The sequence below is a fragment of the Clostridium sp. OF09-36 genome (assembly GCF_003481985.1).
Lineage (GTDB): Bacteria > Bacillota > Clostridia > Lachnospirales > Lachnospiraceae > Brotaphodocola.
Window position 1 is genome coordinate 1 of sequence record NZ_QUMD01000027.1, and the last position, 44,936, is coordinate 44,936.

Sequence of the window (44,936 nt, forward strand, 5' to 3'; positions counted from 1 at the left end):
TCACAAATGAAATCATCCGAAGAATCTTTCATAAGTGCTTCGCTCGACTTGCATGTGTTAAGCACGCCGCCAGCGTTCATCCTGAGCCAGGATCAAACTCTCAAATAAAGCTTCGTTAGAAGCGTTGCTGATTGACCAACGGTCAAGCAGATACCTCTAATTCGTTTGTCCCGATCCAAAAATCGCTACTAGCTAATTTTAAACCGTTCTACTGTTGTTTGGTTTGTTTTTGTTCTGAAATCTCATTTCAAAGATGTCCAACCAGGACTCTTTTTATTAGAATTTTCAGGGTTTTAAACACTGTTCAATCTTTCATTTTCAAGGTTCATGTTGTTGCCGCGTCAGCAGCAACGTGTTATATACTATCACAGCGTTTTCTATCTGTCAACAACTTTTTTCACTTTTTTCTTTTTTATTTTTTCTGTCGAAACCAGACTGAAGTCAGTACAGGGGTGGACGCACAATCGGCCCACCCCTGTATTTGTTTTATTCCCTGATTTTTACTCGCCGAATACAGCCTTGTAATCTGCCTGGAATTTTGCAATACCCTGGTCGGTCAGCGGGTGCCTGGTCATCTGCTCTAATACCTTGTACGGAACCGTAGCGATATCAGCGCCAGCCTTTGCACAGTCAATGACATGGATCGGGTTGCGGATGCTCGCCGCGATGATCTCGGTCTGGATGTCGTGCATCATAAAGATCTCGGTGATCTCGTTGATCAGGTCAATACCCGGCATGGAGATGTCGTCCAGTCTGCCCAGGAACGGGGAAACGTAGGTTGCTCCTGCTCTTGCAGCCAACAGAGCCTGTGCTGCGGAAAAGATCAGAGTTACGTTGGTCTTAATGCCCTCTGCGTGCAGAACCTTAACAGCCTTTAAGCCCTCTACGGTCATCGGGATCTTTACTACCATATTCGGATGGATGGCTGCAATCTCGCGGCCTTCTTTGATCATGCCCTCTGCATCGGTGGTAGTAGCCTTTACCTCGCCACTGATCGGTCCGTCCACAATAGAAGCGATCTCTGCGATAACCTGGTTGAAATCACGGCCCTCTTTTGCGATCAGCGACGGGTTGGTGGTTACTCCACAGATAATTCCCATATCATTTGCCTTACGGATTTCCTCAACATTTGCGGTATCAACAAAAAATTTCATAATCTTATTCTCCTTTTTCTTTAAAATGCTTTCCGGTCAAAGCTTCCTCGAATTCCAATTTCTTCCCGGTATTTTGCCACAGCACGTCTTGAAATTTCAATGCCGCGCTCTTTCAAAAGCGATGAAGCTTCTGATCGCTGTAAGGCTTATTCTTATCTTCATTGCGGATCAGCTCCTTCATCAGTTCCTTGATCTGCATGGTTCCGACCGCATCGCTTCCTTCTGCTGCTGAAACCGATGCCGTAAACAGATGCTTCATCAATATGGTTCCGCACGGATACTGGATATACTTTCCCTTGATGGCCCGGCTCACCGTAGAAGTATGAATTCCAAGGCTTTCTGCCACATCCGTCATCGTCATGGGTTTTAAGAATCCGGTTCCATCCAGAAAATGCTCCTGTACATTCAGAATCTGCTCTGATATTTGAAGAATTGTCCTGCGTCTCTGTGCAATACTGTTCATCACAAAACGGATGCGCTCCAGTTTTTTCTGAAAATAAGCCCCAAGCTGAGCGTCTGTGGATTCCTTCATCATTTTCAGATAATAATCATTGATATGATAATCCTCCACCCATCCATCATTGAGTTCAATTTCCCATTTTCCGTCATCTTTCCGGAAAATAATATCCGGAACCACATAATCGTTGCGTTTTCCTCCAAACTCTCCCAGGGGTCTCGGATTCAGCTTTGCGATCTGATCTATGCATTTGCGTACTTCTGCGGTTGAGAGCTTCAGCGCCCGGGAAATGACACTGATCTTTCCATCTGCCACATCCTGCAGGTGTTCCTTCACCACCTGACTGACCGGAGCATTATTTAGTCCCTGCATCTCCAGCTGTTTTAACAGGCTGTGTTTCAGGTCCGGTGCGAAAATCCCATAGGCTCCAGTTCCTGCAGCACCTTCAGAGTCCAGGAAACTTCCGCCTCCGGCACTCCGGTTTTCTGCGCCACTTCCTCAGTCGGTATGGTAAAAAAGCCGTTATCATCCAGACAGTCTGTCATAAACTCTGCCAGTTTCCGGCTGCATGCTCCATCCGGCAGCTGATCCAGAATATAGTTTTTGATGCTTTCTGTCTCCGGCATTGGAATATCTTTTCTTCTTCGGTCTTCTTCCTCCGCAGTATCGTCGTAATTCTGTTCCAATACCGGCGGCTGTTCATAAGTCTGTCCGATATCCTCCCTGCCGCCCGGCATCGCATGCTCCTCCGAGTAATCCAAGAGAGGATTTTCCAGGTATTCGTCCTGCAAAAATTCACTCAGTTCTACACTGTCCATGGCCAGCAACTCCAGGGACTGTATCTGATTCTGAGATAACTGCTGCTTCTGTTCCAGAGACATTCCGTAATTCAGTTCCATCTAATCATTCGCTCCTTCTCTTGCTGATCTCCTGCTCCCGCTGCTTTTGCTCCAGCGCGCTCTGGCGTTTTGCCATACGCCACAGAGTCGTGCGGCTGACACCAAGCTCCTCCGCCAGCTCCTTTTTCTTTTTCTTCGGCTTTAAGCGGCTGTAGACCGTATCTTCCATCTGTTCCTCCGGAAGAATAACCGGCTCCCGCACTTTGCTCTCACGAAAAATTTTCAATTGTCTTAAAAGCCCGGCACTGACAAAATCGCTGTCATTCAAAACGATCAGGCGTTCACAGACATTGCGCAGCTCCCGCACGTTTCCCGGCCAGTCATACTGCATCAAAAGCTGTGCAGCCTCCGATGTTACAGTCGGGATCCGTTTTCCCATTTCGCACGCAAATCTGGTCAGGTAAAAATCAACCAGTTCCTGAACATCTTCCCGGCGCTCTCTGAGCGGTGGAATACTGATATCAAGAAGGTTCAAACGATAATACAGATCAGAACGGAACTGTCCGCTCCGGATCTTTTCTTCTATATTAATATTGGTTGCAGAAACAACACGGACATCGATCGGATGCACACTGGTGCTGCCGATGCGGCGGATTTCCTTTTCCTGCAGCACACGCAAAAGCTTGGCCTGCAAAGTGATCGGAATTTCTCCAATCTCATCCAAAAAAATGGTTCCCCGGTGTGCCAGCTCAAACAGACCGATCTTACCGCCCTTGGCCGCGCCCGAGAAAGCGCCTGCCTCATACCCGAACAGTTCGCTTTCCAGCAGATTTTCCGGGAGTGCGGCACAGTTTAACGCAACAAACGGCTGATCACTGCGGCTTGATGCCTGATGAATACTGTGCGCGAATAATTCTTTTCCGGTACCGGTTTCTCCTACGATCAGAACATTGGAATTAACCCGGCTGTAACGCTGTGCCATATGGATATTCTCACGAATTGCCTTGCTTTTTCCAAGAATATCTGAAAAGGAATACTTGGCTGTCAGTCCTTTTTCTGCAAGTCCCTTCCGGATTTTTCGTTCCTCTTCCATGATCCGATCGGTATTCCGGATAAAAACCAAAGCTCCGGTCTCGGCCGCTTCTTCACTCAGGTGTTTGTACTGCACATAGTAATCCTTGCCTTTGATCTTCAGGATGCGCTCGCGCGCCTGATTTTCATGCAGAAGATTTTCCCAGTCATCTGCCTGCTCCAGCTCTGCTGCCGGACTGCCAACAAGCGAGTCGACGGTAGAAATCTGAAAAATACGGTATGCCTGATTATTGATCGCCAGAATCCGTCCTCTGTCGCTGATCGCGAGCACGCCTTCTTCACTGTGATTGAGCATGGCCTCAATGATATCACTCTTGGCACGCTCCTGCCGGATTGTCCGCGCTGCATTGAGCGCTTCCTTCATGGCCACCTCCACCGCTTCTTCATTCGTATGGATATGGACACGCTTTAATCCCAGCCGGTCACAGATTCCGCACATAGTTCCCGCACCGACAAAAATATCCGCGCCGTCCTCCATGGCCTGATGGACTGCGGCTTCCGTGGAAGCCTCATTCGGAGTATCATAAATCGTGATGGACGCACCGCAAAGCTCCTCCAGCTCCTCCATGGATTTGAATTTCCGGTTATGCAGGCAGAGTGCGATTTTTCCGGCATTCTGTTTTCTGCACTCTACCAACGCGTCAAAAATATCAAAACTGCTGACATGCACTTCGATCACATGCTTGTCCGGAAACAGATTCTTCAGCACCTCATACGTCATGCCCCGCGCGACCAGCACATCAGCATCGCCATATTTGGCCAGATCATCCGGTGTTCCGAATACATACTGCTGTTCTATCTGAATTGTTTCGTACTGCGGCAGTTTCTTCACCACATCTTCAAAGATTTCTTTCAGCTCCAGATGCGGTATAAAAACCCTTATCTTTACCATATACGAGATTTTCTCCTTTTTCCAAGACAGTTTCATCTGCCCCTTTTCCTTGAATGGGCTATGGTAAAGTATACCATAGCCCATTCAATTTTGCAGAAAAATTATGAAAATCGTCTTGTTTTTCTGTTACTTATTTACTACATTCTGCGGAGCACCGTCAATCACAGACTTGATATTCTCTGCAGTGGTGTTCATGATGCGTTCACGTGCCTCCTTGGTTGCCCAGGAAATATGAGGGGTGATAATGCAGTTTTTCGCCTTTAACAGAACGTTGTCTTTTTTGATCGGCTCCGTGGAAACAACATCCACAGCTGCGGCTGCCACTTTTCCACTCTCTAATGCGTCGTAAAGATCCTGCTCAACGATCAGCGGTCCGCGGCTGTTATTGATGATGATGACTCCATCCTTCATCTTCGCGATATTCTCTTTTCCGATAATTCCCTGAGTAGATGGGAACAGCGGGCAATGCAGGAAGATAAAGTCAGACTTTGCAAGCAGCTCATCTAATTCCACATACTCCGCAACCGCTTTTCCTGCCTCGCTCTGGAATGCGTCATAAGCGATCACATTCACGTTCATGGCCTTTAAGATTTTTGCGGTATTCACACCGATACGGCCAAGTCCGATGATGCCTGCGGTCTTTCCGGATACCTCGATCATCGGATAATGCCAGTAGCACCAGTCTGCATTCTCTGCCCACTCACCGGCATATACAGAATCGCTGTGATGTCCGATATGGGAGCATACCTCAAGCAAAAGGCTGACAGCAAACTGGCTGACATTATCCGTTCCATATACCGGAACATTCATAACCGGAATGCCCTTTGCCTTTGCGTACTCATAATCTACTACATTGTAGCCGGTAGCCAGAACTGCAATCGCCTTTAAGTTCGGGCACTTGTCCATGGTTTCTTTACTGATCGGTGTCTTGTTGATCACGATCACATCTGCGTCACCGATGCGCTCCGCGATCAGCGGGGACTCCTCGTAAGCAGTTCTGTCATATACGGTAACCTCGCCAAGAGCTTCAATCGGCCCCCAGCTGATGTCACCAGGATTTTCGGTATAGCCATCTAATACTACAATCTTCATGATTCCGTTCTCCTTTTCTCGTTTTTCGGTATTTCTTAGTCTTCTACCAGTGCCCATGCGCGGTTTAAGCAGCGTTTGGTATTGGCCAGAATGATTTCATCGTCCTCACCCGGCGCCAGGGTAACCTCCATGGACAGTACCATCGGATCCTTCGCGTTGAAGAAGCCCTCTTCCTTAAGTACCTGCAGATAATCGGTCAGCTGCTCCACATCGTTGGCGCTGTTCGGATAGCCCAGACGCGGATGCTTGTCACCATACATCGGGCAGCCCTCTTCTACGACTGCGTTTCCGAAATGAAGGTGAGTGATGTAAGGTCTTAAGGTCCGGATCACAAATTTTGAGGTTTCATAGGTAGTCGGGAAATGAGACAGATCTACCAATAATCCGAAATTGTTATGGGTCATTCTCATGTCTGCCGCGAACTGTGCCGCATAGGGAGCCGGTCCGATCAGGGCTGCCTTGTCCATATCGAAATCAAAGACCTCCAGCTCTACGTTCATGCCCTTCTTCGCTGCGTAGTCACAGACATTGCGGGTAGTTTTTAACAGCTGTGCGTAAGCCTGATCCTTGGTTTCCTCTTCCCATTTTCCTGCCAGGAATGCGATTCCCTTTGCGCCAAGGTATTCTGCCTCATCCACTGCCTCGATCAGGGTAGCCTCAGCTTTTTTTCTGCCCTCCTCATCGATGTCGTTCGGATTCAGCTTCGGTCCGAGAAGTCTCGGCTGTGCGCCATAGCAGACTTTTAAATGAGACTGCTCCAGGATTTTTTTCACCTCTTCGCGCTCTGCGTCATCGGCACATTTGGTCACCTCGATCGCATCAAAGTAATCATCTACTGCGATCCGCTTTACCTGATCTACTACACTTCTGTTCGGAAAGGACATCCAGCGGATGGTACCTACCTGAAAATATTTATGAATAGACTCTCTCATGTTCTTTTCCTCCTGCTCTGATTCATTTCATTGTTATGCAATTCTAACTTTATACAAGTTCCCACGCCAGGTCAAGTGTTCGTTTTGCATTTGCCAGGCAGATATCGGGATCTTCTTCTTCAAAGGGTTTTACCTCAAAGCTTACGATCGGACGATTCTTTTCACTGATGAATCCGATCTCCATCAGAAGCCTCAGATAATCGGCCAGTTCTTTTACATCATTTTCACTGTTTGGGAAACCAAACCTCGGATGCTCATCCCCATAAGCCGGGCACTGCGGACTTCTGATCACCGTATTGCCCATGTGGGCATGGCGGATAAATCTGCGGACCGGAAGCAGATTTTCCTCAATGGTTTCATGGATCATTGGAATATGGCTCAGATCCACCATCAGGCCAAAATTGTCATACTCCGCACAGATCGTCTCTGCGTAGCGTTTCACCCGGTCAACCGGACCGATCAGAGATTTCTTTGCGATATCATAATCAAACACCTCGCAGAGAACCGGCATGTTTCCCTTGCTTTCGCATACTCACAAAGCTCTCTGGTGGAAGCAAGAAGTGCCTGGAAGGATTCTTCCATTGTCTCTGCCTCGTAGCGGCCTGCCAGAAACGCAAAGTCCTGGGCTCCGATCTCATATGCCTCATCGATCCCCATTTTCAGGGAAGCCAGGGCCTTCTGTCGTCCCTCTTCGTTTAAGTCATTGATGTTTAAGCCAGCTCCCAGCATCAGTCCCTGACCGCCGTAAGCAGTGGTCATATGCGCAGCAGCAATCATCTCTGCCGCTTTTTTGCGCACAACAGGATCCTTCATGTGTGCCACTTCCACCGCTTCAAAATACGGGTCCGTCACAATCTTTTTTAAACATTCCAGGATCGGTCCCTCCCCGGAACCAACCTCTTTGTAGGATACATGAAGGATCGTACCGACCTTCATGTACCGTTTCATGGACTTTTCCATAATTTTTTGTTCCTTTCCGATGGAATCTGCCTGACGCGGCCGCCTATTTTCTTGCAGCTGCCTTTTTTGCCGCTGCCGCAACCGCTTCCGCATCCAGGCCGTATTTCTTTAACAGTTCACTGTAAGGACCGGATTCACCGTGACGATCCTGCATGCCGACCATCTCGACCGGTACCAGGCATCCGGATTTTGCCAGAACCTCGCTGACTGCTCCGCCAAGACCGCCGATCACGCTGTGCTCCTCCGCTGTTACGATCGCGCCGGTTTCTTTCGCGCATTTCTCAATCAGCTCTGCGTCAATCGGTTTGATGCAGTACATATCAACCACTCTTACGCTGATGCCCTCTTTCTCCAGCATCTCAGCGGCAGTGATCGCGGTGCTCACCATCAGGCCGCATGCGATGATGGTAACATCGCTGCCTTCTCTTACAACCATGCCCTTGCCCATTTCAAACTTTGCATTCTCCGGATGGCAGTCCGGAGCCGCATCTCTCGAAAGACGGATGTACATCGGCTCATTGACTTCAATCGCGGTTTTGACCATCCAGTCGGTAATCTGCGCATCGGAAGCTACCATAACATTTACCCCCGGAAGCGTACGCATCATGGCAATGTCCTCCAGAGCATGATGGGTCGCGCCGTCAAAGGCATCGGATAAGCCGCCGTAACCACCCATCATCTTGATCGGCAGTCCGGAGTAGGACATAAAGGTTCTTGCTGCCAGGGACCCCAGTGTGGTTAAAAATACCGCAAAGGTATTGACAAACGGGATCTTGCCATTTTTGGCCATGCCTGCTGCCATGCCCATCATTGCATACTCACTGATTCCGCAGTTATAGAAACGGTCCGGATACTCCTTTCCGAACATGGCCGATTTTGTGGAGCCGGATACATCTGCATCCAGAACTACGATATTCTCATTCATCGCGCCGTATTTTTTCAGTGTCTCTCCATATACATCACGAATTGCCTTTGCCATTACTGTACACCTCCCAGTTCTTTCATTGCTGCTTCATAATCGGCATCCTTAACCGGAGCACCATGCCAGGTGTTCTTGCCCTCCATAAAGGAAATGCCCTTGCCCTTCACAGTCTTTGCCAGAATGATGCTCGGAACACCCTTAACCGATTTTGCGGTCTCGATCGCTGCGCTGAGGGCTGCCACATTATGTCCGTCACAGACAATGGTATTATAGCCAAACGCCTTAAATTTCAGTTCGATGTCGCCCATCGGCATGATCTGCTCGGTAGTTCCGTCCAGCTGTACACCATTCCAGTCCAGAATAGAGATCAGGCGGTCTGCTTTAAACTTGGAGGCGTTCATGCAGGTCTCCCATACCACGCCCTCGTTGATCTCACCATCTCCAAGGATCGCATAGGTGTAAGCGTCTACACCATCATGTATATCGGAAAGTGCCAGACCTAACGCGAACGGATAACCGGCTCCAAGAGGACCGGTAGATGCCTCAACTCCGGGAGTTTCCTTGGAACACGGATGTCCCTGCAGACGGCTGTTGATCTGACGGAGGCTGTGCATCTCTTCCATTGGGAAAAATCCTTTTTCTGCCAGCTCCAGATAAAGCATCGGAGCAGCATGTCCTTTACAGAGCACGATCTTATCGCGGCTTCTGTCATTGATATTCTCCGGAGAGATATTTGCGTCGTTAAAATAAAGGTTTGTAAGGATCTCGCATACGGAAAGAGATCCGCCCGGATGTCCGGTCTGTCTCTCATGTAAGATTTCTATCAGGGTACGTCTGAATTTCAGGCAAAGAGCATCCAACTCCTGTTTCTTTTCGTTGGTCATGTCAGTAGTCTCCTTTTCTATTTTTATATCGTTTTTAATGTTTCCTTCACCTGCTCCATACAAAGTCCGGGACTTGACAGAACAGGGATCTTACAGATTTCTTCTATTTTCTGATCCAGATGTGCCATGGATGCCTGAGCCAGCACCACACAGTCATATCCGGAAATATCTTTTGCCATATCCAGAAGGATCGCATCGTGGCGGTCCATCTGCACTGCTTTCATCGCCTGGAACGCTTCTGCGTTGGCTTTGAAATCAATCTGGATGGTCTTATTTAATTTTGCTGCCTCTGCGTTTAACTTTTCCCGCATCGGTCCTTCGGTACTGCCTGCTGTCGCAAGAACCAGGATCTTATCCCCGTAGGTAACCGCTTTTCTTCCCATTGCATCGTCGATGGCAATCAGCGGAACCTTCACAAACGGACGGATCATGTTTACAACCGGAGTCAGGGTCGAACAGGTCACCACGATCATATCGGCTCCCGTCATCTCTGCAGACTTGATATCGTTATACAGGCGGCAGCGGTTTTCTATGGTAAACTCCCCGATCTCATTCGGATTATTCGCCAGGAAATCGTCCCAGAGATTATGGATCTTGACCGGTTCCCCCACATAATCCTTCAGCTGCTGTTCAAAGGAATTCGCTACCGTCTTTACGGTATGGATCAGTGCGATACTTTTCATGCTTCCTCCTGTCCGTAAACCTTCTTCATGATCGGGATCAGATATTCAGCTGCACCCTTTGCCGCGCCTTCCATGCTTGGCAGCTGGAATATTTCCGTGGTAAATGCACCATCATATCCGCATTCTCTGAAGGTAGAAATGATTTTTTCAAAATCCAGTCCGCACTGGCCTGGATAGCGACGGTTATTGTCAGCCAGATGGACATGGATGTTATAGGAGCTGTACCGACGGATAGCCTCAAACAGATCCTTTTCTTCCAGATTTAAGTGGAACACATCCAGCATCAGGCGAAAATTCGGCCGGTCTACCCGGTCTACCATATCGGCGCCCTCCGCGCAGGTATTGATGAAATTCGTCTGCATGATGGTAACTGTTTCCAGTGCGATCTTTACGCCCTTCGGCGCCGCGTAATCAGCCAGCTCCCGGAACGCGGCAACCGCCAGCTCCTCCGTCTGCTCTTTTGTCAGCTCCTTGCAGTACTGTCCGCGGATACGCCCGATGTTGATATTGGCTCCCAGATAAGCAGCAAAGTCAATGATCTCCTTACTTCTGCGAATTGCCTCTTTCCGGTTCTCCGGATCCGGGTTTGTGTAGCTGAGCCCCAGCTGACCGAAGATTTCACCGGTGCAGACCAGAACCACCTTCAAGCCGTTTTTTTCTGCCTCACATTTTACAAACTCCCAGTCAAGCTCTGACGGATTTAACGTCATCAGCTCCACTCCCTGATAACCAAGCTTTGCGAGATCTGAAAAGCTTTTCTCCAGAGGTCCCTGATATGCCGTAACCGAATCTGCGATCGCAACATCCGGTGTGGCAACCTGATAACATAACTTCATACCCTCACTCCTTTTCTCTGACTTCCTGATACCAGTATATAGAGCAAAACATGTGCCAGGTCTTACCGGTGCATTTTTCTGTCCCTTTTTCGTTTTTTCAGGAATTATGTTTCATTTTGTTTCGTTGCGTTTTTCATTTTGTTTCTTAATTCTGCTCGCAAATGTTTCACTTTCGTTTCACAACGTTACCATCCTGCATTACAAACGGTACGTTTGCCAGGCACTCCACATCCGTCAGCGGATTCCCATCTACTGCAATGATATCTGCAGCATAGCCTTTCTTTAAGCTTCCGATCCGGTCTCCCAGTCCGCAGACCTTCGCGGCATTGGAGGTAACGCCCTTTAATGCGGTCACAATATCTGAACCGAGCTCTACCGCATATCCGACCTCGCGGTACAGATAACCATGGTAAGCATCGGTTCCCAGAACATACGGAACACCTGTACTCATCAGAAGCTTCAGTCTTTCCCGGACGCGTGGCCGTTTTTGCGAACCCGGTATGCATTGTTTGCCGACAGAGTTTCCTCGCGCGTCGGATCCAGGAAAATACCGGAAGTAAAATCAACAATACATTTGGAATTTGCCAGCCATTCCGCATCCTGCGGAGTGCACATATACATATGCTCAATGACCTGTACTCCGCCGTCGATACAGTCTTTTAGGCCCTGACCGCCGATACAGTGCGCAGCAACCGGAAGATTCTTTCTTGCCGCCTCACTGACTGCCATGGCAATCTCCTCCAGACTTAAAAAGCTCGGCACAAACTCGCTCTCCGGATCCGGAACGCCCGGAGTGATAAACAGCTTTAACAAATCGACACCCTTCTTTAAATTTTCGCGGGCAGTTTTCCGGATCTCCTCCGGTCCGCAGTGCGGGCTTCCGATATATCCGGCACCGTGGCTTCCCTTCATGCCAATGCCTGCTGCGAGAAGCTTCGGTCCTGCCACCTTTCCCTGTTCAATCAGCTTTTTCAGTGTTACATCAATATAAAAACGGTCTCCCATGCAGCGTGCTGTTGTGACTCCGCTCATCAGATCTTTCCGGAAGCCATCCAGAGCGATCAGGGTCAGCTCACATTCTGTACTCCATGCCAGAAGCTCCAGATGCTCCGGGATCGTGGCGTCAATAGAAAGATGGTTATGGCACTCGATCATGCCGGGCATGAGGGTCGTATTCTTTAAATCGATCACCTCCGCACCTTCTACCGCAGGACACTCCGCCTGCGGTACGATCTCCTCTATTTTTCCATCACGGACGATCACTGCCATGTGCTCTTTTAAATTCAGATCCTCGCCAACCAGAACACGGTCAGCTTTTAAAATAATATCGCTCATATCTGTTTCCCCCTGCTTTATTCTGTCTCAGCCATCATGGCTTTTACTCCGGTCTTCTGCTGTTTTGCATTGCCAAGGCCATGCTTTTCGTTGAATTTTCTGGACCACCGTGCCAGAAATGCCACCAGAAGCGGTGTCACGATCGCTGTCACAATGGTTGCTGCCGCAATCTGCGCACTTGCAGTCTCAACCTGCGGAGCAAAGGACGGATCTGCATCTGCAATCGCTGCCGGTGTTGTTGCGGCAACGCCTGCCACCGTACCGATCGCTGCTCCCATCGGATCTGCTTTCCTTCGGATCAGGCTGTAAATGATAAACGTAAGAATACCGGTTACCGCAACTGTCAGCAGTCCGAGAAGGATACCGGAAAAGCCGGCGCCTGCAATAGTGAAAAAGCTCATGCCTGCTCCAAGACAGAAACCATTGAACGGTGGGAGAAGTGCCATAGCAGTGGAAAGAGTTTCTCTCCACTCATGATCCAGGTTACCGATGATAAAACCAATGATCAGCGGGATAATGCTTGCCATGATCGCGGTGATCGGGAATTTTCCGATCCCTGCTGTTCCAAGCGCAATCATCGTGAAAAACGGGCCGTCATTTAAAGTCAGGATCGCGGTTGCTCCTACGTCAGACTCATCGCCATACTCACCGGCAAGAGTTGCATAAATAACACCATTGGAATTGGTTACTGCGCCAATGACTGCCAGCGGAAGCAAACCCAGAAATCCGGCTTCTCCAAAAATTGCATTCAGAAGAAGTCCGATACCAAAGCCGCCAAAGAACTTCAGGGCTGTCAGAAACACGCCCTTGTATACCGTCTCTCCTGCTGCTTTTACATCAATCGTTGCGCCGCTGCAGAACAGATACAAACCGATCAGGGTTGGGATTCCATTCTTGAAAAGTCCCGTTGTGAAGCCTCCGATTTTTAAAGCTTCCGGGAAAAATGTGTTTACCGTGCATCCAAGCAGCAGCGGGATTACCATTGCGCCTGCCGGAAATTTTTTCATTGTTCCGAGTATTCTGACATTACCAATCATAACCTGTACCCTCCATACAAATCCTACTATGTTTTTTTGTTTCTGAACCAGTTCTGACATACTATAGAGCAAACCTTATGCCTATTTTTCCTTTTCACGCAGATTTTTTCTTTTTTTCTGTTTTTCACATCCCTTTTTATGTATTTTGCACAAATATCAATCTCTGTTTCAATGCATTATCACAATTGATTCTTTTCGCATTATCTCTGCTGCATTCTATATTTTTCCAACTTCACCCGTTTTAAGATTGCATATCGTTTCATCTAATTGCAATTTATATCTTATTAAAAATCATTTTGCAATCTTTTGCAATTTTTACTTTCTTTTCCGTGCAAATTCCTCTATAATCATCATCAGACAATAATTTTCATGTACAAATGGAGGTTTTCTATGATCCACATGATTTTTTATGCTCCCTATCCCCAGATCGTCCCTCTCATTAAGCAGGTTTTCCAGGAACGTCCTGACTGTGATGAGCTTGAATACGAAATTGTACAGGATTTCTATAATAATCCGCTTCAGGATCTGAACGCCGATGTCGTGATCGCCCGCGGCTTCTCTGCCCTGACCATGAAGCAGCGCGGCTACATCTGCGCAGAGCTGAAGGTCGGCGTCTATGATGTCATTGCTGCCGTCCTGAAAGCGCGCCGCATGTCTCCTGGGCTGTCTCACATTGCGGTGATCGGAGCCTTTAACATGATCTACGGTATTGAAAGCATCCGGGATGCATTTCCTGACATGAAGCTCTCTACCTACCCGGTCAATTCCGAACCCCTGCTTGCTGACGCCATCCGGCAGGCGATTTCCGATGGATGTGACGCCCTGGTTGGCAACTATACAGGCGTTGAGCTGGCCAAAAAAAGCGGTCTTCCGGCTGTCATGATCGAATCCGGCCAAGAAGCCATCAACAATGCGATCGACGAGGCAAAATCCGCAGCCGAAATTGACTTAAGAGAGAAAATGCGCAGTGCCAGATGGCCAATATCATGAACTATTCCTTTCAGGGCATCCTTTCCACAGATCAGAACGGCATCATCACATTCGCAAATAAATACTGCTATTCTATCCTGGACTCCGGCCACGCGCTCCTTACCGGACGCAGCATCCTGGATTTTTTCCCCAACCTTCCGGTGGAGGAGGTTACCAGAAACGGAAAAAAGCTTCTTTCCGAGCTGCACATCTATGCCTCTTACCACCTGATGGTAAACTGCGTTCCGGCGCCGGATAACAGCGGAAATACCGGCTGTGTTCTGACATTTCAGGATACAAGCCGCATCCAGGCAGATGAGCTGCAGGTACGAAAAAAGCTGCGTCATTCGAGTTTTCAGGCAAAATATCAGTTTTCCAATATCCTGCACAAAAGCAGGATCATGGATTCTGTGATCTCCGATGCCATGACCTACAGCTATTCCGACTCAAATATCCTAATCTGCGGAGAAACCGGAACCGGAAAAGAGCTCTTTGCGCAAAGCATCCACAACTCCAGTCCCCGCAAAAACCATCCCTTTGTGGCGATCAACTGCTCGGCACTCCCGGAAAACCTTCTGGAAAGCGAACTGTTCGGCTATGTAGAAGGCGCTTTTACCGGCGCTTCCAAAGGCGGAAAAATGGGCTTCTTCGAGCTGGCACACAAAGGCACTATCTTCTTAGATGAAATCGGAGATGTCTCTCCAAACCTCCAGAGCCGTCTGCTGCGTGTTCTGCAGGAGCGCGAGGTTGTGCGTCTCGGAAGTGATACCGTCATTCCGGTTGATGTGCGCGTTATCTCTGCCACCAACAAAAACCTGAAAGAGGAAGTGGCTAACGGCAGGTTCCGTCAGGATCTGCTTTACCGGCTGGATGTTCTGGAGCTGAACCTCCCGCCGCTGCGAAACCGGGAGCAGGATGCGCTCTTTCTTCTGAGTCAGCTGATTTCCTATGAGCACGAGCGCACCGGCTGCATCCTGACAGGGCTTTCCGAAGAAGGAGCCAGCCTGATCACGCAGTATCCCTGGCCCGGAAATATCCGTGAAATGCGAAATTTCTGTCAGAGACTCTCCATACTGACCCAGAATCCGCTTGCCACACCTGCAGATATCCTGAAGGTCCTTCCGGATGCAGCTGCCGCCCTCACTCCAAACGGGCCGAAAAAAACGGACCGGTCAACGCCCGGGGACGCACCGGTCTATTCCCTTTACGATGAGCGGGAAGAAATTCTGAAGGCGCTCTATACCTTCCACAACAGCCGCACAAAAACTGCTGAATTTCTCGGAATAGACAAAAGCACCTTGTGGCGGAAAATGAAAAAATATCACATTCTTCTTCCATGATCTTTTACATCAAAAATAGGGAATGCGCGAAATGGCGCATTCCCCATTTTTGATCAGTATTCTCAAAAGTCCATGTTACTTTAATCCATTTTCAGCCATATAGTCAGCCTCATACTTGGTCACGTATTCCGTTGCTGCTGTGGTATCCATGTAGTCTGCGATCAGCTTATTTGCGTCAATGTACTCATTCTTCCATGCATCCGTCTCGGATACGCTTCCGAGTACCTCGCTCCAGTAAGCTGCAGCCTCATCACTCATGGCTGCCGGAGCTGCAACACCACGCCATACCGGAACCTCTACATTGTTGTAATCTCCCACCTCACTTAAGGTCGGAGCATCTGCCAGATTGCCGGTATAACGCTCATTCGCCAGTGCCAGGATCGGGATCAGGGAACCGGCCTCGACATATTCAGAGGCTGCTGCAGGTTTTGCGATCACAAACTCCACATGTCCGCCTAATGCCGCTGTGATCGCGTCACCGGTAGAATCATAGGTAATGTAAGTCAGCAGGTCTTCGGATACTCCCAGTTCTGCAATCAATGCCTGATAGGTAGCAATATCATCACCCTTTGAGCCTCCGATCACTACCTTATTGCCTGCCTTTACTGCGTCAATGACATCTGCAAAGGTATCGTATTTTGCGTCTTTTCCCTTGAATAAGAGCTGCTTGTCCACTGCCATAACCGCAAGAATACGGAAATTAGAGGAACGGTTCTTGGTATTGGTCACCATCGGCATCAGATCGCCGCTATTGAAGGTCAGAAGCTGATAATCCGCATTCTTTTTCAGACCTGCCACTTCATTACGTCCTACCTCACCGGAACCGTCTGTCTTGTTTGTCACTACGATGGTCTGGCCATTGACAAGATTCTGGGCAGTCATAATATCGCTGATCTTACGGGTAAAAATATCCGATCCGCCGCCGGCGCTGGATGTACACATCCACTGGATTGTTTTAGTCGGAGTAAAGGTTCCATCCTTCACATCCTGCTTCCGCCGCAGCCGGTCACCAGTACGGATGCTGCCATAACGCCTGCCATGATACCTGCTAAAAGTCTCTTTTTCATAATATAAACCCTCCATTTTTTATTTTCACAGTTTTTGTTTTTTCAGGCTGCCGCACCTTTCTTTTTGGCCAGAACCGGGCGCAGGGCTGAAGCAAGAATAATCGCAAAGAAAATGATCATCAGCACACAGGTGATCGGTCTTGTAAAGAAAATGCTTAAGCTTCCGCCGGAAAGGATAAATGCCTTACGCATGTTGTTCTCCAGAAGCGGTGCCAGTACAAAGGATAACAGCATCGGGGCTGACGGGAAATTGTTCTTGTTTAAAAGATATCCCACAATGCCGGACAAAAACATTACAATGACACCATACATGGAATTGCTGGTGCTATATGCGCCTACGATGCAGACTACCGTGATGATCGGGATCATGTATTTTACCGGTACGGACAGAATCTGGATCAGGAACGGAATAATACAGATCGCAACCAGTAAGGTAAAAACGTTTGCCAGATACAGAGACGCGATCAGGCCCCAGCAGAACTCCGGCTCGTTCTCAAACAGGAGCGGGCCCGGAGATAAGCCCCACATCATCAGACCGCCTAATAAAACAGCGCCGGTTCCGGATCCCGGAATTCCCAGTGCCAGAAGCGGTGCAAAGGCGCCTGCAGCCGCTGCATTGTTTGCTGCCTCTGCTGCCGCAATACCCTCAATCGCGCCGGTACCAAGAGGCTCCTCACTCTTAAACTTTTTCTGGACAGCATAGCCCATGAAGGATCCTGTGGTTGCACCCGCTCCCGGAAGAACGCCGATGAAGGTTCCCATCAGTCCGGAACGAACCGCCGGCGGGAGCAGTCTCTTAAAATCATGTCCGGTCAGCATGGAACCGCGGATGGAAAGCTTCATCTCATTCTTTGCAGAACCGGCACGCTTCTCATTATCAGAATCACGGTCATTGATCAGCTTGATGACCTGCGCAAAGCCAACCGCACCAATGACAAACGGGGTAAACGGAATGCCGCCAAGCAGATGCATGCTTCCAAACTCATAGCGCGGAGCGCCGGACAGGGTATCCATGCCCATGCTTGCAAGCAGAATTCCAAAACAGGTAATGACTACACCCTTGATGGGATTTTCTCCGACCAGCCAGCTGATGGAGGTCATGGCGATCAGCAGGATCGCTGTCATCTCGGACGGACCAAATTTCAGTCCCAGGTTTGCAAGGCCGGGTCCCATAAAGGTCAGGATAAACATGCCGATGGTGCCACCGATGCAGGAGGCCATGTTTGCGGTTAAAAGCGCCTGTCCTGGTCTCTTTCTCTTTGTTGCCATCGGGTAACCGTCCAGAGTGGTGCATACCGCAGGAGAATCACCCGGGATGTTTAAAAGAATTGCGCTGAAGCTTCCGCCGTACATATTGGAATAGTACAGGGCGCCCAGCATGATGATTGCCGTTGCCGGATTAAACTTGTATGTCAGCGGCAAAAGCAGTGCGACACCGGCCAGAGAACCAATGCCTGGCATTGCGCCAACAATCAGTCCAAGGACTGCACCAAGCATACATACTCCAATGTTCATCGGAGTCAGTGCTGTGCCAAAGCCCTGGATCAGCATGGAAAAGTTTTGCATATTCCGTTTCCTCCCTACATAAAGTTTTCAAACAGTCCCCATGGGAACTGAACCTGCAGCCATCCGGCAAAAACCCCCAGCACAATGACTGCCACGATCGCTTCAATGATGATGATGTGCAGGATCGGGGTTCCCTTCTCAATCACCAGAAGCCAGAAGAGCACATACAGAAAGATCATCGGGATCATGCCAATAATGAAGCTTCCCGCGATCACACCTGCGCCGCCTGCAATAACCAGAAGCTCATTTTTGTTATACTGTGGTTTATCCTCCTCTTTCAGTGTCTGGAAGAATGCGGCCACACTGGAAATCACCATGACCACAGCAATGATGCTGGGAAAAAATCCCGCTTTCGGTTCCTTGTCCCAGAACCCCAGCTGCGTAAATCCAACCACTGCAAACACCACTCCCATCAGTGCCATTGCGATCGGGATCAGCTGTTTTGAACCAAACCTTTTCACCTTGTTCTACCTCCTCTTACTCACATCCTGCTTCGGATGTCCTGATAAGCATATAGAAAGCAAGGCTTGTGCCATGTCGCTGTTATTTGGGCTATTTTTTGTAAAACATTGTTCAAAGTGCCAAATTTCATTGTGATTTTGTCCAATTTGGCACTCTGTTTCTTCGTTTTCACTCATCACTTTGTCCTGATCTGTTTCTTTTTTCTCAATTATGTTTCCATCTCCTTTGTTACGTTTCATGTTGTTTCATTTTAATTCGCATCGTTTCATTGAAACAAAGAAAAAGGACCCCTTTCGGAGTCCCCTTCCTATATGCAATACAAAATTTTACCGGATGGCTTTGTTATTTTGCTGCAACAGCTGCCATGGTAGCACACTGTTTTACAGCATTCTCAAACGATGCCGTTGTCACCACACCTTTTCCTGCAATGTCGTAAGCAGTTCCATGTCCGCAGGTAACAATCGGGATCGGGAAGCCGCCTGCAACGGTAATACCTCCCTCGAAACCAATCAGCTTCAGAGCGATCTGGCCCTGATCGTGGTACATGGTAACCACGCCGTCAAATTCCTTCTTAACCAGAGCCTTGTGGAACACGATATCAGACGGATATGGGCCGGTAGCATTTATGCCTTCCTTCTGTGCCCACTCGATAGCCGGACGGATGACATCAATTTCCTCGCGTCCGCAGTCCCCATTCTCACCGCAATGCGGATTCAGCGCAGCAACGCCGATCCTTGGATTCTCAATTCCTGCTCCAGTCAGGGTCTTATAGGAAAGACGGATTGCCCGCTTAATGCGAAGTCCGTCATTTTCACGCAGATCTGCACTTACCTGGGAAATCGGAATGTGGCTCGTGGTTCTGGTCGTGTAAAGACCGTTGGTCACATTGATTTCGCCAAATGGATCTGTGTGTCCCAGAAGCTTTGCAAGATAATGATGCTCACTCTCCAGGGTCAGTCCTGCATCATGCATGCCGGCCTTATTTAACGGACCAAAGACATAGCCGCCAATCTTGCCTGCCTGCCATAATTCCACGCCAAGCTTCAGCATATCCAGGCATGCCTTACCGCTTACTACAGTCTTAACTCCAAACGGAACCTCCTCCGGATCTACATTTTTCTGATCCAGCACCGGAAGACCCTTCTCCCAGTCTGCCTCTTCTGCATCGGAAATCACCTGAAGTTTCACCTTATCCTTTGCCTCGATCACCTCAAGTGCACGCTCCAGCACCCGGAGATCTCCGATCACGATCGGCTTACAGTACTGCTCATAAAATCCTTCTGCTGCGCACTTTGCCACAAGCTCCGGACCAACACCGGCAGCATCTCCAAGAAGCACACCAATCACTGGTTTTGTTGCCATATCAAATACCCTCCTTTTTCCTTAAATGCACTGATATTTTTTTGCATTTATGTTCTGACCATATAATAAGCAAGGTATATGCCAACCTGGCGCATCCGGCTGTTTTTTCTTTTTGCAGGTATATTGTGCACCTTTTTACCGCGTTTTTTTCATACTTCAGACGTTCTCTTTTCCTGCAATCTGTTTCATTTCCATGCAGTTGGTTCGCTCTTTCCCGTTTTTATGTTTCATATTTTCATATACTTTTCTTTTTGTTTCTTTTTGTTTCACAAATTTTGCGTTTAACGGTTACTGGATCCAGTCACCGCGATAGGTCTTTACGCCGTTTTCGGTGGTCCAGAGCTTGTATGGATAAGTCCGGCCCTGTAAAGCAGGGTCATATGGATAGGTTATAACAGGACCGTCGTTATCGGAAGCTCCGGGCAGAGTTCCCGCTGACTGATTTCCGTCACTGTTTTCGGATGCCCCAAGCAGTTTTCCCGCAAAATAGCAATCGGTCAGCTGCACATCTGAATCTTTATCAGCCTTACCGACCAGGCCTCCCACTCCGCCTTTCCAGCCTTTTCCGATATCATAAATACTCGCTATGCTGAAGGAGTTGGAGATTGCCACAGGTCCCTGCAGCCAGCCCACCAGACCTCCCACCGGCCGCTGTCCTGTAATACTTGCTCCGCCTGTCAGCGGGTCTGCTTCTGCTGCTTTGGCATAAGACTGGTTTCTGCCTGCAACATAGCATTCTGTGATCTCAGCTTCTGCCTTCCGGTCCGGGCCATGGGCAATCTCAAGGTGAGCGATCAGACCTCCCGTTGCATCACTGACGTATCTGCCATCCAGAAATCCCGAAAAAACAGACTGCCGGATTTTCATGCTCTTTCCGATCCTGGCATGACCGATCAGGCCTCCGACCGTTTTTCCGTTATATCCATATATTTTGCTGATCAGGGCATTCTTTCCATACACATACACATGATCCAGTTCCAGCTCCTCCACATCCGCAGATGCTACTGCACCGCCAACATCACCATGATCACCATTCGTGGCAGTGATACACATATCGTCACCGTAAATGCGGATATTCTCTAAACGCACATAGGTGTCTTTTGCGGAATTTCCGTTTGCAAATGCCAAAATACCGGCTGCAGTTCCATTGCCCGTCACCTGCAGATCCTTCATATTCAGATCCTGAACCTTCAGATGCGTGTTGGATAAAATAAATGCGGATGCATTGCACCATTGCTGTTTATAATGCTTCTGGATTCCAATGTCCAGTCCCGCGATGGTATAATGGTTGCCATTATATAATGTAAGATCCGGATTCTCGATGCACTTAAAGCTGCCGGCTTCGGTATAGCCCTGACTGTCATAGTCATGAAAAACCTGAACCGGCACACCCGGATACCGTTCTTCCAGCTCATCGCAATATGGCGCAGTTTCTGCAAGAACCGGAGCATCCGGATCCTCGTCCTTCCTCCAGAGAATATTATCGGTCTGCTCTACGGTCGTAATCTGGAATTGTTCCCTATTGTAAAAGCTCAGATTGATCAGATGTCTGGCACTAAAAACCTCTGCGGTATGCTCGTGAAGTTCCCCGAAATAGCTGTTTACCGTAATGCTGCCGGGATCTGAGGGAGCCGGGATCACATTTTTTTCGCTGACCGTTACCGTTGCATCCTCACCGGCCCAAAAGCCATTCCGCAGGTTTTGATAGCCCATCTGCTCAAATTCCTTGCTGTCCAGGAAAAAGCGGACCTGCAGCTGCGACGTTCCTGCTTTGCTGATGGCAAAGCGGTGATCTCCTCCGGGAACGGAGCCCTTATAATCCCATTTCCATTTGATGGCGCTGTTATCCGGATTCTCTCTTAATTCCAGGATATCTCCCGGATTGCTGTTTCCGTAATATTTGAAATCGTCCGGGTTTTCGCCGATCTTTAAAATAACATAGGTGGAAAGCTCGCTGGATTTTCCATAAACAGAGAAAATCAAATACTTCGGCTCTGTCCCTTCCGGCATGTCTGTCACATAATCCACCCACAGCTCATTGCCATTATGTTCTTTCAGTTCTCCGGATGGCTGTGCCTGAACCTTGAACCAGTCTCCCACATGCACACGCGCAAATTTAAAGATCTGCCGGGTGCTGATACTGCCTTCACCGGTGTCATTACGGATGGCACTGCTGGTTTCCGGATCCTCCTGCATCAGCTGGAGCACAGTCGGCATGTGGTAGGTGCTCTCCTGTGTTGTGTCATATGGGAATGCCTGCTTTTTACTGAAGGAAGCATTCTCGACAAAATAGCTCTCAAGCTGATCGGAATTTGAGTACTCCAGGATCTGTTTTCCCTTTACTGTACCGGCATTTTCTCCTCCGCTTACCACTGATGAGGTATAGCAATACGAAAAATCAGATGCTTTCTTTCCGATTACGCCATCATCCATGCTCAGGTTTCCGTATTTTGTTACAAATGCAGTCACGTCTGCTTCGTCCGGGGCATACATTCCTCCGGACCAGACAGATGCTGTCACATAGCTTCGCTTCACAGCACTGCCCTCCGGCAGGACTGCCGCAAGTCCTCCTGCAAGCCCCCGGGCGGAGACAATATTATAACGTCCCTTTGCCGTGTTGAAGTCCTCTGTCCCCGGATACAGCTCTGTCAGGCATTCCTGATTTCCGGTATGTCCGGCCACATAGCAGTTCTGGATCAGAACCTGCGCAACCCCATTGTCCGGTGTATTCACCTTTGCGACAAGTCCTCCGGCAAAGAACTGCGCCTCCACATAGACCGATGCCGCACAGCCTGACAGGGTCACATTTCCGCTGGCAGAGCCGATCAGGCCGCCTGCCGCTCCTGCTTTAGCCTCAATCTTAAATGCTTCGGCCTGGTCCGGCCTGGTCTGATCTATCGAAGAAGGCTCCTTCACTCCGGAACGATAGGTGTTTGCCGCCATAACAGATTTCACAGTCAGCACCGTTCCCCGGAACGCCCCGACCAAGGCTCCGGCATCTGCCGATTCCAATACGGTACCGCTGCCCTTTGAGGTGATCACCGGATACTGCACCAGCACATTTTCCACGGAAATTTCAAGGGATGGTGCATCTGTCTCCTTCCTTCCGCATCCGATCAGCCTCCGGCATGGTCATCTGCAGTGATAACCGGATGCACCACCTTTAAATCGGTCACCGTCAGATTCTTCGACACGGTTCCAAAGCAGCCGCCTGCCCCCGGTGTATTTACGACAAGCTCACTGATCTTTTTGCCATTTCCCTCATAGACCAGATCAAATTCCGGCTCCAGCGGTGCATAACAGCCCGGAGCTGTCCCGGTCCACTCCTCCGTCAGAACCTCTCCCTGTTTCTTGTATATTTTGTAGTAAACAGGGATGTTATCAGCCGCCTGGACCGCCGATGCATGGCTGCTGTGAATTTCACGCACGACGGCACTCCGGTAATCTGTCCAGGACATATCTTCACTTTGCGATACCACATATGCGCCCGGCTGTTCTGCCGGAGAGCTCAGTCCCAGCTTCTGCTCATTTGCTGCCGGATGGAAATCCGAAACCCGTCTGTCCAGATTTTCCAGGTGCCGGATATTGGAAACCACGATTTTGCCGTTGGCAACCTTCTGAAACAGACTGTTTGTCTGACACACCGGACTGGCTGCCTTATTACCGCTTTCGGTCACTGCTTCCGCGTAAATGCAAATATCCTCTCCCGGGATCAGCGCAATGTCATTTCCTCCTTGATCCGATCTCAGATCACCTCTCAGATCCGCAAATCGCGCGCCCTGAATCGAAATATCATCCAGGATCACATCATAGACACTGCCGGCTCCCTTCGTAAGGACACGCTCATCCTGCGTAAATCTGTTTAAATCGATCCAGCCCTTTGCTCCGCTCGCCGCACCCTCAACCCACAGCTTTAATCCGTTCACACCTGACGGAGTCTCTACTTCCACATATAAAACATCTTTATTATAAACGGCAACCTTCATTTCCATCTGCTCCGGCTCTTTCCTTTCCGGCTCAGTCAGAGAGGCGCCTGCATAATATCCGACTGCTTCCCCATAGAAACGCTCACGCTTTTTTGGATCTTCGGTAAGCCCGGACAGCTCTGAAAATTCCGCTGCGGTTCCCTGAAAGATATAGCGGTCAGAGTACCACACTTCCCGGACAACTCCTGTCCCGGGGGCATAGACGATCAGATAGCTGCCATCCGTACGGACTGTCTCATCGATGGAGCCAAAGGGAAGCAGACGCGCCCGTATCCCTTCCGTTGTATTGCCTGCGCCTTCGCCCGGCTGATGCAAAATACAGTACAGATCATCTGCATCTGCTCCGGTGCTTCCGGTAATTGCAGACAGCGCAATTCCGATCTTGTCCGCGGAAGCATTTGATTCCGTTTTCAAAGTACCGTTTGTGTTTTCCGTGTCATTCCCACCATACTGATGCAGAAGGCGCTCCATGACTCCGCCGGATTTTGCCAGACTCAGATTATTCTGGGCTGCCAGGAAAATTTCCTTCGCGGTGCGGTCCATCTCCATGCGCCGCAGACTGCTCTGATAGCGGATCGCCGCAACAAAAGAAACACCGGCAAGAATCAAGGTGATTGCAATGACCACCAGAAATTCCGCCAGTGTAAACGCTCCGCTCCTGTGTTTTTTTGTATATGATCTGTATTCCATCTCTTTCTCCTCCGGGAAAGCATTTTTACTCATCCTGTCCTTCCAGATTCACCGCACGCACAACCAGTTCGTCCAGATGTGCCGCAGGCTCACGGCCCGCATTTGCAGCATCACGCTTGTAGTAGACGTTGATATCCTCCAGTATAAAGCAGCTGTCCGCATACCGGTATTGGTCCACATCAAAGCTTGTATAGAACAGCCCGCCCATGGCGCCATCCGAGAGAAGCGGCACCTTTGTGTCATCACTCAGATACACTTTGCAGATGCCGGCCCGTTCTTCCCCGGCGACCTGATATGGCACAACAGAAAGACGCATCCAGTCTCCGGTCTCGCCACTGAAAAATTCAGGACCGCAGTCTCCGCCAGACCTCACCTGCTGCGCCTCGGACAAAACATCGGTAATCAGCTCCACCGTAGTGGCAAGTACCTGCTGCGCCTCGCTTTTTCCGTGGTTTTGCGGTATGCATTTTTTACCGCAGCAACACCGCCGGCAACCGCCACCGCAGACATGGCAAGAATCAGCACTGCCGCCAGCATCTCCGTCAGGGTCATACCTGCCCGGGAGCGGACACAGCGCTGCACTATTTTATTTATCACTGTCTGGTACCACTGCCTTTTCATGCGTTCTGCTCCATATTTTTCTGACCTTACTGCCTGCTGTAACGATAATCGCTTTCTGTTTTCTGCGTTTTCTCCTCTGCATCGTCCGGATCCTGACCGGAATACAGGCTGACCGGATACTCTCCCACATTCATGGTCCCGTTCCTGTGCGCGAAGCCGATCACTTTATGATTTGCGCCTTCCTCCAGGCGGAAGATGAGGTCTGCCTTCGTCTTATAAGCACCGGAATCTGAATCCGCAGAATCCTCCAGCTCCAGCCGGTTCCGGCCGGCATAATACCGGTTTATGATCTGATCTCCATCTGCCAGCATCCTCCTCGCCGCCATGAGTGCCGAGGCAAACATGGTAAGCGCAAGAACGATCACCAGCACAGAGACTAAAAGCTCCGTCAGGGTTTCTGCCCTGCGGGACTGTAATTTCGCACGATATATTCGGAATAAATGCTGCCGCATCGGCCTCACCTCCTGTTTTCCGGATATTATTCTCCATCCGGATGTGTCCGCTCGATCAGACCCCGTTCCCAGCAGATGGTCGTAACGCGGGTCGTGGTCGTAATCGTCCACTCCTCCTCCACATCTCCATCCGGGCCCGTTCTTTCGTAATCCTTTTCCTCCACGGTTTCCTCGGTCTCTGTCTTTGCCGGAATGGTCAGCTTCCGCTCACAGCGGTCCTCTTTCCTTGTATCATTCGTCTGTGTATCAGAAAGAATGGCTGTGATATGATAGTCCGAATCCATCGTCAGCTTCACCCGTGCCTCAAGCTGATCGTAATACTGTGTGCTGCCCTTTTTCCTGACTGACATCAGAAAATCCTTTTCTGCCTTCTCCTGCTGCGGCGCGTTTTCCTCATCCTGCTGCAGGGTACGGTACAGCTCCACCACACAGGCATCGATCATATTCCGGGCAGGATCCAATGCCGTTTTGTCGGAATACAGATAGGTCAGGGTCGGATAGGCTGTTGACTTATTGTCTCTGCTGTCCTCTACCTTCACATCCGTGATCGTGATCTTGTTTTGGCTGTTCCTCATCTCATCCCGCAAAAACGCGGCTGCCGATTCCACCGCAAAGCGCTTCTGGTCTGTTTCGGGAAGTCGCTGCATCTTCCCGGCAGAGGCAGAGGCCGCTGCCAGAATGACTGACGCTCCGACTCCGCACAGTACAAAAAACAGGAGCGCAGCCACCAGCTTGCGCCCATTTCACTGCCAAGCACTGTATAAACACGTGGACGGCGCTTTCGCTGCCCACCAGATTGTCTGCCTGCCTTCTTCATGCTTTATTCTCCAAGTGCTGCCTCTGCCGCGGTTTCCATATCAGAGCGCTGCAGATCTGACAGATCCGCATTCGCAAGTCCGCCTGCCTGTTCCTGCGGTGTCTCCTCGGCCGGCAGTCCCTCCAGGCTGTCCGCGCCTACGGTGGTCTCATAGTAGGTCATATTGAAGGAAAGGGATACACGCCCTTTCTTAAGGTCCGCCATCTGATTCGCAAGTGCGCTTGTCATGCTGTTTATGCTGACGTCATGGATCATGCTGCGGTACGGTCCCTGCAGGATCTGACGCATCAGCTCTGCTGCCACATCATAATTTTCTGCCTCACAGTACACTGCAATGTTGCGGCGTACACCAGTTCCATCCACCTCCGGCTCCGAGAAAGTAAACGAAAACTCATAGGCGCGGCCGTACACCTCATTGAGCTGTTCCAGCTCCTGCTTGAAATTGTTGTAGGAAGGAACGACCGGCGCACCGGAGGCCCGGTTTTCGTCAATCTCCGCCTGCATGGCCTTGATCCTGGAGGCTTTCATCTGCTCCAGGGCCATCTCATCCTCCAGTCCGGCTGTATCAGCTGCCCGAATGCGGTCCTGGATCGGCGTATAAATTTCTACATACCAGCCGGCCAGCAGCACCAGCAGCGCAAGGAGCACAAGAACCAGCTTCTGTGTTCTTGTCAGTACATATTGCATTAAGGATCTCATCCGTTTTCTTCCCCACTCTCTCCAGGAACTTTAAAGTAAACTGTCACATGTGCCACCACCCTTTTATTGAGCGCCAGTTTCGTACTAAATGCAGCGGCAGCGTTCGCATCATCCGATGCTTCCAGAGATGCCGTCACATAGCGGACAGACTCATCCTCCTCAAGCTGTCTTACCAGCTCCGCAAGCATGCTTCCGCGCTCCAGCTCACAAAGAAACTCCACATGATCATCCACGATCGAGACAGCTTGAATATGCCTGCAGAGCGGGAATACCCGGTCCTTTATGAGCGCCGTGATTTTCAGCCGGTCCGGGATCTGGCGCTCCTTCTCATTCTGCCAGGCACTGCCATAGTGGGCATATGCCTCCTGCACCTCCGGCATGACGCTGTTTGCCTGCTTCATGGCAGCCAGCTGCTTCTCCATGCGCTGATAATCCTGCTCCACGCGCTCTGCCTCCTGAAGCGGCATGACGATGCCCACCTGGACAAAGCCATATAAAAAAACCAGAAATACCGCAAACGCAGAAAGCTGCGCCGCGATTACGCGTTTCTTAAATTCACGCTGATACAGATTGATCCGCTTTTTGCTCGGGTATTTCGGACCGCCAATCTGGATATTCGCGATAGTTTTTAAATCAGCCACGATATACCTCCTTAATCAAGCAGCACGCCAACCGTCTGCGGACTGTCTACCCATTCCGGGCTGTTGTTTTCCTCTGCCTCAGAAAGAAGCTCGCCTATGCTTTTTACCGGAATTTCCACCGTTTCCGCAAGCTCGCTGATCAGGGCCCCGTATCGTGCGCCTCCTCCACAGTAATAAAGCGTATCGATGGTATTATCCGCATTGTTGAAGCTATAGAAGTTCAGGACACGCATAACCTGTACCGCAATGCTCTGATAACGGTCCTGCAGGTGCCTGTCGATCGCCTTCTCACTCTGTGCTGTCCAGAATGCATCTTCCGCATCCATATCCAGCTCATCCAGCCTTGTCCTGTCGCCCCGGTGCAGCCGTTCGATCTCCTCGCAGCCCGGTTCCATGGTACGGGTAATGTCATAAATCCCTTTTCGGAAAAAATGCACGCGCAATGCCTTTGTTCCAAGGTCAACCACCGCGAAATCCTTATCCCGCTCCCCGTTCTGCATATGCTCCAGAATCCGTTCCAGACCCACCACGGAAGGAACAAGTCCCACCAGCTTCAAATGCGACAATTTGGCCAGCTTCTTAAGCTGTCCGCAAAGCTCTTTCCGGCAGGCAGCCGCCAGAAGATCCAGCTGCTCCTCCGTCCGTTCGATCACTGCATAGTCAAACTGATACGCCCCCAGCTCCTCTCCGATATAGTCGTGGAACTCATAGGGAAGATTCAGCTTCAGCTGGTCCGTTGTCATCAGCGGCAGCCTGCAGCGTTTTACATAGGTATCATCCTGACGCAGCGCAAACACTACATTTTTGCAGCGAATGTTATTTTCGCGCAATACATCCTGTATAAACTCCGCATATAATTTCATATCCGTAAGCGTATCATTATCCAGGCGGACCGACACATATTTCTTCAGCTCACCCCGCTCCATATATGCAATTTTAATGCGGTAATGTCCAATTTCAATTCCCAAGCAATTTTTCATCGTATGTACTCCGCTTAAAATAATCCGGTATACCACCGGGTCATAACGTCTCCATATAGTATCATCACAAAGCACGCCGCCGCGATTGCCGGTCCAAACGGAAGCCGCTGCGATTTGCGCAGTGCCGCGAGCCCGAGTCCAAGCAGGCAGCTTAAAATCAGATAAAACAAAAGCTCCCAGGCTGAATTCAGATACAGCCCGGTCATAAAAAACAATTTGATATCCCCGCCGCCAAGGCTTTCCTTTCCGGTCAGCCGGTCAAACAGAAGGGATAAAAGCAGCATTCCGCCGCCAAGCACCGTTCCAAAAAGCAAACCATGCAGTATACGGGACACCGGTTCCGGCAAAAGGAAGGCCGTCAGCAGAAACACCAGACAGCCCGCTATCTGCAGCCGGTCCGGAATGATCCAGCCATGAAGATCAGTCAGAGCCATGGTCAGAAGGATCAGACCGAGAAGAACGCCCCGCAGGCTCATGACGGACAGGTCAAAACGGTAAACGATCAGGCAGCAGCCGATTCCCGCAAGCAGCTCGGTGAAAAAGCACTCCGCCGGAACCTTTGCGCCGCAGTAGCGGCATCTGCCCTTTAAAAAAAGCCAGGAGAACAGAGGCACCAGGTCCGGCGCATTCAAAACATGGCCGCAGCTGTCGCAGTGGGAACGTCCGGCAAGGGCCGACTCTCCCGATAACAGGCGCATGGCCAGGCAGTCCGCAAAGCTTCCCAGGCAGCAGCCAGAAGGAAGGTGATACAGAGGATGTAGGCTGTGAGGCCAAAACTGATATGTAGCATGATATTCTCCCAGATTATGAAGCTGTTTTGTATAACATTTTTTCGAGATTGGACGGATTCTTTTCCTGTCCTGCAGCGCCATTCTGATTTTTATAACCAGAATACATTCTGCTGATGAATTCGCCTTTTTCGTTGTAGCCAACCTCAATGATGATCCAGTCCCAGCCGTTTTTATCTCCGTTACTGTGCGTGCGCAGGGCCACTGCATCCAGACCATATGCCTTCAGGATATTCTCCACATCCTTGTTATAGGTCCAGTCATGATCCACGGTATGACCGTGAACGGTAACGCCTTTATTCGCACCGCACCACATGCCTTTTACTGTTTTTCCGTTGTCGCGGTAAGCCTGAGGTGCGTATTCTGTTGTGCCGTTGCAAAGCATGACCCAGGTACCGTATCCGTTGGAGCTGGTGCTTTTGGGAACCTGAATTTCCTCGTTGTTATAGGCCAAAACCAGTGCTGACTTAATTTTCCTGGCTGTATCCATGTCCACTGCACGTCTCGCCTTCTCGCGCTGAGAAGCAAAAACCGGAATGCTGATCGCCACCAAGATACCGACGATGGCAACCACTATGAGGAGTTCAGATAAGGTAAATGCCTGATTTTTTCTGTTTTTTATCATAAAAAGCTCCTCCCACTGGCTCATTTTCTTCCATATAGTAAAGAAAGGATGGGAAACCCCATCCTCTCGTCCACTGTATGTGGTTTCAGAATTATTTTACATAGATTACAACATTGCCATCACTTTTAACTGTAGTATTACCGGTATTACCATCAGTTGAAATCTCAGCTGCCTTAACAGAAACCTGAATAGCTGTATAGCGTTTATCGGATGTTGCATCTTCAATAGCTGTAGCAGTGAGAGAGGAATCCGCAGTTCCTTTTGTTGCAATTCCCTTTTCTAAATCATAATCATAGTACACAGCTTCCTTACCATCTTCATTATCAGTTAAGTACTGTGCCACTGCTGCTGCCTTTGCTGCTCTCATATTTGCCTGGTTGGTTGCCTTTCTCGCTTTAGCAAGCTGAGAGGTAAACACCGGAATAGAGATTGCAACCAGAATACCCACGATTGCTACTACTACCAGCAGCTCTGCCAGGGTAAAGCCTTTTTTGTTTCCACGAATCTTTTTAAATAAGCTTTTCATGTTTTGAGTCTCCTTTTGTAAAAGTTATTATTATTGATCGAAGGGGAGCCTTCGTTTCAATCGTGTTGCATACCGTTTTTCATCACATCAGATCATACATGGTGAAAATCGGAAGGTAGATCGACACCACAATGAATCCCGCGAAGATGGACAGCAGGATCAGCAGCGTCGGCTCCAGCATGGCCAGGAGTCTCTGGATCCGGAAATCGGCTTCGTTGGTGTAGTAATCCGCTACATTCTCTAACGTATCCTCCAGCTCACCAGTTTCTTCTCCTACCGCGCACATATCGATCATGGTCTGTGGAAAATGCTTCCTGCCCTTCAGACAGTCTGTCAGGGTACGGCCCTGCTCAATGGTTCCGCGCATGGCCTGGACCTCGTCCCGGAACAACGCGTTATCCATGACCCTGGCTGTGGTTTCCACGGCCTGGTCCAGCGTGATGCCTGCTGCCAGAAGAACGGACATGGTATTGGCAAACTGCGCTGCGGCGTTCATCTGGTTGATGATGCCCACTAACGGAAGTGATAACGCTATTTTGGCCTTCCGGATTTTTCCGTCCGGTGTCTTTGTATACATGCGGAATGCAAGAATAAAGACAGTCCAGAACGCGATCATGACCAGCCACCACGCAGCGAAGAAGTCTGACGCGCCGATGAGCATCCGGGTCATAAGCGGAAGCTTTCCTCCCAGATCCTCAAATACATTGGCCAGCGTCGGGACTACCTTGGCCATAACAATGATGACGACCACTACCGCGATCGCAATGACAAATATGGGGTAGGTGAGAGCGCTTTTGATTTTCTCTGTAGTCTTATAAGCCTTGTCGTAGTATTTGTGCAGCCGTTCAAAGGACTGGTCCAGGGTACCGGACTGTTCGCCTGCCCGGATCGTCTCGATAAAGGTAAGCGGAAAGCGTTCCCGGTGCTTCTCCAGTGCTGCAGCCACGGTGCTTCCTGCTGCGACCTCTGTGGCGGCTTCCGCCATAACCCTGCGCAGACGTTTATCACTGCACTGCCCCGCCAGCATCTGCATGGAACGGGATATGGACATTCCTGAGCGAAGCGTGATGGCAAACTGAGAACAGAGAATGGATAAATCCTTGGTCCTGATCTGCTTATTACCAATTTCCATCTGCAGCAGGCTTGTCTGTTTTTTCTTTTCAGCCTCGCGGCTGATGCTTAGCAGTACCGGATAGCTGTCCCGGACCCTGGTTGCGGCAGCCGTTTCTGTTTCTGCCTGGAGCACACCGCGGACTTCCTTTCCGTCTCTGCCGAGTGCCCGATATGAAAAAGTCGGCATATCTCAACCTCCAAGCGCATGTCTTACAAGGTTATGAAGAAATTCTTAATAGCCTTTCAGATTTTCATTCTGATTTTATCATCTTACTATTTCGTTGTAAAGAAACACTTATTTCTGAAGCGTTATTGTACTAAATAAAATACATTAAATTATGACAAATACGCTGTCTTTTATGACAAATTATTTGTTTTTTATTTCATAACTTATTTTAGCGTAACAAAAAGCTCTTTTGCAGCTCGGCCGGATCATACGCAGATTCCATTGCAGTCTCCGGCATGATCACGCCGCGCTGTGCCAGCTCAAGCAGGGAATGGTCCATCGTAACAGAACCATCCTTTGCTCCGGACAGCAGATAGCTCTGCATCTGCGGAGTGCGGCCGTCCCGGATCAGATTCCGGATCGGAGTCGTGATCATCATAAGCTCGCAGGCTGCCACGCGCCCCTTCCCTTCGGCACGCGGTACCAGCTGCTGTGCCAGAACTGCTTTCAATGTCATGGACAGCTGCAGACGGATCTGCGGCTGCTTATTTTCCGGGAACACTCCTACAATCCGGTCGATGCTGTCGACTGCAGAGTTTGTATGAAGGGTAGAAAAAACCAGGTGCCCGGTTTCTGCCGCCACCAGCGCGGTCTCGATGGTTTCCGGCGTCCGCATCTCACCGATCAGGATCACATCCGGGTCTTCCCGCAGGGATGCGTAAAGCCCATGCTCATAGTCTTCTACATCCACGCCCACCTCACGCTGGTTAATGATGGCGCGCTGCGGGGTATACACGTACTCGATCGGGTCTTCCAGGGTGATGATGTGGACGGGTCTTGTCTGGTTGATCTGATCCAGAATGGCTGCCAGAGTAGTGGACTTTCCGCTTCCGGTTTCACCGGTCACCAGAACAATGCCCTTATTCCAATGTGAAAACTGGCGCACGGCATCCGGCAGTCCCAGCTCCTTTAGTCTTGGGATGGTATTGCTTAACAGGCGCAGCGCAGCGGAAAGCGCACCCTTCTGGCGAAACAGATTGATCCGGATGCGCCGTCCTGCAAGCGTTGCGGAAAAATCCAGCTGGCCGATCTGGTCTATCCTTCTGACATGCTCCCCTGCCAGCTGTCTTCCAAGCTCCTCGCAGTCCTCGTAAGACAGGGGTTCGTCTGTCAGGCTGCGGATCTGGCCGTCAATCCGGCATTTTGGCGGCAGGCCCGCAATCAGGTGCACATCTGAGGCTCCCTTTTCTGCTGCTATTGCGATCAGTATTTCTGCGGTATATCGATACATATTCGGATTGTTCCTTTCTTTTCCTATTTAGAAGATGGACAGCGTTCGGATGATTTCGTCCACGGTTGTAGTTCCATTGTCCAGAAGCTTCTGCGCATGCTCTGACATCGGGATATACGCGCTCTCCCTTCTCGCAGCCTCCATAAAGCGCGGCCGGTCTGCTCCTTCCATAATGCAGCGGCGCAGACCTTCCTGGATCACCATAACCTCAAATACACCGATCCGTCCGCGGTAGCCGGAGCGGAAGCAGTGGTCACAGCCGGCTCCGTGCCAGTAGATCCGGCCTGGAACATCCGGTATTTTCGCAAGCTCCAGGGCTTTCCGGGGCGGCACGATCTGCTCTCGGCAGCTTGGACAGATGCGGCGCAGCAGACGCTGGGAAATGACACCGCGCAGGCCTGCCGCAATCAGATAAGGCGGTACACCCATATCACGCAGCCGGTCAATGGCGGAAATGGCATCCTCGGTATGGATCGTGGTGATGACCAGGTGCCCGGTCATAGCGGCGCGCATGGCGATCTCTGCGGTCTCGCCGTCCCGGATCTCACCAACACAGATGATATCCGGGTCCTGGCGCAGGATAGAACGCAGACCGGAAGCAAAGGTCAGGCCGACCTTTTCGTTGATCTGCACCTGCGTTGCGCCTTTCATATGATACTCCACCGGATCCTCTAGCGTGATCAGGTTTGTCCGGTCGGAAAGCAGCTCACGGATCAGGGTATACATGGTAGAGGATTTACCGGAACCGGTCGGTCCCACGATCATGATCACACCGGAAGTCAGGCCCAGCAGCTTGTCGATCTTGGCATCCTCAAGCGGCGGGATACCGATACCGCGCCGGTTCAGGGTTTCCTCATTTCTGCGCAGGATACGGATCACCACCTTCTCGCCATAGATCGTCGGCAGCGTGGAGGTTCGCATATCCAGCTCCGTTTCTTTTACGGAAAGGACTGCGCGTCCATCCTGCGGGATCCGCTTTTCCACGATATCCATGTGAGACATGATCTTCAGACGAGATATCACGGAATCCTTCAGCTCTCCCGGAATGACCATGATGCGGTGCAGCTGGCCGTCAATACGCATGCGGACGATCAGCTCCTCCTGCGTCGGTTCAAAATGGATATCGGATGCATTCTCCGTATAGGCCCGCTCGATGATGGAATTGACCAGACGCACCATCGGGGTTGCGTTTTCCTGACTTTCAGATGACCGGGCCGCTGTCTCTGTTTCCATGGTGGCCGCATTCTCCGCACGGATCTGCGCCATGGCCTGAGCTGCTCCTTCATTGCCATAGAGCACGTTGATGGCATGCTGTACAGCCTGTTCTGAAGCGATCATCGGCACAATCCGCTTCCTGGAAGTGCGCTGTGCCTCCTCCACCGCCATAAAGTTGAGCGGATCTGCCATGGCCAGAAACAGCTCCTCCTTCGAGCAGCGCACCGGTACAATGCTCATGCGCTTTGCCAGATTTTTCGGGACATACCGGGACATCTCCGGCGCTATATCCACCTTGGTCAGGTCAATATATTCAATGCCAAGCTGCATGCGAAGGGCATCGATCAGCTGCCGCTCCGTAATAAAGTTATGCTCGATCAGAATAGAGCCCAGACGGCCTTTTTCTCTGGACTGGAATTCCAGGGCCTGCTTTAACTGCTCCTGTGTGATCAGTCCCATTTCCAGAAGCATATCACCTAATCGTTTTGTACGCATAGTTTCTCCTTCCTGTAAATCAGATATCGGTTTTCAAATCCGCCAGGCACAAAAGGCAGATCCCTGCACAGCCGGGAATCTGCCCTTTTACTCATGGTAGTATCTCTGTGTTCTGTTTTATACTGCTGCCTTAATCGCTGCCAGCAGCTCCTCATAGGTCTCGTACGCCGGAAGATCCGGATTGTCGTTCTTGATCTGATCGGTGCTCTTAAAGAGGAAGCCGGCCTTGCTGGCGCGGATCATGCCAAGGTCATTGTAGCTGTCACCGCTGGCAATGGTCTCAAAGCCGATGGACTGCAGCGCCTTAACAGTACTGAGCTTGGACTGCTCAATGCGCATCTTAAATCCGGTGATCTCGCCGTCCTCTGCTACTTCCAGCTCGTTGCAGAAAATGGTTGGCCAGCCCAGCTTTTTCATGAGCGGCTTTGCGAACTGGGTGAAGGTATCGCTGATGATGATTACCTGTCCCAGCTCCCGGAGCTCATCCAGAAACGCTCTTGCCCCCGGCATCGGGTCGATCTTCTCGATGGTTTCCTGGATCTCCTTCAAGCCAAGTCCGTGCTCCTTTAAGATTCCGAGACGCCATTTCATCAGCTTGTCGTAGTCCGGCTCATCGCGGGTGGTGCGCTTTAACTCCGGGATGCCGCTGGCCTCAGCGAATGCGATCCAGATTTCCGGTACCAGAACTCCTTCTAAGTCTAAACAGGTAATAAACATCTTTTCATCCTCCAATTTCATGTTTTTTGTTCCATTCCGGCAAACATGGGGGATGCAGCAGCCCTGCATGTTCTGGCTGCTGCCGATTTCCCGTATCTCCTAGTGGTGGAACAGGCGGATGCCGGTGAAGGCCATCGCCATGTTGTATTTGTTGCAGGTCTCGATCACGTTGTCATCGCGAACAGAGCCGCCCGGCTGTGCAATGTATTTCACGCCGCTCTTATATGCACGCTCGATATTATCGCCAAACGGGAAGAATGCGTCAGAGCCCAATGCCACATCGGTCATCTGGTCTAACCATGCGCGTTTTTCTTCCTTGGTGAATACCGGCGGTTTTACCTTGAAAGTCTTCTCCCATGTACCATCTGCCAAAACATCCATGTACTCGTCACCAATGTAAACGTCAATCGCATTGTCGCGGTCTGCACGCTTAATCCCATCCACGAACTGCAGGTTCAATACCTGCGGTGCCTGGCGTAAAAACCAGTTATCCGCTTTCTGGCCTGCCAGTCTGGTGCAGTGTACGCGGGACTGCTGGCCTGCGCCGATGCCGATGGCCTGACCGTCCTTTGCGTAGCACACAGAGTTGGACTGGGTATATTTTAAGGTGATGAGGGAGATTACCAGATCGATCTTCGCCTGATCCGGGATTTCTTTGTTCTCCGTCACAACGTTTGCCAGCATCTCTTTGTTGATATCCAGGTTATTTCTGCCCTGCTCAAAGACTACACCGAACACCTGCTTGCGCTCGATCGGCTCCGGCTCATAATCCGGGTCGATCTGGATTACGCAGTAATTGCCTTTTTTCTTTTCTTTTAAGATGGCCAGTGCTTCCGGCTCATAGCCCGGTGCAATGACACCGTCAGAAACCTCACGCTTGATGAGCTTTGCGGTAGAAACATCGCAGACATCGGACAGGGAAATGAAATCACCAAAGGAAGACATGCGGTCCGCACCACGCGCTCTTGCATAGGCACTTGCTAACGGAGAAAGCTCGCCCATGTCGTCAACCCAGTAGATCTTTGCCAGGGTCTCGGAAAGCGGCAGACCAACTGCAGCTCCGGCCGGGGATACATGCTTAAAGGAAGCTGCTGCCGGAAGTCCGGTTGCTTTTTTCAGTTCTCTTACCAGCTGCCAGCCGTTAAATGCATCCAGCAAGTTGATGTAGCCTGGTCTTCCGCTCAGTACCTGGAATGGAAGGTTTTTGTTATCGTTCATAAAAACTCTTGCCGGTTTCTGATTCGGGTTACAGCCATACTTTAATTCCATCTCGTTCATCGTCACGTTCTTCCTTTCTTTTGTTTGGCAGCTTTGCTGCCCATTGGCATTTGTCTCTCCTGTTTTTCCTGACTTTTCGTCTTACTTGTTCTTATTCACGATTTTCGTCTCATATGCGCCGGTTGTGATATCGATGTAGCGCACAAACAGGGAAACCTTGTTGTCCGGGTTTAAGCTGTTCCACAGCAGCTCAGTAAAAGCATCCATATCGTCTAAGATCCTACTAATTTCGGCTCGCCCTCAAAGCTCGGAAGCGGGTTGCCATCGTGCATGTAAGTATGAATGAAATGTCCCTCACCTGCTACCGGATTCTCGTAAGCAAAAGTGTAACGGTTGCAGGCATCCGGGTTGCCGTTGTTGCTCTTTAAGATGGACATGGCATAGTTATAACGTTCGTTTTCAATGTGAAGAATGCCGGAAATACGCGGGGTGTAGTTCGGTGCATCCGGCTCAAACTCACGGCTTCGGAGGGACTGCTCAAAGGTAAGCTGTTTGTCCATGCCCTCGTAGATGGTGTCGGTCTGGTCACCATTTGTGACGATAGTCTTGTTTCCAAGCACACGGACCGGCGCATAGATGATCAGGCTCGGGTCAGTCAGCTTGCCCGGGTCAAAGGCCTGGGTACGGATACCCTCACCGTCTTCCACAAAAACCCGGTTACGGCTGTTTTCGCTGCGGCCCATGATAAAGTAGGCCGTCACTGCCTTCGTGCCATCCGGGGTCTTTCCAATGACAATGCCCCTTCCCGGGTATGCGTTTGCCTGTAACTCTTCCTGCAGGGATAACTGTTTCATCGCTGTTTCCTCCTATGAATGAACATTTGATGGTTCTCACTGTTTCCATATCTTGCAGTATCTTACCAATCGGCTGTTTCTTTTTTCAGAACTGTTTCGGGTTTCATCTGCCCGACATTTGCAAAAAGGCCGCCTGAGTACCACAAAATATGGTGCCCAGGCGGCCGGCAATTCAAACTTGCGTGCTCCCCTGTGGTTTCCCACTCTTTCCGCCAGTCACACGCTCTGTATACAGGATAGCGGATTCGCGTGGAAAATGCAAGTATTTTTTCAAGTGCTTTTCATCCACTATTCATTGCGGATTGCTGCAAGCGGGCTCAGCTTCATGGCCCGCAGTGCCGGGAAGAACCCGGCCGCCATGCCCATCAGCACGGCAAAGCCTACCGAGCTGCCGCCAGCCACAGCGGAATCCGGGAGATGTTGCCGCTCATGCCGGTCATGGTCTGGCCGATCTGAAGAAAATGGTTGATGGCAAAGGATATGCCCGCACTAAAGATCAGCCCCACAATACCGCCCATAAACCCGATAAAACCGGATTCCAGCAGGAACATATTACGAATCACTTTCATGTCACATCCGAGCACTTTTATGATTCCGATTTCTTTCGTGCGCTCGTAGATGGACATCATCATGGTATTGGCAATGCCGATCGCTGCCACAAATAAAGAGACCGCACCAATTCCGCCAAGCACTGCCTGGATCATGTTGGACTGCTGCTCCGACTGCTTCATCCAGTCGGCGTTGCTGGATGCCTGAAACCCCATGTCGGTAAGCTTCTTTTGTACTTCGCCCACATGCTCTATATCATCCACATTGACGCTGCAGGAATTGTAGATGAAATAGCGGTAAGGTTTTCCTTTTTTGGTTGTCGGCTGTCCCGGAATGGCTTTTTTCTTAAAGATCCGCTTCAGCTGGGTTTCCAGAAGATCCAGCCTGGTGTAAACGTTATAGGCATAGCTGTTGTAATCGTCCACGCCGCCTTCTACCACACCGTCTGCTTTCAGCAGATACTTCTTCGGCGGCTTTGGAGCATCTTCCCCACCATTCTGGGACTGGTAATAGGTATCCGTATCAAAGATCACAAACATCGGCTTTCCCATGAAATCCACGTTCGGAAGTTCCCCGGTTTCCCAGTAGGTGTTATTGCCTTTCGCATCGGTAAACCACTGGATGATGGCATTGCCGTAAATAAGCTTTAATTCATGATCGGATGAATTTGAAAGCGTTCCCTGCCCCAATGGAATTTTTTTCAGATACTCGTAAGGCACACCGTTTAAGGTCACATTGCTGGTATATTTTCCCTGCTGCATCAGCACATCCACCTGCAGCATCGGATACACCCCAGTCACATAGGGAAGTTTTTCCATCTGCTTTACCACATCATCCGTCAGATAGAGCGGATCTTTTGTGCTGTCGCCATTATAAGGATTGTTGACCGTGATCTCGGTCAGGCTTCCATAGGAAGAAATGAGTTCCCGGTTCAACTCACTAAGCCCAATGCCAAGGGAAACCATGACGACAATGGACGCTGTACCGATCACGACACCAAGGACCGTCAGAGCGGTCCTCAGTTTTCTTCTGCTTAAATTTTTCAGGCTCATCGCCAGCAGATCTACAAATTTCATTGTGTTTGTTTCCTCTCAACGTTCCATTTCAAATGCTTCTGTTTCTGATGTTTGACAGAATCCAGGGCATTCATCCTGTTTTCCTGTCCTGCACAGGCTATTTTCCTTCCCGGGTGTCAGCTTGTTTATCATCTTCGTCCTGCAGTTCCTCTTCGTTTGCCAGCAATGCCTGCTCTTTTTTCCGTTTCCGGTGCTTGTATACAACACAGCCAGCTACTGCTCCGGCGACGATTGCCACAGCAATCAGCACGATCTTTCCGTATTTCTGCATCGGTCCCGGCTCTTCCTGCGGCATATCGTCCATACCGTCCAGATCCATCTCGTCCATATCCGGAGCAGGTTCGCTTACAAACAGGGTCAGTTCTTTTTCTACCTCTGACACCTCGCCATTTTCATCCTCGTAGGAAATGATAACTTTCACTTTACCGTCGTCTGTGGTCGGTGTCGCTCCGGTTACCATGCAGTCCACGTTTCCGGTCTCGCCGGATTTGATATTGCCGACGTAGGTGTCTGTGGTCTGGATGGAGTCTGCCTCAAACTTCGCCATCACATTGTAAAGAGTCACCTTGCCGGTATTATTGATGCCAAACATGATATTGGACTCTTCGCCCACATTGATGGAATCCGGGGTCACCTCAAAGGTTCCCGTGTTCAGGCGCGGAATCTGCTTAACCGGAATGTCTACCGCCATATTTTCCTCCGCATTTTTAAATTCCGGGCTGTCGAACTTTGCCTTGATCGTAAGTCCATAAGAACGCTGATCTACCCCCGCCCGCGATGCCATGCGGAAACGCACCTGCGTCGATGCACCTGCACCAAGTGAATTGACTGCTACAGAACTGGATCCGGATTCCGTGGTGAATACCGGACTGTCGGAAACTTTCTCCGATTCTGCCGTCAAAAGAATGTCCGATGCCGAAACACTGCTGGAAGCGTTCTTCACGGTAAGAAGCAGGTCAAAACTTTCTCCCGCAATGATGGTTTCCGGATCGGTACTGTATCCGTCGATAATCAGGCGGGCCTTGGTGCGGTCATGTTCATTAAATTCATCGTAATCGTCCTTAGTCGGCTTACTTACAATATGGACAAAGAAGGACGTCTCATAGGTTTTCAGTTCCTCCCCGGTGGAACTGTCTGAATAATAGATTTTCATGGCGATCGGGTAATAACCGGTGTAGGACTCCTTGCGGATAGCAAAGCTGTAGTCCAGCTGCACCGTCTCATCAACCGCGATCTTGTCAAACATGCGGTCGTAGTTGGCATCATTGATCTCAAACGGGAACTTCGTATTGTCCGCATCCAGGACCATGCTCGCTTTCACATTGTATACCGTTGCCGGACTGTTGTTACGCAGGCCAATGGAAAAATTCATCACATTCGGATAAACGCCGCGCGGAGCATCCTGCCCTTCGCCCAAAACAAAATCGTAGGTTTTGTTAGTGTCATCGTCGTCATCATCCTTGGAAGTGGATTTGGTGATCCAGACGCGGAGGTCCTCATGACCGATCCAGCCCCCGTCTTTGTCCATGACTACAACCGGGACCTTATAGTAACCCTCGGATAAATCCCGGCGCACAGTACCGGTCAGGGAAACTTTCTTTTCTTTTCCGTCCGAAATGGTTCCGATTCCCTTTGGATGATCGGTATCGTTCAGTTTCCCGGTCACCTCAAACGGGAAAGAATAGCCATACTGCCGGTCTTCCTCATCCTCATCCCAGATTTCACCGCCGCTGGTGTCAAACGCGATCTTTGCGTCTTTGATATCACTTCCGCTTTGATTCTGAATGGTAAAACTGACCGTCAGGGATTTTCCAGTCTTTCCCCGCTGGATCTTGTCAGAATACACCGCTACCTCCGATGCATAGGTCTGCACCGGCATGGTAAATGGCACAGCTCCTGCAAACAGCAGCGCAGCCAGTACAAAGGCGGCAAGCCGCTTCCATTTCATTTTTTTCATTGCTCTTCTCCTCTATTTCAAACATGTTCCGAACCGTTCTGGTTCTGTTGGTTCTGATTCCGCTATATTTTCTCCCGCTTCGTCCGCGTTCCGTTCCTCGATTTTTTGGATCTTTCCATCCACAATGTGGAACTGCCGGTCCGCAAACCCGGCTATGTAATTGTCATGCGTGACCATAACCAGGGTCTGGTTTTGCTCCCGCACAATCCGCTGCATCAGCTTTAACACTTCCATGGTCGTTTTGGAATCCAGGTTTCCGGTTGGCTCATCCGCAAAAATGATCTTTGGATTTACCACCAGAGCCCGTGCAATGCCTACACGCTGCTGCTGACCGCCAGACATGGCGTTCGCCATATGCTTCATCTGCTTTTCCAGACCAACCAGCTTTAAATATTCTTCTGCCTTTGCATTTCGTATCTTCTTTGGTACTCCACGGAACGAAAGAGGCAAAGCAACATTTTCCACGGCATTGAGCGTTTTCAATAAATTGTAGGACTGAAAAATAAAACCTACATTTTCCCGCCGAAACGTCACCAGCTGGTTTTCATCCATCCGTTCCATATGTTTCCCGGCTATGATGATCTCGCCTTTTGTCGGTTTTTCCAACCCGGCTAACATATTCAGAAGCGTAGACTTTCCGGAACCCGATGGACCGACAATCGCACAAAATTCCCCTTTGTACATCGTGAAATCCACACCGTTTAAGGCATAGACCTTATTTGTGCCCACCTGGTAAATTTTATATAAATTCTTCACCCGGATCACGGGTGTCTTCTTTTCTTCCATTTTCATCTCCTCTGAGAGCATCGTCGTCCCAGTCCTGCGCTGCACGGACCAAACACGTTCCGGCTGCTCCATGCCTCACAGATATCTGCTGTTTTTGGAATACACAAAAACAGCTTTTCTTCTCTGTTCACGCTCATTATACCGTACTCTCAGCTTTTTAGATATCCACTTTTTCTTAATCTTCCTTACAGATTCATTACAGTGAATTTTAGAAAAACTATCCAAAAATATCACAAAAAAGAGGATGTATTTTTATGAAATATTTTCTAAAAAAGGGACTGGTAATCCCAAACAAAATCCGCTATAATGTCCTAAGACTTGCGGCCGGATAATTTGTCCGGCTGCCAGAAAAAAAGTAAAGGAGATACGTTATGAGACATTTGTTGAATCCGTTGGATTTTTCCGTTGAAGAGACCGACGAATTATTGACACTGGCATCTGACATCGAACACAACCTTAAAAAATACGCTCACGTTTGTGACGGCAAAAAATTGGCGACTCTTTTCTATGAACCAAGTACAAGAACCCGACTTAGCTTTGAATCCGCAATGTTAAGTTTAGGAGGCAGCGTACTTGGTTTTTCTTCGGCCAATTCCAGCTCTGCAGCCAAAGGTGAAAGCGTTGCAGATACCATCCGCATGATTTCCTGCTACGCAGATATCGCGGCTATGCGTCATCCGAAAGAGGGTTCTGCACTGGTTGCTTCCATGAATTCCAGAATCCCGGTGATCAATGCCGGTGACGGCGGACATCAGCACCCGACCCAGACTTTAACCGATTTAATGACCATCCGCTCCTTAAAGGGTCGTCTGGATAACTTAACCATCGGCTTTTGCGGTGACTTAAAATTCGGCCGTACCGTTCATTCCCTGATCAACGCCATGGTCCGCTATCCAAATGTTCGTTTCGTACTTATCTCCCCAGACGAATTAAAAGTTCCGGAGTACATCCGTGAAGACGTCCTGCGTGCGAACAATATCGACTTCAAGGAAGTCAGCAACTTAGACGCAGCCATGCCGGAGCTTGACATTCTTTACATGACCCGTGTCCAAAAAGAGCGTTTCTTCAATGAGGAAGATTACATCCGCTTAAAAGACAGCTATATCCTGGACAAGGAGAAAATGAAATTAGCCAAAGAAGATATGTATGTTCTGCATCCGCTCCCTCGTGTCAACGAGATCTCCACTGAGGTGGATGATGACCCGAGAGCTGCTTACTTCAAACAGGCTCAGTACGGTGTTTATGTCCGTATGGCTCTGATCATGACTTTACTGGAGGTGGAAAAACCATGTTAAATATCAGTGGATTACAGGAAGGCGTAGTTCTGGATCACATTCAGGCAGGCAAGAGTCTTGACATTTACTATCACCTTGGTCTTGACCGTCTTACTGACTGCCAGGTAGCCATCATCAAAAATGCACGCAGCAGCAAAATGGGTCGTAAGGACATCATCAAAGTAGAGGGACCGATCGACAACATCGACCTTGATGTACTTGGTTACATTGATCACAACATCACCGTAAACGTGATCCGTGACAACAAGATCGTTGAGAAAAAGGCACTGAACCTGCCGAAGAAGATCACCAACGTGATCCGCTGCAAGAATCCGCGCTGCATCACCTCCATCGAACAGGAGCTGCCGCACATCTTCTACCTTGCAGATGAGAAGACCGAGACTTACCGCTGCATGTACTGCGAAGAGAAATACGGAAAATCGAAATAAAACCAGACGTGCACTGTTGAGCGCACCAGAAAGGAAGGAGCACAGATGCCAATGGCGTCTCTGCTCCTTCTTTTGTTCTTTGTATATCCTTTCGTATTCTTTTCATTCCAAAAATCCCGGTTTCTAAACGTCTCTCTTCTATAACCTGCATTGTCATCTTCCACAAAAATACATCACTCCTACACAGTACTATTTCACAAACTTTTGCTTTTGTATAAAAAAGCATTGGAAATTCACCTCCAAATTCTGGTAAAATGAGTGTGTAAATTTCGTTTTATGTTAATGAAAAAGGATGTGTGAACATGTTTGAAAAAGGCGATTATATCGTTTACGGAACAACCGGCGTATGCCAGATTGAAGACATTACTACCATGGATCCGCTTCAGACCGGAAGCGGACGGCTTTTTTATGTACTGCTGCCTTCTTCCCAGAAAGGCGGAAAAATTTTCACTCCAACAGACAGCACCAAAAACTATATGCGCAAAGTATTAAACCACGATGAGGCAGAACAGCTGATCCGTGAAATACCGGACATCAAAGAATTGTGGATTGCCAATGAAAAGCAACGGGAGGATCTCTATAAAACCTGTATGAAATCCGGTGACTGTCGCCAGTGGATCCGGATCATCAAAACTTTATACCTGCGAAAGCTGCAGCGAAATGCACAGGGAAAACGGATCACTGCAGTAGACGAGAAGTATCTGCGCATGGCAGAGGACTGCCTCTACAGTGAGCTTTCGGCTGCCCTCGGTCTGCCGAAAGAGCAGATGGTCGACTACATCGGAGAGCGCATCGAAGAGCTGAAATAACAATATTGCACAGTAAGTCTCTGTAGATACGGAAACACAAGCCAGCCGGTACAGGAACGCATTTGGGTGAAAATCCTTTTGCTCGTGGGCTGCGCCGCCTATTGTTGGAACTACGACCCAAACTCGCACGCGCTGCGTGCTCAAACAAGGGTCTCCGTTCCAACGCTATGCTCGCCCACTCACGGATTTTCAAACAAATGCTTATCCTGTACCGGCTGGCTTGCGTTTCCTGTGTACTGGCTTTACTAGAATAAAAACCTG

The 44,936-nt window shown here is 49.8% G+C and carries 44 protein-coding genes, 1 rRNA gene, 2 pseudogenes and 1 riboswitch; of the genes and pseudogenes, 5 read left to right on the plus strand and 42 right to left on the minus strand.

Going from position 1 to position 44,936, the window contains the following annotated elements; genetic code table 11:
- The 16 genes from DXA97_RS15915 to DXA97_RS15975 form a co-directional block, all read right to left on the minus strand.
- Positions 1 to 108, minus strand: a 16S ribosomal RNA gene (locus DXA97_RS15915); the annotation flags it as partial.
- 392 nt (positions 109 to 500) lie between these two features.
- On the minus strand, positions 501 to 1,154 hold the full coding sequence (gene fsa, locus DXA97_RS15920; RefSeq protein WP_118721056.1) for a fructose-6-phosphate aldolase: 654 nt from the start codon (positions 1,152 to 1,154) through the stop codon (positions 501 to 503).
- A gap of 112 nt (positions 1,155 to 1,266) precedes the next feature.
- Complete coding sequence (locus DXA97_RS21160; protein ID WP_243107712.1) at positions 1,267 to 1,983, minus strand: hypothetical protein; 717 nt, start codon at positions 1,981 to 1,983, stop codon at positions 1,267 to 1,269.
- Between the two features lie 26 nt (positions 1,984 to 2,009).
- Positions 2,010 to 2,510, minus strand: a complete 501-nt coding sequence (locus DXA97_RS21165; RefSeq protein ID WP_243107713.1) for a hypothetical protein — start codon at positions 2,508 to 2,510, stop codon at positions 2,010 to 2,012.
- 4 nt (positions 2,511 to 2,514) lie between these two features.
- Positions 2,515 to 4,434: a sigma 54-interacting transcriptional regulator gene (locus tag DXA97_RS15930; protein WP_118721087.1), complete on the minus strand. Its 1,920-nt coding sequence runs from the start codon at positions 4,432 to 4,434 to the stop codon at positions 2,515 to 2,517.
- A gap of 126 nt (positions 4,435 to 4,560) precedes the next feature.
- Positions 4,561 to 5,526: a D-2-hydroxyacid dehydrogenase gene (locus DXA97_RS15935; RefSeq protein WP_118721057.1), complete on the minus strand. Its 966-nt coding sequence runs from the start codon at positions 5,524 to 5,526 to the stop codon at positions 4,561 to 4,563.
- A 35-nt stretch (positions 5,527 to 5,561) separates the two neighbouring features.
- Positions 5,562 to 6,458 carry a TIM barrel protein gene (locus tag DXA97_RS15940; RefSeq protein WP_118534065.1) on the minus strand — a complete coding sequence of 299 codons (897 nt, stop codon included), beginning with the start codon at positions 6,456 to 6,458 and terminating at the stop codon, positions 5,562 to 5,564.
- Between the two features lie 49 nt (positions 6,459 to 6,507).
- Entirely contained in the window at positions 6,508 to 6,969 is a 462-nt protein-coding gene (locus tag DXA97_RS22390; protein ID WP_347561662.1) for a xylose isomerase, read from the minus strand.
- Positions 6,918 to 7,418 carry a TIM barrel protein gene (locus DXA97_RS22395; RefSeq protein WP_347561663.1) on the minus strand — a complete coding sequence of 167 codons (501 nt, stop codon included), beginning with the start codon at positions 7,416 to 7,418 and terminating at the stop codon, positions 6,918 to 6,920. The genes DXA97_RS22390 and DXA97_RS22395 overlap by 52 nt, the downstream gene beginning before the upstream one ends.
- A gap of 43 nt (positions 7,419 to 7,461) precedes the next feature.
- A complete protein-coding gene (locus DXA97_RS15950) occupies positions 7,462 to 8,397 on the minus strand; it encodes a transketolase C-terminal domain-containing protein (protein WP_118721058.1) in 936 nt (311 codons plus the stop codon).
- Complete coding sequence (locus DXA97_RS15955; RefSeq protein ID WP_118721059.1) at positions 8,397 to 9,224, minus strand: transketolase; 828 nt, start codon at positions 9,222 to 9,224, stop codon at positions 8,397 to 8,399. Before DXA97_RS15955 ends, DXA97_RS15950 begins: the two co-directional genes overlap by 1 nt.
- A gap of 23 nt (positions 9,225 to 9,247) precedes the next feature.
- The gene (locus DXA97_RS15960) at positions 9,248 to 9,907 is read right to left on the minus strand and encodes an aspartate/glutamate racemase family protein (protein ID WP_118721060.1); all 660 of its coding nucleotides are present in this window, start codon (positions 9,905 to 9,907) and stop codon (positions 9,248 to 9,250) included.
- Positions 9,904 to 10,743 (minus strand): sugar phosphate isomerase/epimerase, encoded by an 840-nt coding sequence (locus DXA97_RS15965; protein WP_118721061.1) that lies wholly within the window; start codon positions 10,741 to 10,743, stop codon positions 9,904 to 9,906. The genes DXA97_RS15960 and DXA97_RS15965 overlap by 4 nt, the downstream gene beginning before the upstream one ends.
- A gap of 166 nt (positions 10,744 to 10,909) precedes the next feature.
- A complete protein-coding gene (locus DXA97_RS21670) occupies positions 10,910 to 11,194 on the minus strand; it encodes an amidohydrolase family protein (protein WP_279221185.1) in 285 nt (94 codons plus the stop codon).
- A gap of 8 nt (positions 11,195 to 11,202) precedes the next feature.
- Complete coding sequence (locus DXA97_RS21675; protein ID WP_279221186.1) at positions 11,203 to 12,078, minus strand: amidohydrolase family protein; 876 nt, start codon at positions 12,076 to 12,078, stop codon at positions 11,203 to 11,205.
- 17 nt (positions 12,079 to 12,095) lie between these two features.
- Positions 12,096 to 13,115, minus strand: coding sequence for a 2-keto-3-deoxygluconate permease (locus DXA97_RS15975; protein WP_118721062.1), 1,020 nt, complete (start codon positions 13,113 to 13,115; stop codon positions 12,096 to 12,098).
- A 390-nt stretch (positions 13,116 to 13,505) separates the two neighbouring features.
- Here DXA97_RS15975 and DXA97_RS22400 point away from each other — a divergent pair, with 390 nt between their 5' ends.
- On the plus strand, positions 13,506 to 14,105 hold the full coding sequence (locus DXA97_RS22400) for a PrpR N-terminal domain-containing protein (protein ID WP_347561664.1): 600 nt from the start codon (positions 13,506 to 13,508) through the stop codon (positions 14,103 to 14,105).
- Positions 14,102 to 15,424 (plus strand): sigma 54-interacting transcriptional regulator, encoded by a 1,323-nt coding sequence (locus DXA97_RS15980; protein WP_347561665.1) that lies wholly within the window; start codon positions 14,102 to 14,104, stop codon positions 15,422 to 15,424. Before DXA97_RS22400 ends, DXA97_RS15980 begins: the two co-directional genes overlap by 4 nt.
- A gap of 75 nt (positions 15,425 to 15,499) precedes the next feature.
- Here the strand turns inward: DXA97_RS15980 and DXA97_RS15985 are convergent, their stop codons facing one another.
- The 26 genes and pseudogenes from DXA97_RS15985 to DXA97_RS16115 all read right to left on the minus strand — a co-directional run bounded on the left by DXA97_RS15985 (position 15,500) and on the right by DXA97_RS16115 (position 42,143).
- Positions 15,500 to 16,507, minus strand: coding sequence for a tripartite tricarboxylate transporter substrate-binding protein (locus DXA97_RS15985; RefSeq protein ID WP_243107714.1), 1,008 nt, complete (start codon positions 16,505 to 16,507; stop codon positions 15,500 to 15,502).
- Positions 16,508 to 16,533: 26 nt separating this feature from the next.
- Complete coding sequence (locus tag DXA97_RS15990; protein ID WP_118721063.1) at positions 16,534 to 18,057, minus strand: tripartite tricarboxylate transporter permease; 1,524 nt, start codon at positions 18,055 to 18,057, stop codon at positions 16,534 to 16,536.
- A 14-nt stretch (positions 18,058 to 18,071) separates the two neighbouring features.
- Complete coding sequence (locus DXA97_RS15995) at positions 18,072 to 18,518, minus strand: tripartite tricarboxylate transporter TctB family protein (RefSeq protein WP_118721064.1); 447 nt, start codon at positions 18,516 to 18,518, stop codon at positions 18,072 to 18,074.
- A gap of 6 nt (positions 18,519 to 18,524) precedes the next feature.
- The gene (locus DXA97_RS16000; protein ID WP_118721065.1) at positions 18,525 to 18,758 is read right to left on the minus strand and encodes a hypothetical protein; all 234 of its coding nucleotides are present in this window, start codon (positions 18,756 to 18,758) and stop codon (positions 18,525 to 18,527) included.
- Positions 18,759 to 18,861: 103 nt separating this feature from the next.
- Positions 18,862 to 19,881, minus strand: a complete 1,020-nt coding sequence (locus tag DXA97_RS16005; protein ID WP_118721066.1) for a 4-hydroxythreonine-4-phosphate dehydrogenase PdxA — start codon at positions 19,879 to 19,881, stop codon at positions 18,862 to 18,864.
- Between the two features lie 288 nt (positions 19,882 to 20,169).
- Entirely contained in the window at positions 20,170 to 22,935 is a 2,766-nt protein-coding gene (locus DXA97_RS16010; RefSeq protein WP_182436932.1) for a hypothetical protein, read from the minus strand.
- A gap of 62 nt (positions 22,936 to 22,997) precedes the next feature.
- On the minus strand, positions 22,998 to 24,557 hold the full coding sequence (locus DXA97_RS16020) for a type II secretion system protein (RefSeq protein ID WP_147355587.1): 1,560 nt from the start codon (positions 24,555 to 24,557) through the stop codon (positions 22,998 to 23,000).
- A 25-nt stretch (positions 24,558 to 24,582) separates the two neighbouring features.
- Positions 24,583 to 24,969: a hypothetical protein gene (locus DXA97_RS16025; RefSeq protein ID WP_118721070.1), complete on the minus strand. Its 387-nt coding sequence runs from the start codon at positions 24,967 to 24,969 to the stop codon at positions 24,583 to 24,585.
- Entirely contained in the window at positions 24,960 to 25,178 is a 219-nt protein-coding gene (locus tag DXA97_RS16030; RefSeq protein WP_118721071.1) for a prepilin-type N-terminal cleavage/methylation domain-containing protein, read from the minus strand. Before DXA97_RS16030 ends, DXA97_RS16025 begins: the two co-directional genes overlap by 10 nt.
- Positions 25,179 to 25,204: 26 nt before the next feature.
- On the minus strand, positions 25,205 to 25,630 hold the full coding sequence (locus DXA97_RS16035; protein WP_118721072.1) for a hypothetical protein: 426 nt from the start codon (positions 25,628 to 25,630) through the stop codon (positions 25,205 to 25,207).
- A gap of 26 nt (positions 25,631 to 25,656) precedes the next feature.
- Positions 25,657 to 26,358: a hypothetical protein gene (locus tag DXA97_RS16040; RefSeq protein WP_118721073.1), complete on the minus strand. Its 702-nt coding sequence runs from the start codon at positions 26,356 to 26,358 to the stop codon at positions 25,657 to 25,659.
- Between the two features lie 92 nt (positions 26,359 to 26,450).
- The gene (locus tag DXA97_RS16045) at positions 26,451 to 27,146 is read right to left on the minus strand and encodes a hypothetical protein (protein ID WP_118721074.1); all 696 of its coding nucleotides are present in this window, start codon (positions 27,144 to 27,146) and stop codon (positions 26,451 to 26,453) included.
- A complete protein-coding gene (locus DXA97_RS16050) occupies positions 27,143 to 27,787 on the minus strand; it encodes a hypothetical protein (protein ID WP_118721075.1) in 645 nt (214 codons plus the stop codon). Before DXA97_RS16050 ends, DXA97_RS16045 begins: the two co-directional genes overlap by 4 nt.
- Before the next feature lie 11 nt (positions 27,788 to 27,798).
- On the minus strand, positions 27,799 to 28,767 hold the full coding sequence (gene pilM, locus DXA97_RS16055; RefSeq protein ID WP_147355588.1) for a pilus assembly protein PilM: 969 nt from the start codon (positions 28,765 to 28,767) through the stop codon (positions 27,799 to 27,801).
- A 14-nt stretch (positions 28,768 to 28,781) separates the two neighbouring features.
- The gene (locus DXA97_RS16060) at positions 28,782 to 29,639 is read right to left on the minus strand and encodes a prepilin peptidase (RefSeq protein WP_279221187.1); all 858 of its coding nucleotides are present in this window, start codon (positions 29,637 to 29,639) and stop codon (positions 28,782 to 28,784) included.
- Positions 29,572 to 30,180, minus strand: a complete 609-nt coding sequence (locus tag DXA97_RS16065; RefSeq protein WP_118721088.1) for a prepilin-type N-terminal cleavage/methylation domain-containing protein — start codon at positions 30,178 to 30,180, stop codon at positions 29,572 to 29,574. Before DXA97_RS16065 ends, DXA97_RS16060 begins: the two co-directional genes overlap by 68 nt.
- A gap of 91 nt (positions 30,181 to 30,271) precedes the next feature.
- Positions 30,272 to 30,706 (minus strand): prepilin-type N-terminal cleavage/methylation domain-containing protein, encoded by a 435-nt coding sequence (locus tag DXA97_RS16070; protein WP_118721078.1) that lies wholly within the window; start codon positions 30,704 to 30,706, stop codon positions 30,272 to 30,274.
- Between the two features lie 82 nt (positions 30,707 to 30,788).
- The gene (locus DXA97_RS16075) at positions 30,789 to 32,006 is read right to left on the minus strand and encodes a type II secretion system F family protein (RefSeq protein ID WP_118721079.1); all 1,218 of its coding nucleotides are present in this window, start codon (positions 32,004 to 32,006) and stop codon (positions 30,789 to 30,791) included.
- Between the two features lie 208 nt (positions 32,007 to 32,214).
- A complete protein-coding gene (locus DXA97_RS16080; RefSeq protein WP_118721080.1) occupies positions 32,215 to 33,276 on the minus strand; it encodes a type IV pilus twitching motility protein PilT in 1,062 nt (353 codons plus the stop codon).
- 27 nt (positions 33,277 to 33,303) lie between these two features.
- On the minus strand, positions 33,304 to 34,986 hold the full coding sequence (locus DXA97_RS16085) for a GspE/PulE family protein (RefSeq protein ID WP_118721081.1): 1,683 nt from the start codon (positions 34,984 to 34,986) through the stop codon (positions 33,304 to 33,306).
- A 117-nt stretch (positions 34,987 to 35,103) separates the two neighbouring features.
- Complete coding sequence (gene thrH / locus DXA97_RS16090) at positions 35,104 to 35,703, minus strand: bifunctional phosphoserine phosphatase/homoserine phosphotransferase ThrH (RefSeq protein WP_118721089.1); 600 nt, start codon at positions 35,701 to 35,703, stop codon at positions 35,104 to 35,106.
- Positions 35,704 to 35,802: 99 nt separating this feature from the next.
- Positions 35,803 to 36,990, minus strand: a pseudogene (locus tag DXA97_RS16095) (phosphoribosylaminoimidazolecarboxamide formyltransferase); the annotation flags it as partial.
- Between the two features lie 72 nt (positions 36,991 to 37,062).
- A pseudogene (locus DXA97_RS16100) lies at positions 37,063 to 37,775 on the minus strand (IMP cyclohydrolase).
- A gap of 147 nt (positions 37,776 to 37,922) precedes the next feature.
- Positions 37,923 to 38,005: riboswitch (ZMP/ZTP riboswitch) on the minus strand.
- Positions 38,006 to 38,155: 150 nt separating this feature from the next.
- Positions 38,156 to 39,400, minus strand: coding sequence for an ABC transporter permease (locus tag DXA97_RS16105; RefSeq protein WP_347561666.1), 1,245 nt, complete (start codon positions 39,398 to 39,400; stop codon positions 38,156 to 38,158).
- Between the two features lie 97 nt (positions 39,401 to 39,497).
- Positions 39,498 to 41,357 (minus strand): CARDB domain-containing protein, encoded by a 1,860-nt coding sequence (locus tag DXA97_RS16110; RefSeq protein ID WP_118721083.1) that lies wholly within the window; start codon positions 41,355 to 41,357, stop codon positions 39,498 to 39,500.
- Between the two features lie 12 nt (positions 41,358 to 41,369).
- Positions 41,370 to 42,143 (minus strand): ABC transporter ATP-binding protein, encoded by a 774-nt coding sequence (locus DXA97_RS16115; RefSeq protein ID WP_118721084.1) that lies wholly within the window; start codon positions 42,141 to 42,143, stop codon positions 41,370 to 41,372.
- 371 nt (positions 42,144 to 42,514) lie between these two features.
- Here DXA97_RS16115 and pyrB point away from each other — a divergent pair, with 371 nt between their 5' ends.
- The 3 genes from pyrB to DXA97_RS16130 all read left to right on the plus strand — a co-directional run bounded on the left by pyrB (position 42,515) and on the right by DXA97_RS16130 (position 44,675).
- Entirely contained in the window at positions 42,515 to 43,438 is a 924-nt protein-coding gene (pyrB, locus tag DXA97_RS16120) for an aspartate carbamoyltransferase (RefSeq protein WP_118543252.1), read from the plus strand.
- The gene (locus DXA97_RS16125) at positions 43,432 to 43,866 is read left to right on the plus strand and encodes an aspartate carbamoyltransferase regulatory subunit (protein ID WP_118721085.1); all 435 of its coding nucleotides are present in this window, start codon (positions 43,432 to 43,434) and stop codon (positions 43,864 to 43,866) included. The genes pyrB and DXA97_RS16125 overlap by 7 nt, the downstream gene beginning before the upstream one ends.
- Before the next feature lie 302 nt (positions 43,867 to 44,168).
- On the plus strand, positions 44,169 to 44,675 hold the full coding sequence (locus DXA97_RS16130) for a CarD family transcriptional regulator (RefSeq protein WP_118721086.1): 507 nt from the start codon (positions 44,169 to 44,171) through the stop codon (positions 44,673 to 44,675).
- Positions 44,676 to 44,936: the final 261 nt, after the last annotated feature.

Coding starts and splice junctions, on each gene's coding strand:
- DXA97_RS16030 (WP_118721071.1), bottom strand. CDS start 25,178: ATGAAAAGGCAGTGGTACCAGACAGTGATAAATAAAATAGTGCAGCGC.
- pyrB (WP_118543252.1), top strand. CDS start 42,515: ATGAGACATTTGTTGAATCCGTTGGATTTTTCCGTTGAAGAGACCGAC.
- thrH (WP_118721089.1), bottom strand. CDS start 35,703: ATGTTTATTACCTGTTTAGACTTAGAAGGAGTTCTGGTACCGGAAATC.
- DXA97_RS16075 (WP_118721079.1), bottom strand. CDS start 32,006: ATGCCGACTTTTTCATATCGGGCACTCGGCAGAGACGGAAAGGAAGTC.
- DXA97_RS22400 (WP_347561664.1), top strand. CDS start 13,506: ATGATCCACATGATTTTTTATGCTCCCTATCCCCAGATCGTCCCTCTC.
- DXA97_RS16105 (WP_347561666.1), bottom strand. CDS start 39,400: ATGAAATTTGTAGATCTGCTGGCGATGAGCCTGAAAAATTTAAGCAGA.
- DXA97_RS15955 (WP_118721059.1), bottom strand. CDS start 9,224: ATGACCAACGAAAAGAAACAGGAGTTGGATGCTCTTTGCCTGAAATTC.
- DXA97_RS21675 (WP_279221186.1), bottom strand. CDS start 12,078: ATGAGCGATATTATTTTAAAAGCTGACCGTGTTCTGGTTGGCGAGGAT.
- DXA97_RS15935 (WP_118721057.1), bottom strand. CDS start 5,526: ATGAAGATTGTAGTATTAGATGGCTATACCGAAAATCCTGGTGACATC.
- DXA97_RS15965 (WP_118721061.1), bottom strand. CDS start 10,743: ATGAAGTTATGTTATCAGGTTGCCACACCGGATGTTGCGATCGCAGAT.
- DXA97_RS16060 (WP_279221187.1), bottom strand. CDS start 29,639: ATGGCGCTGCAGGACAGGAAAAGAATCCGTCCAATCTCGAAAAAATGT.
- DXA97_RS15975 (WP_118721062.1), bottom strand. CDS start 13,115: ATGATTGGTAATGTCAGAATACTCGGAACAATGAAAAAATTTCCGGCA.
- DXA97_RS16130 (WP_118721086.1), top strand. CDS start 44,169: ATGTTTGAAAAAGGCGATTATATCGTTTACGGAACAACCGGCGTATGC.
- DXA97_RS16045 (WP_118721074.1), bottom strand. CDS start 27,146: ATGAGATCCTTAATGCAATATGTACTGACAAGAACACAGAAGCTGGTT.
- DXA97_RS21165 (WP_243107713.1), bottom strand. CDS start 2,510: ATGGAACTGAATTACGGAATGTCTCTGGAACAGAAGCAGCAGTTATCT.
- DXA97_RS22395 (WP_347561663.1), bottom strand. CDS start 7,418: ATGGAAAAGTCCATGAAACGGTACATGAAGGTCGGTACGATCCTTCAT.
- DXA97_RS21160 (WP_243107712.1), bottom strand. CDS start 1,983: ATGCAGGGACTAAATAATGCTCCGGTCAGTCAGGTGGTGAAGGAACAC.
- DXA97_RS15940 (WP_118534065.1), bottom strand. CDS start 6,458: ATGAGAGAGTCTATTCATAAATATTTTCAGGTAGGTACCATCCGCTGG.
- DXA97_RS15960 (WP_118721060.1), bottom strand. CDS start 9,907: ATGAAAAGTATCGCACTGATCCATACCGTAAAGACGGTAGCGAATTCC.
- DXA97_RS16110 (WP_118721083.1), bottom strand. CDS start 41,357: ATGAAAAAAATGAAATGGAAGCGGCTTGCCGCCTTTGTACTGGCTGCG.
- DXA97_RS15930 (WP_118721087.1), bottom strand. CDS start 4,434: ATGGTAAAGATAAGGGTTTTTATACCGCATCTGGAGCTGAAAGAAATC.
- DXA97_RS16035 (WP_118721072.1), bottom strand. CDS start 25,630: ATGCGGCAGCATTTATTCCGAATATATCGTGCGAAATTACAGTCCCGC.
- DXA97_RS16070 (WP_118721078.1), bottom strand. CDS start 30,706: ATGAAAAGCTTATTTAAAAAGATTCGTGGAAACAAAAAAGGCTTTACC.
- DXA97_RS16085 (WP_118721081.1), bottom strand. CDS start 34,986: ATGCGTACAAAACGATTAGGTGATATGCTTCTGGAAATGGGACTGATC.
- DXA97_RS15980 (WP_347561665.1), top strand. CDS start 14,102: ATGAACTATTCCTTTCAGGGCATCCTTTCCACAGATCAGAACGGCATC.
- DXA97_RS16125 (WP_118721085.1), top strand. CDS start 43,432: ATGTTAAATATCAGTGGATTACAGGAAGGCGTAGTTCTGGATCACATT.
- DXA97_RS15985 (WP_243107714.1), bottom strand. CDS start 16,507: ATGGAGGGTTTATATTATGAAAAAGAGACTTTTAGCAGGTATCATGGC.
- pilM (WP_147355588.1), bottom strand. CDS start 28,767: ATGAAAAATTGCTTGGGAATTGAAATTGGACATTACCGCATTAAAATT.
- DXA97_RS16080 (WP_118721080.1), bottom strand. CDS start 33,276: ATGTATCGATATACCGCAGAAATACTGATCGCAATAGCAGCAGAAAAG.
- DXA97_RS16115 (WP_118721084.1), bottom strand. CDS start 42,143: ATGGAAGAAAAGAAGACACCCGTGATCCGGGTGAAGAATTTATATAAA.
- DXA97_RS16005 (WP_118721066.1), bottom strand. CDS start 19,881: ATGGCAACAAAACCAGTGATTGGTGTGCTTCTTGGAGATGCTGCCGGT.
- DXA97_RS22390 (WP_347561662.1), bottom strand. CDS start 6,969: ATGCCGGTTCTCTGCGAGGTGTTTGATTATGATATCGCAAAGAAATCT.
- DXA97_RS21670 (WP_279221185.1), bottom strand. CDS start 11,194: ATGAGTACAGGTGTTCCGTATGTTCTGGGAACCGATGCTTACCATGGT.
- DXA97_RS15990 (WP_118721063.1), bottom strand. CDS start 18,057: ATGCAAAACTTTTCCATGCTGATCCAGGGCTTTGGCACAGCACTGACT.
- DXA97_RS15950 (WP_118721058.1), bottom strand. CDS start 8,397: ATGGCAAAGGCAATTCGTGATGTATATGGAGAGACACTGAAAAAATAC.
- DXA97_RS16065 (WP_118721088.1), bottom strand. CDS start 30,180: ATGATAAAAAACAGAAAAAATCAGGCATTTACCTTATCTGAACTCCTC.
- DXA97_RS16020 (WP_147355587.1), bottom strand. CDS start 24,557: ATGGAATACAGATCATATACAAAAAAACACAGGAGCGGAGCGTTTACA.
- fsa (WP_118721056.1), bottom strand. CDS start 1,154: ATGAAATTTTTTGTTGATACCGCAAATGTTGAGGAAATCCGTAAGGCA.
- DXA97_RS16000 (WP_118721065.1), bottom strand. CDS start 18,758: ATGAAACGTAACAAAGGAGATGGAAACATAATTGAGAAAAAAGAAACA.